Source organism: Sphingopyxis sp. (assembly GCF_016793825.1).
Classification (GTDB): Bacteria; Pseudomonadota; Alphaproteobacteria; order Sphingomonadales; family Sphingomonadaceae; genus Sphingopyxis.
In genome coordinates, this window is record NZ_JAEULM010000021.1 from 56,510 (window position 1) to 113,020 (window position 56,511).

At 65.6% G+C, this 56,511-nt stretch carries 54 protein-coding genes (2 of these 54 only partly in view); 37 read left to right on the top strand and 17 right to left on the bottom strand.

Annotated features, from left to right (window positions below):
- The 5 genes from JNM03_RS06515 to gluQRS form a co-directional block, all read right to left on the bottom strand.
- Positions 1-480, bottom strand: partial view of a hypothetical protein gene (locus JNM03_RS06515; RefSeq protein ID WP_294035457.1) — the 5' portion only. The gene continues 3 nt to the left of window position 1, outside the view; 480 of the gene's 483 nt are visible here — the first part of the coding sequence; its start codon is at positions 478-480; the stop codon falls past the left edge of the window.
- A 102-nt stretch (positions 481-582) separates the two neighbouring features.
- Entirely contained in the window at positions 583-1,449 is an 867-nt protein-coding gene (locus JNM03_RS06520; RefSeq protein ID WP_294035459.1) for a 3-hydroxyacyl-CoA dehydrogenase NAD-binding domain-containing protein, read from the bottom strand.
- Between the two features lie 94 nt (positions 1,450-1,543).
- Positions 1,544-2,125, bottom strand: a complete 582-nt coding sequence (locus JNM03_RS06525; protein ID WP_294035647.1) for a cob(I)yrinic acid a,c-diamide adenosyltransferase — start codon at positions 2,123-2,125, stop codon at positions 1,544-1,546.
- A 115-nt stretch (positions 2,126-2,240) separates the two neighbouring features.
- Entirely contained in the window at positions 2,241-2,465 is a 225-nt protein-coding gene (locus JNM03_RS06530) for an HIG1 domain-containing protein (RefSeq protein ID WP_294035461.1), read from the bottom strand.
- A 10-nt stretch (positions 2,466-2,475) separates the two neighbouring features.
- Entirely contained in the window at positions 2,476-3,327 is an 852-nt protein-coding gene (gene gluQRS, locus JNM03_RS06535) for a tRNA glutamyl-Q(34) synthetase GluQRS (protein ID WP_294035462.1), read from the bottom strand.
- A 170-nt stretch (positions 3,328-3,497) separates the two neighbouring features.
- On the opposite strand from gluQRS, the gene JNM03_RS06540 reads away from it, so the two are divergent.
- The 3 genes from JNM03_RS06540 to ppc all read left to right on the top strand — a co-directional run bounded on the left by JNM03_RS06540 (position 3,498) and on the right by ppc (position 7,281).
- Positions 3,498-4,064, top strand: coding sequence for an HNH endonuclease (locus JNM03_RS06540; RefSeq protein ID WP_294035463.1), 567 nt, complete (start codon positions 3,498-3,500; stop codon positions 4,062-4,064).
- Between the two features lie 30 nt (positions 4,065-4,094).
- On the top strand, positions 4,095-4,505 hold the full coding sequence (locus tag JNM03_RS06545) for a YbaY family lipoprotein (RefSeq protein WP_294035465.1): 411 nt from the start codon (positions 4,095-4,097) through the stop codon (positions 4,503-4,505).
- 97 nt (positions 4,506-4,602) lie between these two features.
- Complete coding sequence (gene ppc / locus JNM03_RS06550) at positions 4,603-7,281, top strand: phosphoenolpyruvate carboxylase (protein ID WP_294035467.1); 2,679 nt, start codon at positions 4,603-4,605, stop codon at positions 7,279-7,281.
- A gap of 42 nt (positions 7,282-7,323) precedes the next feature.
- Here ppc and JNM03_RS06555 read toward each other — a convergent pair whose 3' ends face one another.
- The 4 genes from JNM03_RS06555 to JNM03_RS06570 all read right to left on the bottom strand — a co-directional run bounded on the left by JNM03_RS06555 (position 7,324) and on the right by JNM03_RS06570 (position 11,077).
- Positions 7,324-7,842 (bottom strand): hypothetical protein, encoded by a 519-nt coding sequence (locus tag JNM03_RS06555; protein ID WP_294035469.1) that lies wholly within the window; start codon positions 7,840-7,842, stop codon positions 7,324-7,326.
- A 111-nt stretch (positions 7,843-7,953) separates the two neighbouring features.
- Complete coding sequence (locus JNM03_RS06560; RefSeq protein ID WP_294035470.1) at positions 7,954-8,757, bottom strand: SDR family oxidoreductase; 804 nt, start codon at positions 8,755-8,757, stop codon at positions 7,954-7,956.
- A 16-nt stretch (positions 8,758-8,773) separates the two neighbouring features.
- Positions 8,774-9,892 (bottom strand): acyl-CoA dehydrogenase family protein, encoded by a 1,119-nt coding sequence (locus JNM03_RS06565; protein WP_294035472.1) that lies wholly within the window; start codon positions 9,890-9,892, stop codon positions 8,774-8,776.
- A gap of 3 nt (positions 9,893-9,895) precedes the next feature.
- Positions 9,896-11,077 carry an acyl-CoA dehydrogenase family protein gene (locus JNM03_RS06570; RefSeq protein ID WP_294035474.1) on the bottom strand — a complete coding sequence of 394 codons (1,182 nt, stop codon included), beginning with the start codon at positions 11,075-11,077 and terminating at the stop codon, positions 9,896-9,898.
- A 170-nt stretch (positions 11,078-11,247) separates the two neighbouring features.
- On the opposite strand from JNM03_RS06570, the gene JNM03_RS06575 reads away from it, so the two are divergent.
- The 12 genes from JNM03_RS06575 (at position 11,248) to JNM03_RS06630 (ending at position 24,815) form a co-directional block, all read left to right on the top strand.
- The gene (locus tag JNM03_RS06575; RefSeq protein ID WP_294035476.1) at positions 11,248-12,105 is read left to right on the top strand and encodes an SDR family NAD(P)-dependent oxidoreductase; all 858 of its coding nucleotides are present in this window, start codon (positions 11,248-11,250) and stop codon (positions 12,103-12,105) included.
- Positions 12,102-13,553: an MFS transporter gene (locus tag JNM03_RS06580; protein ID WP_294035478.1), complete on the top strand. Its 1,452-nt coding sequence runs from the start codon at positions 12,102-12,104 to the stop codon at positions 13,551-13,553. The genes JNM03_RS06575 and JNM03_RS06580 overlap by 4 nt, the downstream gene beginning before the upstream one ends.
- Positions 13,550-15,001: an MFS transporter gene (locus JNM03_RS06585; RefSeq protein ID WP_294035480.1), complete on the top strand. Its 1,452-nt coding sequence runs from the start codon at positions 13,550-13,552 to the stop codon at positions 14,999-15,001. Before JNM03_RS06580 ends, JNM03_RS06585 begins: the two co-directional genes overlap by 4 nt.
- Before the next feature lie 110 nt (positions 15,002-15,111).
- Positions 15,112-16,401, top strand: coding sequence for an acyl-CoA dehydrogenase family protein (locus JNM03_RS06590; protein ID WP_294035482.1), 1,290 nt, complete (start codon positions 15,112-15,114; stop codon positions 16,399-16,401).
- Between the two features lie 27 nt (positions 16,402-16,428).
- On the top strand, positions 16,429-17,520 hold the full coding sequence (locus tag JNM03_RS06595) for a Zn-dependent alcohol dehydrogenase (protein WP_294035484.1): 1,092 nt from the start codon (positions 16,429-16,431) through the stop codon (positions 17,518-17,520).
- A complete protein-coding gene (locus tag JNM03_RS06600; RefSeq protein WP_294035486.1) occupies positions 17,517-18,590 on the top strand; it encodes a phosphotransferase family protein in 1,074 nt (357 codons plus the stop codon). Before JNM03_RS06595 ends, JNM03_RS06600 begins: the two co-directional genes overlap by 4 nt.
- Positions 18,587-19,363: an SDR family NAD(P)-dependent oxidoreductase gene (locus JNM03_RS06605; RefSeq protein WP_294035487.1), complete on the top strand. Its 777-nt coding sequence runs from the start codon at positions 18,587-18,589 to the stop codon at positions 19,361-19,363. Before JNM03_RS06600 ends, JNM03_RS06605 begins: the two co-directional genes overlap by 4 nt.
- Complete coding sequence (locus tag JNM03_RS06610) at positions 19,363-20,166, top strand: SDR family NAD(P)-dependent oxidoreductase (protein ID WP_294035649.1); 804 nt, start codon at positions 19,363-19,365, stop codon at positions 20,164-20,166. The genes JNM03_RS06605 and JNM03_RS06610 overlap by 1 nt, the downstream gene beginning before the upstream one ends.
- 13 nt (positions 20,167-20,179) lie before the next feature.
- Positions 20,180-21,127 (top strand): aldo/keto reductase family protein, encoded by a 948-nt coding sequence (locus tag JNM03_RS06615; protein WP_294035489.1) that lies wholly within the window; start codon positions 20,180-20,182, stop codon positions 21,125-21,127.
- Positions 21,124-22,326 (top strand): serine hydrolase, encoded by a 1,203-nt coding sequence (locus JNM03_RS06620; RefSeq protein WP_294035491.1) that lies wholly within the window; start codon positions 21,124-21,126, stop codon positions 22,324-22,326. Before JNM03_RS06615 ends, JNM03_RS06620 begins: the two co-directional genes overlap by 4 nt.
- A 72-nt stretch (positions 22,327-22,398) precedes the next feature.
- Positions 22,399-24,432, top strand: a complete 2,034-nt coding sequence (locus JNM03_RS06625; protein WP_294035492.1) for a 3-hydroxyacyl-CoA dehydrogenase NAD-binding domain-containing protein — start codon at positions 22,399-22,401, stop codon at positions 24,430-24,432.
- Between the two features lie 155 nt (positions 24,433-24,587).
- Positions 24,588-24,815, top strand: coding sequence for a hypothetical protein (locus JNM03_RS06630; protein WP_294035493.1), 228 nt, complete (start codon positions 24,588-24,590; stop codon positions 24,813-24,815).
- Between the two features lie 81 nt (positions 24,816-24,896).
- On the opposite strand, the gene mmsB is transcribed toward JNM03_RS06630, so the two are convergent.
- The 7 genes from mmsB to JNM03_RS06665 form a co-directional block, all read right to left on the bottom strand.
- Positions 24,897-25,772 (bottom strand): 3-hydroxyisobutyrate dehydrogenase, encoded by an 876-nt coding sequence (mmsB, locus tag JNM03_RS06635; protein ID WP_294035495.1) that lies wholly within the window; start codon positions 25,770-25,772, stop codon positions 24,897-24,899.
- Positions 25,773-25,890: 118 nt separating this feature from the next.
- Positions 25,891-26,673 (bottom strand): enoyl-CoA hydratase-related protein, encoded by a 783-nt coding sequence (locus JNM03_RS06640; protein WP_294035497.1) that lies wholly within the window; start codon positions 26,671-26,673, stop codon positions 25,891-25,893.
- Between the two features lie 76 nt (positions 26,674-26,749).
- Positions 26,750-27,808: an enoyl-CoA hydratase/isomerase family protein gene (locus JNM03_RS06645; protein ID WP_294035499.1), complete on the bottom strand. Its 1,059-nt coding sequence runs from the start codon at positions 27,806-27,808 to the stop codon at positions 26,750-26,752.
- Positions 27,805-28,950: an acyl-CoA dehydrogenase family protein gene (locus JNM03_RS06650; protein WP_294035501.1), complete on the bottom strand. Its 1,146-nt coding sequence runs from the start codon at positions 28,948-28,950 to the stop codon at positions 27,805-27,807. The genes JNM03_RS06645 and JNM03_RS06650 overlap by 4 nt, the downstream gene beginning before the upstream one ends.
- Positions 28,951-28,952: 2 nt before the next feature.
- Complete coding sequence (locus JNM03_RS06655; RefSeq protein WP_294035503.1) at positions 28,953-29,348, bottom strand: RidA family protein; 396 nt, start codon at positions 29,346-29,348, stop codon at positions 28,953-28,955.
- Positions 29,341-29,640 carry an I78 family peptidase inhibitor gene (locus JNM03_RS06660; protein WP_294035505.1) on the bottom strand — a complete coding sequence of 100 codons (300 nt, stop codon included), beginning with the start codon at positions 29,638-29,640 and terminating at the stop codon, positions 29,341-29,343. The genes JNM03_RS06655 and JNM03_RS06660 overlap by 8 nt, the downstream gene beginning before the upstream one ends.
- 82 nt (positions 29,641-29,722) lie before the next feature.
- Positions 29,723-31,216, bottom strand: a complete 1,494-nt coding sequence (locus JNM03_RS06665) for a CoA-acylating methylmalonate-semialdehyde dehydrogenase (RefSeq protein WP_294035507.1) — start codon at positions 31,214-31,216, stop codon at positions 29,723-29,725.
- Positions 31,217-31,314: 98 nt separating this feature from the next.
- Between JNM03_RS06665 and JNM03_RS06670 the strand changes: the two genes are divergently transcribed.
- The 7 genes from JNM03_RS06670 (at position 31,315) to JNM03_RS06700 (ending at position 43,743) form a co-directional block, all read left to right on the top strand.
- On the top strand, positions 31,315-32,202 hold the full coding sequence (locus JNM03_RS06670; RefSeq protein ID WP_294035509.1) for a LysR family transcriptional regulator: 888 nt from the start codon (positions 31,315-31,317) through the stop codon (positions 32,200-32,202).
- A 168-nt stretch (positions 32,203-32,370) separates the two neighbouring features.
- Positions 32,371-33,546 carry an efflux RND transporter periplasmic adaptor subunit gene (locus tag JNM03_RS06675; RefSeq protein WP_294035511.1) on the top strand — a complete coding sequence of 392 codons (1,176 nt, stop codon included), beginning with the start codon at positions 32,371-32,373 and terminating at the stop codon, positions 33,544-33,546.
- 6 nt (positions 33,547-33,552) lie between these two features.
- Positions 33,553-36,747: an efflux RND transporter permease subunit gene (locus JNM03_RS06680; RefSeq protein ID WP_294035513.1), complete on the top strand. Its 3,195-nt coding sequence runs from the start codon at positions 33,553-33,555 to the stop codon at positions 36,745-36,747.
- Entirely contained in the window at positions 36,744-38,141 is a 1,398-nt protein-coding gene (locus JNM03_RS06685) for an efflux transporter outer membrane subunit (RefSeq protein ID WP_294035515.1), read from the top strand. Before JNM03_RS06680 ends, JNM03_RS06685 begins: the two co-directional genes overlap by 4 nt.
- 73 nt (positions 38,142-38,214) lie before the next feature.
- Positions 38,215-39,015 (top strand): hypothetical protein, encoded by an 801-nt coding sequence (locus JNM03_RS06690; protein WP_294035517.1) that lies wholly within the window; start codon positions 38,215-38,217, stop codon positions 39,013-39,015.
- The gene (locus JNM03_RS06695) at positions 38,906-40,456 is read left to right on the top strand and encodes a DNA polymerase Y family protein (RefSeq protein ID WP_294035519.1); all 1,551 of its coding nucleotides are present in this window, start codon (positions 38,906-38,908) and stop codon (positions 40,454-40,456) included. The genes JNM03_RS06690 and JNM03_RS06695 overlap by 110 nt, the downstream gene beginning before the upstream one ends.
- The gene (locus JNM03_RS06700; protein ID WP_294035521.1) at positions 40,453-43,743 is read left to right on the top strand and encodes an error-prone DNA polymerase; all 3,291 of its coding nucleotides are present in this window, start codon (positions 40,453-40,455) and stop codon (positions 43,741-43,743) included. The genes JNM03_RS06695 and JNM03_RS06700 overlap by 4 nt, the downstream gene beginning before the upstream one ends.
- A gap of 146 nt (positions 43,744-43,889) precedes the next feature.
- On the opposite strand, the gene JNM03_RS06705 is transcribed toward JNM03_RS06700, so the two are convergent.
- On the bottom strand, positions 43,890-44,711 hold the full coding sequence (locus JNM03_RS06705) for a flagellin (RefSeq protein WP_294035523.1): 822 nt from the start codon (positions 44,709-44,711) through the stop codon (positions 43,890-43,892).
- A 246-nt stretch (positions 44,712-44,957) separates the two neighbouring features.
- Between JNM03_RS06705 and fliE the strand changes: the two genes are divergently transcribed.
- The 15 genes in view from fliE to flhB are tightly spaced (at most 17 nt apart) and all read left to right on the top strand, a layout consistent with a single transcriptional unit that may run on beyond the window.
- Positions 44,958-45,311 (top strand): flagellar hook-basal body complex protein FliE, encoded by a 354-nt coding sequence (gene fliE, locus JNM03_RS06710; protein ID WP_294035525.1) that lies wholly within the window; start codon positions 44,958-44,960, stop codon positions 45,309-45,311.
- A 3-nt stretch (positions 45,312-45,314) separates the two neighbouring features.
- Entirely contained in the window at positions 45,315-46,973 is a 1,659-nt protein-coding gene (fliF, locus tag JNM03_RS06715; RefSeq protein WP_294035527.1) for a flagellar basal-body MS-ring/collar protein FliF, read from the top strand.
- A complete protein-coding gene (gene fliG / locus JNM03_RS06720) occupies positions 46,966-48,009 on the top strand; it encodes a flagellar motor switch protein FliG (protein WP_294035529.1) in 1,044 nt (347 codons plus the stop codon). The genes fliF and fliG overlap by 8 nt, the downstream gene beginning before the upstream one ends.
- Complete coding sequence (locus JNM03_RS06725; RefSeq protein ID WP_294035531.1) at positions 48,002-48,601, top strand: FliH/SctL family protein; 600 nt, start codon at positions 48,002-48,004, stop codon at positions 48,599-48,601. The genes fliG and JNM03_RS06725 overlap by 8 nt, the downstream gene beginning before the upstream one ends.
- Positions 48,598-49,929, top strand: coding sequence for a FliI/YscN family ATPase (locus JNM03_RS06730; protein WP_294035533.1), 1,332 nt, complete (start codon positions 48,598-48,600; stop codon positions 49,927-49,929). Before JNM03_RS06725 ends, JNM03_RS06730 begins: the two co-directional genes overlap by 4 nt.
- Positions 49,926-50,369: a hypothetical protein gene (locus tag JNM03_RS06735; protein ID WP_294035535.1), complete on the top strand. Its 444-nt coding sequence runs from the start codon at positions 49,926-49,928 to the stop codon at positions 50,367-50,369. The genes JNM03_RS06730 and JNM03_RS06735 overlap by 4 nt, the downstream gene beginning before the upstream one ends.
- Positions 50,366-51,652, top strand: coding sequence for a flagellar hook-length control protein FliK (locus JNM03_RS06740; protein ID WP_294035537.1), 1,287 nt, complete (start codon positions 50,366-50,368; stop codon positions 51,650-51,652). Before JNM03_RS06735 ends, JNM03_RS06740 begins: the two co-directional genes overlap by 4 nt.
- Positions 51,653-51,669: 17 nt before the next feature.
- Positions 51,670-52,293 (top strand): flagellar basal body-associated protein FliL, encoded by a 624-nt coding sequence (fliL, locus tag JNM03_RS06745; RefSeq protein ID WP_294035539.1) that lies wholly within the window; start codon positions 51,670-51,672, stop codon positions 52,291-52,293.
- Positions 52,290-53,204 carry a flagellar motor switch protein FliM gene (locus tag JNM03_RS06750; protein ID WP_294035541.1) on the top strand — a complete coding sequence of 305 codons (915 nt, stop codon included), beginning with the start codon at positions 52,290-52,292 and terminating at the stop codon, positions 53,202-53,204. Before fliL ends, JNM03_RS06750 begins: the two co-directional genes overlap by 4 nt.
- A complete protein-coding gene (gene fliN, locus JNM03_RS06755; RefSeq protein ID WP_294035543.1) occupies positions 53,197-53,526 on the top strand; it encodes a flagellar motor switch protein FliN in 330 nt (109 codons plus the stop codon). Before JNM03_RS06750 ends, fliN begins: the two co-directional genes overlap by 8 nt.
- Complete coding sequence (locus JNM03_RS06760; RefSeq protein ID WP_294035544.1) at positions 53,526-53,807, top strand: flagellar biosynthetic protein FliO; 282 nt, start codon at positions 53,526-53,528, stop codon at positions 53,805-53,807. Before fliN ends, JNM03_RS06760 begins: the two co-directional genes overlap by 1 nt.
- Positions 53,797-54,579, top strand: a complete 783-nt coding sequence (fliP, locus tag JNM03_RS06765) for a flagellar type III secretion system pore protein FliP (protein ID WP_294035546.1) — start codon at positions 53,797-53,799, stop codon at positions 54,577-54,579. The genes JNM03_RS06760 and fliP overlap by 11 nt, the downstream gene beginning before the upstream one ends.
- Positions 54,580-54,584: 5 nt before the next feature.
- A complete protein-coding gene (locus tag JNM03_RS06770) occupies positions 54,585-54,854 on the top strand; it encodes a flagellar biosynthetic protein FliQ (protein WP_294035548.1) in 270 nt (89 codons plus the stop codon).
- 16 nt (positions 54,855-54,870) lie between these two features.
- Complete coding sequence (gene fliR / locus JNM03_RS06775) at positions 54,871-55,656, top strand: flagellar biosynthetic protein FliR (protein ID WP_294035550.1); 786 nt, start codon at positions 54,871-54,873, stop codon at positions 55,654-55,656.
- Positions 55,657-55,659: 3 nt separating this feature from the next.
- A protein-coding gene (gene flhB / locus JNM03_RS06780) for a flagellar type III secretion system protein FlhB (protein ID WP_294035552.1) crosses the window boundary here: on the top strand, positions 55,660-56,511 show its 5' portion. It continues 288 nt past the right edge of the window; the window shows 852 of its 1,140 coding nt (coding positions 1-852); its start codon is at positions 55,660-55,662; its stop codon lies beyond the right edge, outside the window.

The window sequence follows — 56,511 nt, forward strand, 5'->3', positions numbered from 1 at the left end:
TTTCTGCGTGGTATAACCCTTGCTGATCGCTTCCTGCCCGATCTCGTTGGTATCGGCGGCCCAGAAGTCGAGAATCCGCCGCAGCTCGCGCTCCGGCAACCCTTCGATGACATAGGCACCGAACATGTAGAGCTGGCCGCTGTCGTTGGTCCCGACGCGGAGCAGGTCAAACTCGTCGTTCATTTGCTGGATCCACGGCGCGGGCGCGTTGAGGATATCGCTATAGGATGCGACCAGCGTGATATATTTGCAGGCCTTGCCCTTGTCGCACCCCTGCATGCGAAGCGTCGTCCCGAAGCCGTCGACCTCGATTTCGAACTCCGGAACGCTGTCCTTCTTGGTCAACGGACCGGGCGCATAGCCCATCGCCTGCAACTTCGCCCGGAACACGGCCGGATCGGCAATGCTGACGCTTTGCGCCGCGGCGGGCGCCGCGGATAGCAGAAAGGCCGCCGTGGCAGCCGCCAAAATCAAACGCATGATATCCCCCGCAGACAATGATCGCCGACCCCGCGCGACCCTGTGCAAAGCCACACCGGTCGTCCACCCATAAAATGAACGGCGCGCCGATTTCCGATCGGATCACCGCGTGGGAATGGGTTCCGGCCCCGTCCAGTCGTAAAAGCCGCGCCCTGCCTTCTTCCCCACCCAGCCGGCCTCGACATATTGGACGAGCAACGGCGCGGGGCGGAATTTCGGATCGCCGGTTCCGCTTTGCAGCACGCGGATAATCTCGAGGCAGGTGTCGAGTCCGATAAAGTCGGCGAGCGTGATCGGACCCATCGGATGGTTGAGGCCGAGGCGACAGCCGGCGTCGATGTCCTGCATTGTTGCGACGCCCTCGCCCAGCGTAAAGACCGCCTCGTTGATCAGCGGCATCAGCACACGGTTGACGATAAAGCCCGGCGCATCATTGGCGTGGACGATTTCCTTGCCGAGCCCGCGGCCATACGCCTCGACCTTCGCCAGCGTCTCGTCGCTGGTTGCAAGACCCCGGATCAGTTCGATCAGGCCCATGACGGGCACGGGGTTGAAGAAATGGACCCCGATGAAGCGCGCCGGATCGGGCGCCGCCTGCGCAAGGCGCGTGATCGGGATCGAACTGGTGTTGCTCGCAAGGATCGCGGTCGCCGACAGATGCTGGCCGACGCTGGCGAAGATCGCGCGCTTGATCTCCTCGCGCTCGGTCGCCGCCTCGACCACGAGGTCGGCCGGCGCGAACGCCGAATGGTCGGCGACCGGGGCGATGCGGCCAAGCAGCCCGTCGGCATCGGCCTGTGTCATCTTTTCCTTTGCCACGAGGCGGCCGAGCGCCTTTGCGATGCCCGCCTTGCCGGCTTCGGCGCGCGCCAGATCGATGTCCGAAAGCAGCACCTGATGGCCGGCACCCGCCGACACCTGCGCGATGCCCGCGCCCATTTGTCCTGCCCCGATAACGCCGACGATCATGATATGCCCTTTCGCTGAAACCGTGGCGATGCCCCTACGGTTTCGGGGCGCGGGGTCAAGGGGTCGCGCAAAATGCCATGTCGAACGGCATGGATCAGCGCGTCGCGCCGGGCTTCCACAGAATATCGCCGCCCGCCGCCGCGTTGATATGGCGCGTCATCACGAACAGATGGTCCGACAGGCGATTGAGATAGTTGAGCGCAAGGGGGTTGAGGTCGCGGCCGGCGGTCGCCGCCACCGCCGATCGCTCGGCCCGCCGCGTCACCGCGCGCGCGATGTGAAGCCGCGCCGCGGCCTCGGTCCCGCCAGGCAGGATGAAGCTTCTGAGCGGTTCGAGCGCGTCGTTCATGCGGTCGATCTCGTCCTCGATCCGTGCAATCTGGCTCGGCACGATGCGCAGCGCCATCTCGTGCGGGCCAAAACCGAACTGGATGTCCGGCGGCGTGGCAAGGTCGGCGCCAAGATCGAACAGTTCATTCTGGATCCGGACGAGCATTCTGCCATGCTCGTTCCCGTCGGCAAGTGCCGCGGCGGCGAGGCCGACCGCGCTGTTCGCTTCGTCGACGTCGCCGATCGCGGCCATCAGCGGATCCGATTTGGCGACACGCGAGCCATCGACCAGCCCGGTCGTGCCGTCATCGCCGGTGCGCGTGTAGATCTTGTTGAGCTTGACCATGAATCCGATTGTATCCGTTCGCATCGAGCGACGTCGAGAAACCTGTCCGAGTGCGCTGCCCCGCGGCGTGTCCAGACTTCGCTCGACACGAGAAGAGCAGACCGGGTCGGGTCGCTCAGCCCGCGCCCGCGGTCACGCCGATGATGATCAGCAGGATGATCGTGATCGCCTGCCACTTCACGCGCGCCATCATCATCTTGTTCTGCAGCACCTGATTTTCGTGCGCCGTGCCGTCCATCGCCGCGCGATGGCCCTGCGCGAAATAGATGAGCCCGCGTGCGAGCGAGAAGAGGACGAGACCGGCGGCCGCGACGACCGCGAGGATGAGCAGGATTTGCATGCGGCCCATTCTAGGGCATTCGCAGCGAATATCCAGTGGGAAGCCGCCCGGCGACGAGATCGACCGCGAGCGCGGGTCCGTCGACCCCGGCGTCGCGCAATGTCGCGAGCGAGGCGGCGGCATCGCGCTTGGCAAGCCGCTTGCCATCAGCGCCGCAGACGAGCGCGTGGTGACGATAGAATGGGGTCGGCAGGCCGAGCACGGCCTGGAGCAGCCGGTGGATATCGGTCGCGGCGACAAGGTCCGCCCCGCGGACCACATGCGTCACCCCCATCGCGGCATCGTCGAGCACGCTTGCGAGATGGTAGCTGGCAGGCGCGTCCTTGCGCGCCAGAACCACGTCGCCATGCGCGGCCGGATTGGCGAGGCGGGACCCCCGCCCCTCCTCGTCCCATCGGATCTCGCCCGCCAGTGCAACCGCGCGCGCCGTGTCGAGCCGCCAGCAATGCGGCTCGCCGGCCATCCGCCGCGCGCGCTCTTGCGCGCTCCGGTGGCGGCAGGTGCCGGGGTAGATCGTACCCGACGGACCATGCGGTGCGGCAAGGCTCTGCGCAATGTCGGCGCGGGTGCAGAAGCAGGGATAGACGAGTTCGCGTATCCGCAGATCGGCGAGCGCCGCGGCATAGGCATCCAGATGCCCCGACTGGCGCACCGGCGCGCCGTCCCATTCGATCCCGAGCCATGCGAGGTCGGCGAGCGCCGCCGCGACATAGTCCTCGCGCGATCGGCTGCCGTCGATATCGTCGATGCGGAGGCGGAGACGTCCCCCCACCGCGCGCGCCGCCGCATGCGCGAGCGCCGCGCTATAGGCGTGGCCAAGATGGAGTTCGCCGGTAGGACTCGGCGCGAAACGGGTCAGCATGGGCGGAGGCACGAATCCATATACTGTGGCGCAGCTTTTCGAATCATTCCATATCTTGCGACAGATGCCCCCTTGACGTCAGAATCTGATGCGGCATGTAATGATGCTGTCACTCGGGGAAGGCAGTGGCGCGCCATCCCGCGCAGCATAGGGGGCAGCGTCCAAAAGCCATGTTCCATCCCGATCTTGCCCGGCATCCCGATTCCTGTCCGGCCCTCGTCCTCAACGCAGATTACACGCCGCTCAGCTATTATCCGCTCAGCCTGTGGCCATGGCAGACCGCGGTCAAGGCGGTTTTCCTCGACCGCGTCACGATCGTCGAAAATTACGAGCGCGAAATCCATTCGCCGACGCGCACGATGCCGATCCCCAGCGTGATCGCGCTGCGCCAATATGTGAAGCCGTCGCAGCATCCGGCGTTTACCCGCTTCAACCTGTTTCTGCGCGACCGGTTCGCGTGCCAATATTGCGGGTCGGGCAAGGACCTGACGTTCGATCATGTGGTGCCGCGCCGGCTCGGCGGGCGCACGACGTGGGAAAATGTCACCACCGCCTGCGCGCCGTGCAACCTGAAAAAGGGCGGGCGAACGCCGAAGCAGGCGCATATGCCGATCTATCGCCAGCCGTGGCGACCGACGAGCTGGCAGTTGCAGGACAATGGGCGGGCCTTTCCGCCGGGTTATCTGCACGAAAGCTGGATCGACTGGCTCTATTGGGACGTTGAGCTGGAGGGCTGATCACGCGGCCCCGAACCGGGAGACATGATCATGCGTATCGCCGCCCCCATCACGCTAGCCTTTTTGCTCGCTGCCTGCGCGACGACCAGCCCTGCCGAACGCACCATCGCCGTCACGGGCAGCATCGCCTACCGCGAACGCATCGCGCTGCCCCCGACCGCGCAGATCGAGGTGAAGCTGGACGATGTCAGCCTGGCCGACGCGCCCGCAAACACCATGGCGACCCAGGCCTTTGCGAGCGAAGGCAAGCAGGTACCCTTCGCGTTCAGCTTGACGGTCGACCGCGCCGACATCGACCCGCGTCACAGTTACGCCGTCTCGGCACGGATCACCGACGCCGAGGGCAAGCTGATGTTCATCACCGACACGCGCAACGCCGTTACCTTTGATGGCCGGTCGGCGATCGACATGGGTGTACTGAACCTCGTCAAGACGAACTGATCGTCTCCTTCGCCGGGAGGACGTGGCGGGTTGGCATAGCTATGCGCGCGCGTCACCGGCTTGACGTAGCGTCTGCTGCGGTGCAGCAAGCCAGCTCATGGGCCCACCGATCCAGATCAGCCAGAACCCCGACATCCGCTATCTGGGGCGGATCCTCGGCGACGTCATTCGCGCCTATGGTGGCGACAAGCTGTTCCGCCAGACCGAATATATCCGGTCCGCGAGCGTCGATCGGCATCGCGGCATCGCGGGCGCCGAGGCGATCGACCCCGGTCTCGACGCGCTGAGCCTCGACGACACGATTGCCTTCGTCCGCGGTTTCATGCTCTTTTCGATGCTCGCCAACCTCGCCGAGGACCGGCAGGGCATCGCGGCCGAGCCCGAGGCGACCGTCGCGTCGGCGCTTGAAAAACTGCGCAGCGACGGGATCGACGGCCGGGCGGTGACCGCCTTGCTCGATGCGGCCCTCGTCGCGCCGGTGCTGACCGCGCACCCCACCGAAGTGCGGCGCAAGTCGGTGCTCGACCACAAGAACCGTATCGCCGACCTGATGCGGCTGCGCGATGCGGGGCTAGACGAAACGCCCGAAGGCGACGTGGTCGAGGATGCGATCCGGCGGCAGATCGTTCTGCTCTGGCAAACGCGCCCGCTGCGCACCGAAAAGTTGTTCGTCGCCGACGAGATCGACAATGCGCTGACCTATTTGCAGGGCGTGTTCCTGCCGGTGGTGCCGAAACTGTTCGCGCGCTGGGAAAAGGATCTGGGCCAGCGTCCGGCAGGCTTTCTGCGCGTCGGAAGCTGGATCGGCGGCGATCGCGACGGCAATCCTTTCGTCACCGCCGAAACCCTGCGCCACGCGACCGGCCGCAATGCCGCGGCCGTGATCGGCCACTATGCCGACGCGGTCCACGCCCTTGGCGCCGAGCTGTCGGTGTCGTCGCGGCTGGCGCCGGTTCCCGAGGCAGTCGAGGCGCTGGCAGAAGCCAGCGGCGACAGCGCGGCGAGCCGTAGCGACGAACCCTATCGGCGTGCCTTGTCGGGACTCTATGCCCGGCTGTGCGCGACCTATGCCGCGATCGTCGGCGAAGAGCCGCCGCGCGCGTCGGCGCTGACGGGCGAGCCCTATGCCGCCCCCGCCGATTTCCGCCGCGACCTCGTCACCATTGCCAACGGCCTTGCCGCCGGCGGCGAAGGCCAGCTTGGCAGCATCGGAGCACTCGGGCGCCTGATCCGCGCGGTCGAGGTGTTCGGGTTCCACCTTGCGACGCTCGACATGCGCCAGAACAGCGCCGTCCACGAGCGGGTGATCGCCGAATTGCTGAGCATATCGGGCGTCTGCGCCGACTATCGCGCGCTGGACGAGGAGGCGCGTATCGCGCTGCTCACCGCCGAGCTGCGCGGCGACCGACCGCTCGCCGCGGCATGGCACGAATGGAGCGAAGAGACCGCAGGCGAACTCGCGATCGTCCATGCCGCCGCAGATATTCGCGCCCGGCTGGGTCCCGATGCGATCTGCCAGTGGATCATCAGCATGGCGCAGACGCTGTCCGACCTGCTCGAAGTTCATGTCCTCGCGCGCGAGGCGGGTTTGTGGCGCAGCGGCGCCGACGCGGGCGAAACCAACCTGATGGTCGTACCGTTGTTCGAGACCATCGCCGATCTGGACGAAGCGCCCGCGATCATGGCGCGCTATTTCGCGATGCCCGAAATCGGCCCGCAGATCGGTCGGCGCGGGCATCAGGAAGTGATGATCGGCTACTCCGATTCGAACAAGGACGGCGGCTATCTGACGTCGACCTGGGGGCTGCACCAGGCCTCGCAGGCGCTGACCCCGGTGTTCGACGCCGCCGACACCGCGATGCAATTGTTCCACGGCCGCGGCGGCGCCGTGGGGCGCGGCGGCGGCAGCGCCTTTGCCGCGATCCGCGCCCAGCCCGCGGGCACCGTGCAGGGTCGCATCCGCATCACCGAACAGGGTGAGGTGATCGCCGCGAAATATGGCACGATCGACAGCGCCGCCGCCAACCTGGAAGCGATGGTATCGGCAAGCCTGCTCGCGAGCCTGGAGCCCGAAAGCCTGAACGAGGCGAATTGCGGTCGCTTCACCGCCGCGATGGACGCGCTTTCGGATACGGCGTTCGGCACGTATCGCGGCCTTGTCTATGACACGCCGACCTTCAGGGATTTCTTCCGCGCCATGACGCCGATCGCCGAGATCGCGACGCTGAAGATCGGATCGCGCCCGTCGAGCCGGACGAAAAGCACCGCGATCGAGGATCTGCGCGCGATCCCCTGGGTGTTCAGTTGGGCACAGGCGCGCACGATGCTACCCGGCTGGTACGGGACGGGAGAGGCCTTTGCCGCGTTCGGCGATCAGGCGCTGCTCGCCGACATGGCGCAGAGCTGGCCCTTTTTCGCCGCGCTGCTCGACAATATGGAAATGGTGCTGGCAAAATCCGACATGGGGATCGCCGCGCGCTATGCCGAGCTGGCGGCGCATGTCGACGGACATGACACCATCTTCACGCAGGTACGCGACGGCTGGAACCGGGCGCACGACGGGCTGCTCTCGATCACCGGCCAGTCGCGCCTGCTCGAAAAGAACCCGGCGCTGGAAGCTTCGATCCGCCTGCGACTGCCCTATATCGAGCCGCTCAACCTGCTCCAGATCGAGCTGATGAAGCGCCACCGCGCGGGCGAGACCGATCCGCGCATCGCCGAGGGTATCCAGCTTACGATCAACGCGATCGCGACGGCGCTCAGGAACAGCGGGTAGACCGGATTCCGATCGCCGTTCGCCTCGAACGGGATTCTTGGTTCACCCCTTGGTGATCAGCACCTTGCCCTTGGCGGTCGCGCCGTCGGGTGCGAAGTCGATCGTGAAGGCGTCGCCATCCTTGTCGGTTCCGGCAAGCGTGTCGCCGGTGCGCGTGATCTTGACGCCCTTTTTCGCGAACTCGGCCGCCATCCAGTCGGCGGCTTTCGCGGGGGCGGCGGGCGAGGTGAAGCCCATCTCGACCCGCGCCTTGTCCTTGCCGCCCGTCTCACCCGCGTTGACGTTGACCGATCCGACCTTGCTGCCCGGATAGAGTTTCACCCCATCGATGTCGAAATCGCCCTCGACATCGAGGTCGACGAAGTCGGGGATCTTCATGTCGATATCGACGCCTTCGCCGCCGATCCTGACCCGGCCGCTGCCATCCTTGTTCGAGGTGATCTGGACGCCGTCCTTGCCGTCGCCGGCATTGATCGAAATTTCTGGCGTGTCCTTTTTCGCCTCGCCCTGCCCGCAGGCAGCGAGGAGCATCATCGGGGGAATCAGATAGGCGAAGCGCATGGTCCGTCTCCTTGGTGCATTAGCCATATAATACACCTTGGGGGTTACCGAGTCAATTCTTCTATCGTCTCCCCGGATCAAGTCCGGGGCGACGATGAAGACAGGGCGGCCTTATGCGTCGATGCTGGTCTTCAAATCGCCGTGCACCAGTCCGCCATCGACCGCGATCGTATCGCCGACGACATAATCGCCCGCCTTTGATGCCAGGAAGATCGCGGCGCCCGCCATATCTTCCGGCACACCGATGCGCTTGACCGGAATGCTCTGCGCCACCGCGTCGCCATGGTCGCGCGCTGCCTTGTTCATGTCCGACTGGAAGGCGCCGGGCGCGATCGCGGTGACGATGATGTGGTCGTGCACCAGCCGCGCGGCGAGGCGCTTGGTAAGGTACAGGATCGCCGCCTTCGACGCATGATAGCTGTAGGTTTCCCAGGGATTGAGCCGCAAGCCGTCGATCGAACCGATGTTGATGACCTTCGCCGGACGGTCAGCGGTGCCCCCAGCCTTGAGCAGGCCGTGGAGCGCCTGCGTCAGGAAGAAGGGCGACTTGACGTTGATGTCCATCACCTTGTCCCAGCCCGCTTCGGGGAAACCCTCGAACGGTTCGCCCCACGCCGCGCCGGCGTTGTTGACGAGGATGTCGAGCCGTTCCTCGCGCGCTTCGAGCTCCTTGGCGAGCGCGCGGCAGCCTTCGACCGTCGACAGGTCGACGGGAAGGCCGATAACCTTGCCCGGATAGCGCGTTTCGAAATCGGCGACGGCCTCCTCGATCTGCGCGGTCTTGCGCGCCGAGATATAGACGCGCGCCGCGCCCGCGGCGAGATAGCCCTCGACGATCATCTTGCCGATCCCGCGCGAGCCGCCGGTGACGAGCGCAATGCGGCCGTCGAGGCCGAACATGTCCTGAAGTTTCATCTATTCTCTCCCCGGCTCAATAGCCGTTCATGCGAGCAACCTGGTCGATGTGATAATGCACATCGCCCATATATTCGGCGAGCGCGCGGTCGCGTTTCATATAGAGGCCGATGTCATATTCGTCGGTCATGCCGATGCCGCCGTGCATCTGCACCCCTTCGCGGACCGCAAGATTGGCGGCGCGGCCGGCCTTCGCCTTGGCGACCGAGACCATCAGCCTTGCGCCGTCGCTGCCCTCGTCGAGCAATTGCTGTGCCTTCATCACCGTGGCACGCGCGACTTCCATCTCGCCATAGAGATGCGCGGCGCGGTGCTGAAGGCTCTGGAATTCGCCGATCAGCTTGCCGAACTGCTTGCGTTCCTTGAGGTAGGTGACGGTCATGTCCATCGCCCCCTGCCCGACGCCGACCATTTCGGCGGCGGCCCCGGTGCGCGTCGCGGCGAGCAATGCGTCGAGAATCTCGCCACCGGCATCGACCTCGCCGATCACCGCGTCGGCATCGACCTCGACGCCGTTCAGCGTCACATGGCTCGCGAGGCTGGAGTCGACGAGGCGGCGCGGATCGGCGGTCAGACCCTTGGCATCCTTCGGCACCGCGAACAGGGTGATGCCGCCATCGGTCTTCGCCGCGACGATGCTCATGTCGGCAACATGGCCGTGAAGAACGAAGCTCTTCTTGCCGTCGAGGCGAAAGCCGTTGCCCGCGCGGGTCGCGGTGGTGGCGATGCGGTCGGGGCGGTGCTTTGCTCCTTCGTCGATCGCGAGTGCGACGATCGCCTCGCCACCCGCGATCGCGGGGAGCCACCGGCCCGCCTGCGTGCCGCCGGCCTTCGCGAGCGCGGCGACCGCGCCGACGCTGGTCGCGAGGAACGGCGACGGGGTCAGGTTGCGGCCGATTTCCTCGAGCACGATGCCCGCCTCCATATACCCCATGCCGAGCCCGCCGTGCGCTTCGGGAACGAGCATGCCGGGCAGGCCCATTTCGGTGAACTGCGCCCAGAGGTCGCGCGAGAAGCCGGTGGCATCGGCGCTGTCGCGAAGGCTGCGCAGGTGCGCGACGGGAGCCTGTTCGGCCACGAAGGGCGCGACGCTATCCTTGAGCATCGCCTGATCGTCATTGTGATACAAAGGCATGGGTCAGGCTCCGGGCAGGTCGAGGATACGCTTGGCGATGACGTTGAGCATGACTTCGCTCGTCCCACCTTCGATCGAATTGGCCTTGGTGCGCAGCCATGCGCGTGGACGCGCTCCGCCCTTGGTCTCTTCGCTGTCCCATTCGAGCGCTTCGCTGCCGCCGCCCGACATCACCAATTCGTGACGCCGCTTGTTGAGTTCGGTCCCGACATATTTCATCATGTTCGAGCTGGCGGGATGCGCACGGCCGGTCTTCCACATGTCCATGAAGCGTTCGCCCATCGCGCGATAGGCAAAGACGTCGACGTCGAACGCGGCCATTTCGGCGCGCAGGATCGGGTCGTCGAGCTCGCCGGCCGCATTCTTGCCGAACGCCTTGGCAAAGGCGCCGCCGATGCTGACCATATCGCCACCCGCGCCGCCGCCCGAGATCATCTCGCGTTCGTGGCCGAGCAGATATTTGGCGACGTCCCAGCCGCGGTTGATCTCGCCGATGAACTGCGTCTTCGGCACTTCGACATCGTCGAAGAAGGTTTCGCAGAAAGGCGAGTTGCCCGAAATCAGCAGGATCGGCTTGGTCGTGACGCCCTTGCTCTCCATGTCGAAGAGCATGAAGGTGATGCCCTGATATTTGTTCGCCTTGTCGGTGCGGACGAGGCAGAAAATCCAGTCGGCCTTGTCGGCATAGCTGGTCCAGATCTTCGACCCGTTGACGACCCAGTGATCGCCCCGATCCTCTCCGAAGGTCTGCAAGGACACCAGATCGCTGCCCGAACCCGGTTCCGAATAGCCCTGGCACCAGCGGATTTCGCCGCGGGCGATCTGGTTCAGATAATGAACCTTCTGTTCCTCGGTCCCGAATTGCAGCAGCGCCGGGCCGAGCATCCAGATGCCGAAGCTGTCGAGCGGGGAGCGCGCATGGATGCGCTTCATTTCCTGTTTGAGGATCTTGGTCTGCTCGGCCGTAAGCCCGGCGCCGCCATAGGCCTTTGGCCAGTCGGGGACGGTATAGCCCTTGGCCACGCAGGCTTCGAGCCACGCTTTCTGGGCGTCATTCTTGAACACCCATTTGCGGCCGCCCCAGCAGACGTCGCCCTCATCGCGGACGGGCTCGCGCATTTCGGGGGGACAATTGGCTTCCAGCCACGCGCGGACTTCGGCGCGGAAAGCGTCCAGATCGCTCATCTTCACGGCTCCTCTTCTGCCTGCGAAACTAGAGCCTGATCGTTACTTTACGCAAGCGTCAACTTGAACGCCGAAACCGACGCTACGGCGCCGTAAGGGAAGGTCGAGGGCCGTTGACGGGGGCCGCTTCGCCCCTAAGCTGGGTGGCAAAAGAAAACGGGAGCAGAGCTATGCGATTCGCAGGGAAGGTCGCCGTGATCACCGGCGCGGCATCGGGCATCGGCAAGGCGGCGGTGCTGAAACTCGCGGGCGAAGGCGCGCACGTCTTCGCCGCCGACATCGACGAAGCGGGGGGCCGGGCGCTCGCCGAGCAGTCGAACGGCAAGATCGATTTCGTGCGCTGCGACGTCACCGTGCCGAGCGATATCGAGGCGCTGATGAACGAAGCGGCGGCGAAGGCCGGCGGCATCGACATCGTCTTCAACAATGCGGCGGCAGGCGGCGACCGCGCCCCGATCGACGAGATCACGCCCGAGGGCTGGGACCGATCGATGGACCTGATCCTGAAATCGGTCGCGATGGGCATCCGCTATGCCAGCCCGCACATGAAGGGTCGGAAAGGCGCCAGCATTGTCAACACCGCGAGCGTCGCGGCGCTAGGCGCGGGCTATTCGCCGACCGCCTATGCGGTGGCGAAGGCGGGGGTGCTGCACCTGACCAAGGTCGCGGCGACCGATCTTGCGCAGTACGGCATCCGCGTGAACGCGATCTGCCCCGGTTTCATTAACACCAACATCTTCACCTCGTCGCTCGATGTGCCTGACGAAAGCAAGGACGCGGCGAAGGCGATCATCGCCGACATGAGCGCCCACGCGCAGCCCGTCGCGCGCGGCGGCCAGCCCGACGACATCGCCAATGCCGTCGCCTATCTGGCGAGCGAGGACAGCTCGTTCATGACCGGCACCCACATGCTGGTCGACGGCGGCCTGACGATCGGCCAACGCCACGCCTGGGACCCCAATGAACCGGGAATGTTCGACGCGCTGACCGCGATGGAGGATGCCGCCAAGGCCGGGACTGCGGCGTGACAGCCGACGCGCCATCGCAGGCGCGCCTGCCGCTGAAACTCAAGCTGTATCACGGGCTGGGCAGCGTCGCTTACGGCGTCAAGGATAACGGTTTTTCGACTTTCCTGCTGATCTTCTACAGCCAGGTCGTCGGGCTCGACGCCAGCCTCGTCTCCCTCGCGCTGATGTTTGCGCTGCTCGCCGATGCGTTCGTCGATCCGCTGATCGGCTATTTCTCCGACCGCACCTACACGCGCTGGGGCCGACGGCATCCGTGGCTCTATCTCGCCCCGATCCCGCTCGCCTTTGCGTGGATGCTGCTGTGGTCACCGCCCGAGGACCATACGCATATCTTTGCCTATCTGGTCGTCGTCGCGGTGCTCGTCCGTACGCTCGTCTCCTGTTGCGAAGTGCCGTCGCAGTCGCTCGTCGCAGAGCTGACCAGCGACTATGATGAGCGCACCGCGCTCGTCCGCTTCCGCTTCCTCTTCGCATGGGGGGGCGGGCTGCTGGTCTTCTTCCTCGCCAACACCGTCTTCCTGCGCCCCGACGCGACGCACAAGTTCGGTCAGCTCAATCCATCCGGCTACTGGCTTTACGGCCTGTGCGGAGCGATCCTCATGGCAGCGACGGTGCTGATCTCGGCGCTCGGCCAGCATCGCCGCGTTGCGCATCTGCCGGCGACGAAACCCGAGCCGGGGTCACCGAAGCGTCTTTTTGCCGAGATATGGGAATCGCTCCGCCATCCCGCCGCGCTGATCCTGCTCGGCGCGTCGCTGATCGCGATTTCGAGTACGCAGATGACCTTCACCATCTCGAACTTCCTCTACCTTTATGTCTGGCGCTTCTCAGACGGCGCCTTTGCTGCGCTGCCGTGGCTGCTGATGGCGAGCGTGCTGGCGTCATTCGTGCTGGTGCAGCCGCTCCACCACCGCTTCGGCAAGAAAAGAACTGCGGTCGTATGCGGGGTGATCAGCACGATCTTCTGGGTCGTGCCGTTCGGCCTGTTCCTGTCGGGCCACTGGCCGGCGCCGGGAACCGGCTCTTCCAGCAATCTGCTGATGGGCTTCATCCTGATCTCGAACGTCAATGCGGTGATGGTGATGATATCGGCCCAGTCGATGCTCGCCGATGTCGTCGAAGCCTCGCAGGTCGAAACCGGGCGCCGTACCGAGGGCGTGTTCGCCGCGGGCTGGATGTTCGTCCAGAAATGCGCAACCGCGGTGGGAATCGGGCTCACCGGCCTGCTGATCAGCCTGTCCGGACTGCCGTCGAAGGCGATCCCGGGACAGGTCGCGCCCGAAGTCGTCGACCGGCTGGTCCTCAGCTATAGCGCGATCGTGATCGTCGCGACAATCCTGTCGACCTGGATATTTGCGCGCTTCCCGATCAACCGCGCCGACCATGAAGCACGCATCGCGGCGCTCACCGTGGCGGAGGCCTCGTCGGAGGTGACCGGCCTCCAATGACCGCCGCCGCCCTCCCTGCCCCGCTGCCGGCGCGGATCAAGCTTGCGCACGGGCTGGGCTCGGTCACGCTGGGTATCAAGGAGGCGGGGCTCACCACCTTCTTCATGCTCTATTACAACCAGGTGCTCGGCTTCGATCCGCGCACCGTGTCGATGGTGCTGATCGGCGCGATGTTCGTCGATGCGATGGTCGACCCGTTGATCGGCCGCCTGTCGGACGCGACGCGGACCCGGATCGGGCGACGCCTGCCCTGGCTTTACGGCGCAGCGGTGCCGATGGCGATCGCCTGGGCGCTTTTGTGGGTATCGCCCGATATCGCCACCCATTCGACGTTCGGCCTCGCGCTCAACGTGATCGCGGTGCGCATCCTCGTGTCCGCGTGCGAAATCCCCTCGATCTCGCTGGTCGCCGAACTGACGCGCGATTATGACGAGCGGACCACGCTGATCCGCTTTCGCTTTCTGTTCGGCTGGCTCGGCGGGCTGGTGGCGACCGCGCTCGCTTACAATGTGTTTCTGAAATCGGACGACCCGACGCGAAGCGGCCTGCTCGACCCGTCGGGCTACACGGCCTTCGGCCTGTTCGGCGCGGTGCTGATCCTTGTCACGACCCTCGCCTCGGCGCTGGGCCAGCACCGGCGCATCCTGGCGCTGCCGCCGCCCGCGACGCCGCGGCACGGCTCGTCGATGCTCGCCGATATCGCGCTCGCCTTTCGCAACCCCGCCTTCGTCGCGCTGGCGAGCGGGGCGCTGTTCATCATCACCGGCTATGCGACAACCATCGCGGCGATCAACTATGTGATGCTCTATATATGGCAACTCACCGATGCGCAGCTTCGCCTCTATCCGCTGGGCCTCGCGATCGCTGTATTCGGCGCCTTCGCAACGGCGGGCGTCGCACATCGCCGCTTCGGCAAGCGCGACACCGCCATCCTCGCGGTCCTGATCAGCGGCGGGATCGCCTTTCTTCCCTATGCCGCGCGCAACCTCGGCTGGTGGCCCGATCTGGGAAGCTGGACGTCGATGACGTTGCTGCTCGCCTTCATGACCGTGTCCCTGCTTGGCCTGATCGTCGCCAACATCTCCTCCTCGTCGATGGTGGCGGAGATCGTCGAGGCGCATGAGGTCGAGCATGGAACGCGGATCGAAGGGGTGTTCTTTGCCGGCTATCTGATGGTCCAGAAATTCGGCCAGGCCCTTGGCATCTTTCTGGTCGGCCAGCTCGTCGCCTATGTCGGGCTGGGCGCACAGGTCCGCCCGGAAGACTGGCCCGCGAGCGCTGCCGCCACGATGGGCTGGATCTTTGCCGCGTTGATGGTCCTGCTCGCCGTCGCGGCCGCGGCCGGCCTGCGCCGCTATGCGATCGACCGGGCTGGCCACGGAGCACGGCTGGCCGCGCTCGCCTCGACCGCCGGCCATGCGCGCGATAGCGCAATCGACGGTCCTTAGCAGACGATTACGCAGCCACCGACACGGGAACAATTATCTGTGTGGCGGGACTTGGCAAGGCGGTCGAATCGGTCCAAGGGTTTACGTAAACGTAAAGGGAAGGAACGCAGATGGATTTCGATCTTACCGACCGGCAGAAGCATTGGCAGGGACGGGTCCGCGAGTTCATCGAACGCAAGGTTCGCCCCGCCGTTTCGACCTACAAGGAACAAGATGCGGCCGGTGACCGCTGGAAAGTCATCCAGGCGGTCGAGGACCTGAAGGCCGAAGCAAAGGCGGCCGGCATCTGGAACCTGTTCATGCCGCCAAAGTCGGCCGCGCACCACCATGTGGACGAAACGTTCGAGTTCGAAGGCCCGGGCCTCACCAATCTGGAATATGCGCTCTGCGCCGAGGAAATGGGCCGCGTCGGCTTTGCGAGCGAAGTATTCAACTGCTCGGCGCCCGATACCGGAAACATGGAAGTCTTCCATCGCTATGGCACCCGCGCGCAGAAGGACCGGTGGCTCGCCCCCCTGATGAACGGCGAGATTCGTTCGGCCTTCCTGATGACCGAACCAGCGGTTGCCTCGTCCGACGCGACGAACATCGAGACGCGGATCGAGCGCGATGGCGACGATTATGTGATCAACGGGACGAAATGGTGGTCCTCCGGCGCAGGCGATCCGCGCTGCAAGGTTGCCATCGTCATGGGCAAGACCGATTTCGGGGCCAAGCGTCATCAACAGCAGTCGATGCTGGTCGTCCCGATGGATGCGCCGGGGATCAACATCAAACGCTTCCTGCCCGTCTTCGGCTATGACGATGCGCCGCACGGACACATGGAAATTGAACTCAAGGACGTTCGCGTCAATGTCGAGGACGCGATGCTGCTGGGCGAGGGCCGCGGCTTCGAGATCGCGCAGGGTCGCCTCGGGCCCGGTCGCATCCACCATTGCATGCGCACCGTCGGCGTCGCCGAGGAAGCGCTGGAACGGATGTGCAAGCGGCTGCAGTCGCGCGTCGCCTTCGGCAAGACGATCGCCGAACACAGCATCTGGGAACAGCGCATCGCCCGCGCCCGCATCGACATCGAAATGACCCGCCTGCTGTGCCTGAAGGCCGCCGACATGATGGACAAGGTCGGCAACAAGTCGGCCGCGGCCGAAATCGCGATGATCAAGGTACAGGCACCGAACATGGCGCTTCAGATCATCGACGACGCCATCCAGGCGCATGGCGGCGGCGGCGTTTCGGACGATTTCGGCCTTGCCAAGATGTACGCCGGCCAGCGCACGCTGCGCCTGGCCGATGGCCCCGACGAGGTTCACGCCCGCGCCATTTCGCGCATCGAGCTTGCCAAGCATTCGGCGGCCGCGGATCCCGGCTTTTCGTCGGGCGACATCGGGGTTTCACGTTAAGACACCAGCTATTCGGAGAGACAGATAGTGACCAAAGCCGCCGTCCTTATCGAACCGGGCAAGCCGCTGCAGATCGAAGACGTCGTCATCGACAAGCCCGGTCCGCACGAGGTGCGTATCCGCACCGCCGCCTGCGGGCTCTGCCATTCGGACCTGCATTTCATCGACGGCGCCTATCCGCATCCGCTACCCGCCATTCCCGGCCACGAAGCCGCCGGCATCGTCGAGGCGGTCGGCAGCGAGGTCCGCACGGTCAAGGTCGGCGACGCGGTCGTCACCTGCCTGTCGGCCTTTTGCGGCCATTGCGAATTCTGCGTCAGCGGCCGCATGTCGTTGTGTCTGGGCGGCGACACGCGGCGCACCGCCGGAGCGCCGCCACGCATCACGCGCCCCGACGGATCGCCGGTGGGCCAGATGCTGAACCTCAGCGCCTTTTCCGAAGCGATGCTGGTCCACGAGCACGCCTGCGTGCGGATCGATCCCGACATGCCGCTCGACCGCGCCGCCGTCATCGGCTGCGCGGTCACGACCGGCGCCGGCACGATCTTCAACGCCTGCAAGGTGACGCCGGGCGAAACCGTCGCGGTCGTCGGTTGCGGCGGCGTCGGGCTGGCGACGATCAACGCCGCGAAGATCGCCGGCGCGGGCCGCATCATCGCCGCCGACCCGGTTCCCGAAAAGCGCGCGCTGGCGCAGAAGCTCGGCGCCACCGACGTGGTCGATGCCCTTGCCGACGACGCCGCGAAGCAGATCGTCGAACTGAGCAAGGGCGGCGTCGATCATGCGATCGAAGCCGTCGGACGTCCAGCGTCGGCAAGCCTCGCGGTCGCCTCGCTCCGTCGCGGCGGCACCGCGACGATCCTGGGCATGATGCCGCTGTCCGAAAAGGTCGGGCTGTCGGCGATGGACCTGCTTTCGGGAAAGAAGCTGCAGGGCGCCATCATGGGCGGCAACCGCTTCCCGGTCGATATCCCGCGCCTCGTCGATTTCTATCTGCGCGGATTGCTCGACCTCGACAGTATCGTAGCCGAAACGATCCCGCTCGACCGCATCAACGAAGGGTTCGACAAGATGAAGAAGGGCGACGCCGCGCGGTCGGTCGTCGTATTCGACCAATGACCGGACCGATCGACGCCCAAAAGGCCTTCAGCGGCACGGTCGCGCCCGAGGGCGCCGACATTCTGGACGAAGCGAAGCTGACAGCCTGGATGGATGCGCATGTCGACGGTTTTCAGGGGCCGCTGACGCAAAGCAAGTTCGCCGGCGGCCAGTCGAACCCCACCTACAAGATCGCAGCGCCGTCGGGGAATTATGTCCTGCGTCGCAAGCCGTTCGGCCCGCTGCTCCCGTCGGCGCACGCGGTCGATCGCGAATACAAGGTGCAGGCGGGGCTTCACAAGGCCGGCTTTCCCGTCGCCCGCCAATATGGCCTGTGCACCGATGACGATGTCGTCGGGAGCTGGTTCTATGTGATGGGCATGGTCGACGGCCAGACCATCTGGGACGGATCGATGCCGGGATCGACCCCCGAGAATCGCCGTGCCACCTATTTCGCGATGATCGATACGCTCGCCGCGTTGCACCGGGTCGATGTGGACGCGGCCGGGCTGTCGGACTTTGGCAAACCCGGCAATTATTTCGGGCGCCAGGTCGATCGATGGACCAAGCAGTACAAGCTGTCCGAGACCGAAACCATGGACGAGATGGAGCGGCTGATCGCATGGCTGCCCGCGACGCTGCCCGAACAGACGCGCACCAGCGTCGTCCACGGCGATTATCGTATCGACAACATGATCTGGGCCAAGGATCGGTCGGAGGTGCTGGCGGTACTCGACTGGGAGCTGTCGACCCTTGGCGATCCGCTCGCCGATTTCACCTATGTCGCGATGGCCTGGGTGACCGAGAATGGCGGCCGATCGGGGGTCATGGATCTCGACCGCGCCGGGCTGGGCATCCCCGAGCTCGACGAGGTCGTCGAACGCTATTGCGCGGCGACGGACCGCGATGGCGTGCCCGACATGAACTGGTATTTCGCCTATAATTTCTTCCGCCTCGCCGGGATCATGCAGGGGATCAAGAAGCGCGTCATCGACGGCACGGCATCCTCGGCGCACGCCAGGGCGATGTCGGAGCGCGTCCTGCCGCTCGCCCAGCGGGCGTGGGACTTTGCACAGAAAGCCGGCGCATGAGCCTGTTCGACATGACGGGCGATGTCGCGCTGATCACCGGATCGTCGCGCGGCATCGGCAAGGCCACGGCCGAGGCGATGGCCGAACAGGGCGCGAAGGTCGTGATATCGAGCCGCAAGCAGGACGCCTGCGACGCGACCACCGCGGCGATCAACGAACGCTTTGGCGCAGGCACGGCGATTTCGGTCGCGGCCAACATCTCGTCGAAAGACGAGCTTCGGCATCTGGTCGACGAAACGCGACAGGCGTTCGGCAAGATCACCACGCTGGTCTGCAACGCCGCATCGAGCCCCTATTACGGCCCCGGCCTGGGCATCAGCGACGACCAGTTCCGCAAGACCATGGACAATAATGTCCTGTCCAACCACTGGCTCATCTCGATGGTCGCGCCCGAGATGCTGGAACGCGGCGCCGGATCGATCACGATCATCAGTTCGATCGGCGGGCTCAAAGGCTCTCCGATCATCGGCGCTTATGGAATTTCGAAGGCGGCCGACATGCAGGTCGCGCGCAATTTCTCGGTCGAATTCGGGCCGCGCGGCGTGCGGGTCAATTGTATCGCGCCGGGTCTTGTCCGCACCGACATGGCGCGCGCCTTGTGGGAAGATGAAGAGAATCTGCGGCGGTCCACCGCCGCCTCGACGCTGAAACGCATCGGCGAACCGCACGAGATCGCGGGCGCGGCGGTTTTTCTCGCCAGCCGCGCGGGGGCATTCACGACCGGCCAGACCATCGTCTGCGATGGCGGCGCGACTATTTCAGGAGGAGCATGATGGGCGCTTTGGACGGCAAGATTGCCATCATCACCGGTGCGGGCAGCGGCATCGGCCGTGCCAGTGCGCTGCGTTTCGCAGCCGAGGGTGCAAAACTCGTGATCGGCGACAAGACCGCGGCGGTGCATGACACCGCAAAGGCCGTGCGGGACGCAGGCGGGGAAGCCGTCGCGCTGGAGATCGACGCCGGGGTCGAAGCCGACGTCGCCAAGCTGGTTGCGACCGCCAAGGATAGCTATGGCGGGCTCGACATCGCCTTCGCCAACGCCGGGATCATCGGCGACATGGGTGGCATCTTCGATTTCGATCCCGCCGCCTGGGCCGAAACGCTGCGCGTCAACCTGATCGGCCCGGCGCTGATGGTGAAACATGCCGGCAAGGCGATGGTCGATCAGGGGCGCGGCGGCGCGATCGTCCTGACCGCCAGCGTCGCAGGCATCAATTCGGGCGCCGGCCCGGGCGCCTATTCGGCGTCGAAGGCAGGGGTCATCAACCTCGCCAAGGTTGCGGCACAGCAGCTTTCGACGAGCGGCGTGCGCGTCAACGCGGTCTGCCCGGGCCTCACCGAGACCGGGATGACGAAACCCACCTTCGACTATGCGAAAGCCAAGGACGTCACCCACAAGCTGGGGCAATTGAATCCGCTTCGCCGCGCGGCGCAGCCCGAAGAGCTGGCCAATGTCGCGCTCTTTCTCGCCAGCGATCAGGCGAGCTATGTCAACGGACAGGCGATCGCGGTCGATGGCGGGCTCACCAGTTCGCACCCGGTGACGCGGCAGCTTCTGGGCCAGACCTCGCACTGAACGGAGCAGTTGCATGCAATATCGCGACCTTGGTGACAGCGGCATCCGTGTTTCGACGATCTGCCTTGGAAGCTGGCTGACCTTTGGCGCGGGGGTTGATGGCGATGCGGGGCGCGCCTGCATAGACACGGCGTTCGACGTTGGAATCAACTTCATCGACACAGCGAACATCTATGGCCGCGGCGCGGCGGAGAGTTTCCTTGGCGAGGCGCTGAAAGGCCGTCCACGCGACAGCTATGTCCTTGCAACCAAGCTTTTCTTTCCGATGACCGAGAGCGACAAGGGTCTGTCGGCGGGGCAGGTTGCGAAACAGATCGATGCAAGCCTGACGCGGCTCAGGACCGATCATGTCGATCTCTATCAATGTCACCGCTATGACCCCGATACGCCGCTCGAAGAGACGATGGCGGCGCTGTCCGACGTGGTGCGCAGCGGCAAGGCGCGCGCGATCGGCTTTTCCGAATGGTCGCCCGAGCAGATCGAGGCGGCGGTCGCGCTCGCCCCGCCGAACGTCAAGTTCGTTTCGAGCCAGCCGCAGTACAGCCTGCTTTATCGTCGCCCCGAAGCAAAGGTGATCCCGATCAGCATGGCAAACGGCATCGGCCAGATCGTCTGGTCGCCGCTCGCGCAGGGCGTGCTCAGCGGTAAATATCTGCCGGGAGCGACGCTTCCCCCGGGAAGCCGCGCAACCGGCGACGACGCGCATTTCATGCAGCAGTTCCTGACCGACCCGGTGCTCGAGGCAATCCAGCAGCTTCGCCCGGTCGCCGACCGTGCCGGCTGTTCGCTCGCACAGCTCGCCATCGCCTGGGTCATCGCGCAGCCGGGCGTCACAAGCGCCATCGTCGGCGCGAGCCGGCCCGATCAGCTCCGTGAAACTGCCAAAGCCGCCGACCTCGCGATCGATCCGGCGCTACTCGCCGAAACGGCCGCCATCCTTGAAGGAGTTCGCATTTCGTGAGCCACGGGTTCGATACAAAGCGCCTTGACCGGATACCGGCCTTTCTCGCCGCCAAATATGTGAGCACGGGTCGCCTGCCGCATGCCGCCACGCTGGTGTCCCGGCGCGGCGAGATCGCGCATCTGTCGTGCATCGGTGACGCGCGACCGGGCGAAGCGCTCAAGGAAGACGCGATCTTCCGCATTGCCAGCATGACGAAGCCGATCACCAGCATCGCCTTCACGATGCTGGTCGAAGAGGGCAAAGTCGCGCTGTCCGACCCGCTGGTGAAATTTTGCCCCGAGTTCAAGGACACCGGCGTCTTCGTCGCGGGCGGCGGCAACGTCCCCTTTCTGACCCGCCCGCCCGTGCGGCCCATCCTGATGGTCGATCTGCTCCGCCATACCGCGGGGTTCACCTATGGTTTCCAGGAACGCACGCCCGTCGATGCCGCCTATCGCAAGACGAAAATCGACGATTTCGATGCCGCCTTCACGATGGACAGCTTCATCGAGGGACTGGCGAAGATTCCGCTGCAGTTCGACCCCGGCGCCCATTGGAATTATTCGATGGCGACCGACGTGCTTGGCGCGGTGATCGAACGGATCGAGGGCAAGCCCTTCGCGCAGGTCTTGCAGGACCGTCTTTTCGGGCCCCTTGGCATGGTCGATACCGGCTTCAAGGTGCCCGCCGATCAACAGCATCGCCTGACCGATGCCTATGCCTTCCATCCGAAGGACAAGATGCAGCAGTTCGACGCGGGCGATCGCAGCCGCTGGGCGAAGGATCGCAGCTTCCACTCGGGCGGCGGTGGCCTCGCTTCGACCCTTCACGACTATCACCGTTTCTGCCTGATGCTGCTCGGCGGCGGCAAATGGGGCGATACGCGGATCATCAGCCGCAAGACGCTGGACCTGATGACGTCGAACCATCTGGTCGGCGGCGGCGATTTGACCCGGCACAGCGTCGGCATTTTTTCGGAAGACGAAAATGCGGGGGTCGGCTTTGGGCTTGGCTTTGCCGTGACGCTCGACCCCGCGGCGGCGGGCATCCCCGGTTCGGGGGGCGACTATTATTGGGGCGGCATGTTCTCGACCGGCTTCTTCGTCGATCCGGTCGAACAGATCTGCATGGTCTTCATGACCCAGCTCATGCCTTCTTCCACCTATCCCGTACGGCGCGAGGTCAAGACGCTGGTTCACGCCGCGATCGACGATTGAAAATGCAACACCACCTTGCCGTTCGCGTCGCTCCGTCCGATGCGCACGGTCTATTGATTGAAGGAGTCTCCCATGTCCGATGAAACCCCCGTCAGCGTGACGATGCAGAAGGATGGCGACGTTGCCGTCGTCATCGTCAACAATCCGCCGGTCAACGCACTGAGCTGGCACGTCCGCCAGGGCTTGAAAGACAATTTCGAGGCCGCACTCGCCGATGGCGGCGTGAAGGCGATCGTGCTGCGCTGCGACGGTGCGACCTTCATCGCCGGTGCCGACATCAGCGAATTCGGCAAGCCGCCGCGCGGGCCCGATTTCAACGCGGTGCTGAACATGATCGAGGCATCGTCGAAGCCGGTCGTGGCGGCGATCCACGGCACCGCTCTGGGAGGCGGCCTCGAGACCGCGCTCGTGTGCCATTATCGCGTCGCCGTGCCGTCGGCGAAGCTCGGCGTTCCCGAGGTCAAGCTGGGCCTGCTGCCGGGCGCCGGCGGCACGCAACGCTTGCCGCGCGTCGTCGGCGTCGAAGCGGCCGCGACGATGACGTCGCTCGGCGATCCCCTGCCCGCGGCCAAGGCGAAGGACCTTGGCCTCGTCGACGAACTGGCCGGCGAGGATAGCCTGGCGGCCGATGCGATCGCCTATGCCCGCGCGAAGATCGCCGACGGACCGCGTCCCACCCGCAACCGCGCGGTGTTCGGCGACGTCGCGGTGATCGAACAGCTCAAGACAGCGAATGCGAAGCGCTGGCGTGGCTTCGAGGCACCCTATGCCAACCTCGCCTGCGTCGAAGCGGCGACACGCCTGCCCTTCGACGAAGGCCTTGCCTTCGAACGTGAGCAGTTCATGAAGCTGATGTTCGGCAGCCAGTCCGCGGCGCAGCGTCACATCTTCTTCGCCGAGCGTCAGGCTGCAAAGATCGACGGCCTGCCCAAGAATACCCAGCTTCGCGACATCAGGAAGGTCGGCGTGATCGGCGCCGGCACGATGGGCGGAGGGATCAGCATGAACTTCCTGCAGAAGGGCATTCCCGTCACCATCGTCGAGATGCAGCAGGAAGCGCTCGACCGCGGGGTCGGCGTGATCCGCAAGAATTACGACGCGAGCGCCGCCAAGGGCCGCTTTAAGCCCGAGCAGGTCGACCAGATGATGGGCATCCTGACTCCGACGCTGAACCTCGACGACCTCGCCGACTGCGACCTGATCATCGAGGCTGTCTATGAGGATATGGGCGTCAAGAAGGACATTTTCGGCAAGCTCGACACGATTGCCAAGCCCGGCGCGATCCTGGCGTCGAACACCTCCTATCTCGACGTCGACGAGATCGCGACCGCGACCAGCCGCCCCGGCGACGTGCTCGGGATGCATTTCTTCTCGCCCGCCAACGTCATGAAACTGCTGGAAGTCGTGCGCGGCGACAAGACCGCGCCCGACGCGCTGGCCACCGCCATGGCGATCGGCAAGAAGATCGGCAAGGTCGCGGTCGTCGCGGGCGTTTGCGACGGCTTTATCGGCAACCGCATGCTGAAGCCGCGCCAGGTCGAGGCGATGAAGCTGCTGATGGAAGGCGCCACCCCGGCGCAGGTCGACAAGGTCCATGTCGAATTCGGCATGCCGATGGGTCCGTTCCAGATGAGCGACCTCGCCGGGGTCGATATCGGCTGGCACCGCGACCCCAACCGGATCGAGAGCATCCGCGACGCGCTCTGCGCCGAAGGCCGCTGGGGCCAGAAGAAGCAGGCCGGATTCTATGACTATGACGAAAAGCGCAATCCGTCGGAGAGCGCGCGCGTTGCCGAACTGATCGAACAGTTCCGCGCCAAGGCGGGTGTCGAAAAGCGCGAAATCACCGATCAGGAGATCATCGAGCGCACGCTCTATCCGATGGTCAACGAAGGCGCGCTGATCCTGACCGAAGGCAAGGCCCAGCGGGCGAGCGACATCGATGTCGTGTGGATCTATGGCTATGGCTGGCCGGTCTATCGCGGCGGCCCGATGTTCTGGGCCGGCCTTGAAGGCACCGACAAGATCGTCGCCGCGCTGGAAAAGCATGGCTTCGAGGTGGCACCGTTGCTCAAGGAAAAGGCGGAGGCGAAGACGGGCTTCTGAGCCCCCGACGCCGGTAAGCAAAGCAGGGCCGCCTGTCCCACGCCGGGGCGGGCGGCCTTTCTTGTGTTGGGATGCCGCCATGGCCGCGGCGAAGAAAGGTCGATTCAGGGTTAAAGCGATGGTCACGGCTGCCGTTAGGGCAAAGCATGATCGCCATGTCGCTCCTTGCCATCCTGTTGCTGACCGGAAGCGCTGCCGCGGAACCGCCCGCGCCGAAGCCGCAGGCAACCGCGATCGGCATCGCCCGCGCACGCATTGTCGCGCCCGCCGAGGTGCGGCGGATCAACGGGCGGCTGCAGGTCGTGACCGGCGATCGCCGCGCCCCGACGCAGGTGCATCGTACCGCACGCGCCGACGGTGGCGAAACGGCGGATTTCTATTGATCCGTCATCCCGGCGAAGGCCGGGATTTCAACCTCGAATTTTGAAGAGGCGGCGAGATTCCGGCATCCGCCGGAATGACGATCAGGATTGCAGCGTCTGGATGATCGCCGAGAAGTCGCGGCCATCCTTGTCGGCCCCGACGAAAGCCTCATAAAGCTCGCGCGCCTTCGTCCCCATCGGGACGTCGGCATCGACGCTCGCCGCCGCCTCCATCGCCAGACGCAGGTCCTTCAGCATCAGCGCGGCAGCAAATCCGCCCTTGTAGTCGTTGTCGGCGGGCGTCGTCGGCCCGACGCCGGGCAGCGGGGCGTAGGAAGTGAGCGACCAGCACTGCCCCGACGACACGCTGGCAATGTCGAAAAAGCGCTGCGGATCGAGTCCGAGCTTCTGTGCGAGCGCGAGCGTCTCGCAGGTTGCGATCATCGACGCGCCGAGCAACATGTTGTTGCAGATCTTCGCGCCCTGCCCAGCGCCCGCGTCGCCTGCGTGGATCACGGCCTTGCCCATCCTGGCCAGGATCGGTTCGGCGCGCGCGAAGCCCTCGTCGGTGCCGCCGACCATGAAGGTCAGCGTCCCCGCATTCGCCGCCGCGATGCCGCCCGAGACCGGCGCATCGACCGCGACGAGGCCTTTGGCCGTCGCGGCTTCGATGTTCGCACGCGCGGTTGCGACGTCGATCGTCGAGCAATCGAGCAGCAAAGTGCCCGGCGCGGCGTTCGGAAAGACGTCGCTTTCATAGACACCCGCGACATGCTTGCCCGCGGGGAGCATCGTCACCACGGCTTCGGCGCCGGTGACGGCCTCGGCGGCCGAAGCGGCGCGCGTGCAGCCTGCCTCGACCGCGCGTGCGAGCGCGTCCTCGCTGAGGTCGAAGGCGCGGACGTCATGCCCTGCCTTCGCAAGATTTGCGGCCATACCGCCGCCCATATTGCCGAGTCCGATAAAGGCGATTTTCATACTCTCTCCCCTCCCGCTTGCGGGAGGGGCCGGGGGAGGGCCTGTCCCGAATATTGCACTGGCGGGGAGGAAACAGGCCCTCCCCTAACCCCTCCCGCAAGCGGGAGGGGAACCGGGTTCACCGCCCCTTCCACACGCCTTCGCGCTTCTCGATAAACGCGGCCATCCCTTCGGCCTTGTCTTCGGTCGCCGCCAGAATCTGGAACAGGCGGCGTTCGTAGATCAGGCCCTGATCGAGCGTCGTCTCGAACGCGGCATTGACCATGTCCTTGTTCACCATCGCGGCCATCGGCGGCATCGATGCGATCGTGGTCGCGGTTTTCACCGCTTCATCGACAAGGCTCGCATGGTCGACGACGCGGGCGACAAGACCCGAACGCTCGGCCTCGGCGGCGTCCATCATCCGGCCGGTGAGGCACATTTCCATCGCCTTCGCCTTGCCGATCGCGCGCGTCAACCGCTGCGACCCGCCCATGCCGGGAGCGACGCCGAGCTTGATTTCGGGCTGGCCGAATTTCGCCTTCTCCGACGCGATGATGAAGTCGGCCATCATCGCGAGTTCGCAGCCGCCGCCGAGCGCGAAGCCGTTGACCGCCGCGATCCACGGCTTGCGGACCTTCTTCACGAAGTCGCTCGTCCATTTCGAGAAGAAGTCCTCGAGATAGAAATCGGCCGCCGGCTTGTCGGCCATTTCCTTGATGTCGGCGCCGGCGGCAAAGGCCTTGTCCCCCGAGCCGGTGAGGACGGCGCAGCGCTGGCTGTCGTCGGCTTCGAAAGCCGCAAAAGCCGCGATCAGATCTTCGAGCACGCCCGAGTTCAGCGCGTTCAGCGCCTGCGGGCGGTTGAGCGTCGCCAGCGTCACGGCGCCGCGCTGTTCGACGAGGAGGGTTTCGTAGGTCATTTGGCAATCTCCTTCGTCAATCCGGCGAACGCCGGAATCTCGACAGCGAGACCCCGGTCTTCGCTAGGGTGACGGTCTAGGTTAGAGGGGTCCATCTTTCGGATTCGGGAAGCGGCGCGAAGATCGCGTCGATCCAGTCGTCCGTCACCGCCTCCGGGGTCGGCGGGTCCCATTTCGGGTTATTGTCCTTGTCGACGATCAGCGCACGGACGCCCTCGATGAAATCGTGCATGCGGACGACGCGGCTGCCGATGGCATATTCCTGCGTCATCTGGCCTGCGAAATCGTGCATCGCGCCGCCCTCCTTCAATTGACGGAGCGCGACCTTGCAGGTCTGCGGCGATTTGGTGCGCAGCGCGTCGAGTTCCTTCGCCGCCCACTCCCCACCGTCGGCGTCGAGCGCGGCGAGAATATCCTCGTAGGTGTCGCTGGCGAACAACCGGTTGATCTTGTCGATATGCCGGGTGATCGCGGCTGGCGGCGCGGTGACCGACAATTCGCCCAATATGCCTCCGATGCGGTCGGGGTGCGCCGCGATACGCGCTTTCGCGTCGGCGAGCCGTTCGGACGGCAGATAATGTGTCGCGAGACCAAGCGCGAGGCAGTCGGCCCCGTCGAGCCGCGCACCGGTGAGCGCGAGAAAGACGCCGACGCGGCCTTCGAGACGCGGCAGATACCAACCGCCGCCGACGTCAGGGAACAGGCCGATCCCGGTTTCGGGCATCGCGAAGCGCGTATGTTCGGTCGCAACGCGATATTTCGCCGGCTGCGAGATGCCGACCCCGCCGCCCATGGTGATGCCGTCCATGAAGGCGACGACAGGCTTGGCATAGGTGAACAGCAGGTGATTGAGCCGATATTCGGTGTGGAAGAAGGCGCGCGCCTCCTTGCCGTCCTTCGCCCCGCTTTCCGCGAGCATGCGGATGTCGCCGCCCGCGCAGAAGCCGCGGCCCTCGCTATGATCGATGATCACCGCCTCGACGCTATCATCGCCCTGCCACGGCACGAGCGCGTCGATCATCGCCTCACACATCGGCAGGTTGAGCGCGTGGATCGCCTTGGGACGATTGAGCGATATTCGCCCCACGCGACCGTCGGTCGAGATCAGGACATCGTCGGTATGATTGAGGGTCATTGGCGCAGCAGGTCCCTTCCAACGATCATCCGCATCACCTGGTTCGTTCCTTCAAGGATCGAATGAACGCGCAGGTCGCGCCAGAAACGCTCGATCGGATAATCCTTCAGATAGCCATAGCCGCCGAACAATTGCAGCGCGTCGTTGACGATCTTGCTGCCATTGTCGGTCGCGAGCCGCTTTGCCATAGCCGAGAAGCGCGACTTGTCGGGCGCGTTCGCGGTGACCTTTGCCGCCGCGAGATAGAGCAGCGCACGCGACGCTTCGAGGTCGGTCGCCATGTCGGCGAGCATGAACTGGGTGTTCTGGAAGTCCGCGATCGGCTGCCCGAACTGCTGGCGATCCTTCGTGTAAGCGATCGCCTCGTCGAGGCAGCGCTGCGCCCCGCCCAGCGAGCAGGCGCCGATGTTGAGGCGGCCGCCGTCGAGCCCCGCCATCGCGAAGCGGAAGCCGTCACCCTCGGCCCCGACGAGGTTTTCGACCGGCACGCGGCAATCCTCGAAAATCACCTGCGCGGTGGGGGATGCGTTCCAGCCGAGCTTCTTCTCGGGCGCGCCGAAGCTCAAACCCGGCGTGTCCTTTTCGACGACGAGACAGCTGATACCCTTCGACTTCTCCTCGCCGGTACGGACCATGCAGACGTAAACGTCGTTATAGCCCGCGCCCGAGATGAACTGCTTGGTGCCGTTCAGCACATAATGGTCGCCGTCCTTTTTCGCGGTCGTCTTGAGCGCCGCGGCGTCCGACCCCGAACCCGGTTCGGTCAGGCAATAGCTCGCGATCTTCTCCATACCGACAAGCTGGGGCAGGAAGCGCGCCTTGATCTCGGCGCCGCCGAAGCGGTCGATCATCCATGTCGCCATATTATGGATCGAGACATAGGCGCTGGTCGCGGGACAGCCATAGGCCATCGCCTCCATGATCAGCGCGGCCTCCAGCCGGCCGAGCCCGATGCCGCCCGATTCCTCGGCGACGTAAATGGCGCCGAAGCCGAGTTCGCCCGCCGCCTTCCACACGTCGACGGGATAATGATGCGTCTCGTCCCATTCCGCCGCGAAGGGCGTGATGCGGTCGGCGGTGAACTTGCGCGCCATGTCCTGAATGGCGAGCTGGTCGTCGGTAAGCTGGAACTGGTCGGTCATGGTCATTTCTCGATAATGGCTTCGGCTTCGATTTCGACTTTCCATTCGGGGCGAATCAGTGCCGGCACAACCAGCATTGTCGATGCCGGCCGTACATTTTTGAATGCCGATCCGTGCGCACGCCCAACGAGGTCGGCGTCGGCAGGGTCGGTGATATACATGCGCGTGCGCACGACGTCGGCATAGCTGCCGCCGAGAGCCTCGAGTGCCTCGCCAATGATCGCGATGCAGCGCGCCGCCTGCACCCCGGCATCGCCGACCGTCGAGGTTCCATCGGCTTCGATCGGCGCGCAGCCCGCGACATCGATGCGGCTCCCCACCCGAACCGCGCGACTATAGCCATAGACCGGTTCGAACGGGGATGCCGAAGCGTGGTTGCGACGCGAACCGTCAGCCACAGGTGATCCGCTCGATCTTGTAGGCATCGTCGTACATCACGTTCACGCGATCCTGCCGATAATCCATGGTCATCGCCGAGCGCGGCGGACCCCAGCGCAGCGTCCGAGCGCCGGTTGCCTTCAGGATCGCGGCCCCAAGTTCGGGGGTCGCGGTCTGGCCGACAAAGCTCGCTCCCGCATCGGCGCTGCACGTCGCGGGAACAGGCGCGGGCGCCGGTTCCGCGTCCCCGGAAGTTGCGGCGCAGGCAGCAAGCGGCAAAGCGGCAGCAATGGCGACGAAGCGAATATCCATGAGATGTCTCCCCTGACAGCGCTACCCCGGGCGGCAGCGCAGTCTTCATAGACTCGCGCCGCCGCGTCGTCGATATGCGCCGCTACCCCATCGTCGGGATGACGAAGGCATTGCCGCCGTCGGGCGACCCGTCGGGCCAGCGTGCGGTCACGGTCTTGACCTTGGTCCAGAACTTCACGCCTTCCATGCCGTGCTGGTTGGTGTCGCCGAACGCCGAACGCTTCCAGCCGCCGAACGTATGGTACGCAACGGGCACCGGGATCGGCACGTTGATGCCGACCATGCCGACATTGACGCGCGCGGCGAATTCGCGCGCCGCGTGGCCGTTGCGCGTGAAGATCGCGACGCCATTGCCATATTGATGCTTCGACGGCAGCTCGAGCGCGGTTTCGAAGTCAGGCGCGCGCACGATCTGGAGGACGGGGCCGAAAATCTCTTCCTTATAGCTTTCCATGTCGGCGGTGACATGGTCGAACAGCGTCGGACCGACGAAGAAGCCCTTTTCATGCCCCTGCAGCGTGAAGCCGCGGCCATCGATCACCAGTTCGGCGCCTTCGTCGGCGCATTTCTGGATCCAGCCTTCGACCTTGTCCTTGTGCGCCTGTGTTACCACCGGACCATAATGCGCCTCGGCATCGGTCGACACGCCGACGCGCAGCGCCTCGATCGCGGGGATCAGTTTGGCGCGGAGGCGGTTCGCGGTGTCCTCGCCGACCGGCACGACGACCGGCAGCGCCATGCAGCGTTCGCCCGCCGACCCGAAGGCCGCGCCGGTCAGGTCGTTCACCACCTGGTCGAGATCGGCGTCGGGCATGACGATGCCGTGGTTCTTCGCGCCGCCCATCGCCTGCACGCGCTTTCCGTTCGCGACGCCGCGGTTGTAGACATAATGCGCGATGTCCGACGAGCCGACAAAGCTGACCGCGCCAATGTCGGGGTGGTCGAGGATCGCGTCGACCATTTCCTTGTCGCCGTGGACGACCTGGAAGATTCCCTCCGGCATCCCTGCCTCGAGGAAGAGTTCCGACAGGCGGACGGGCACCGACGGATCACGTTCGCTGGGCTTCAGGATGAAGGCGTTGCCGACGACCGTCGCAATCGCGCCCATCCACAGCGGGATCATCGCAGGGAAGTTGAACGGGGTGATGCCGACGCCGATGCCGATCGGCTGACGCATCGAATAGACATCGATGCCCGGACCGGCGCCGATGGTATAGTCGCCCTTCAGCACGTGCGGCGCGCCGCAGGCGAATTCGACGACGTCGAGCCCGCGTTGCAGGTCGCCGCGCGCATCCGCCACCACTTTGCCATGCTCGCTCGCCAGCAATTCGGCGAGCTCGTTCAGATTGGCCTCGACCAGTCGCTTGAATTCGAACATCACGCGCGCGCGGCGCTGGGGATTGGTGGTGGCCCAGCCGGGCTGCGCGGCCTTCGCTGCGGCGACGGCGCGGTCGAGCACCGCGCGATCCCCCAGCGCGACCCGCGCCTGGATGCCGCCATTATTGGGGTCGAGAATGTCGCCGAAGCGGCTCGCGCCGCCGGCGCCGCCGACGATGTGATGATCGATCTGTCGCATAAGCCGAGTCTCCCATATGAAGTTGCTCCCGCAACAGACCAGTTGACCCGCGATTGCAAGGGATAGACTTGCAGCTCTTTCCTGCATATTTGCAGGTCATGGATTGGGACAAGCTGCAATATTTCCTGTTCCTCGCGCGCCATGGCACGCTTGCGCGCGCCGGAATGGCGTTGCACGTCGACGCGACGACGGTCAGCCGGCGAGTCAGCGCATTGGAGACCGTGCTCGGCCAAACGCTGTTCGAACGCACCCCGGCGGGCTTCGTCCTGACCGCGGCAGGCCGGGCGCTCGTCCCCCACGCCGAGGCGATGGCCGCGGCGGCGGCCCGCATCCATTTGGCGCAGGAAGACGGTTCGGGCTTGTCGGGGCAGTTGCGCGTCAGCGTTTCCGAGGGATTCGGCAACAGCTTCATCGCACCGCGCCTCGCCAGCTTCGTCGCGGCCCATCCGGAGCTCGAGATCGACCTTGTCGCATCGTCGGGATTTCTTGATCCCTCGCGACGCGAGGCCGACATGGCCGTCCTGCTCGCCCGGCCGCGCAAGGGTCCGTTGATCACGCGCAAACTGTCGGATTACAGCCTCGGCCTTTATGCTCCGGCGGCGCGTCCCGACTGGCAGGACGCGGTCGCGGCGGGTCCGTTGGGGCGCGCGGGCATTCCGGTGATCGGCTATATGCCCGATATCCTCTATGCACCCGAACTCGATTATCTGGGCGAGATCGAACCGGGGCTGCGCGCGAGCGTGCGATCATCGTCGATCCTCGCGCAGCGGCGGATGATAGCCGGCGGAGCGGGCGTGGGTGTCCTCCCCTGCTTCCTCGCCGCCGACGATCCCGGGCTGGTGCGCGTGCGCCCCGAACAAGCCATCGCGCGCGCCTTCTGGCTTGCACTCCACCGCGATATCGCGCCGCAGCCGCGAATTCGCGCCTTTATCGACTGGCTCGACATCGAAGTGAGGGAAAGTCGCGGACTGCTGGTGCCGGGGTGAGTTCAGACGGCTGGTGATGCGATGGCGACGCCATGGTATCGCCGGAAACTAAAGTGTCGCACTTTGTCGCAACGGCCCGAAAGCGCTTGCATGGTGCATTGCAATAGGTTGAATAGCGCCGGTTCCCTCCCCGCGGCCGGCCGGCACAAACCGAGACGGATTTATCGAATGACGAAAAACAAGCCGCCGCTCCTGATCGGAGCCTTGTGCGCTGCAGCGCTTTCGCTTGGCGCCTGCTCGGCCAAGGATGAGAAAGGCGGAAATCGTACGCCGCAGGTCGGCTATGTCACGGTCAAGATCGAGGCCGTTCCGCTGACGACCTCGCTGGGCGGCCGCATCGTGGCGTTCGAGACGAGCGAAGTTCGACCGCAAGTGAATGGTATCGTCCGCCGCCGGCTGTTCACCGAGGGCGGGCTGGTACGCGCAGGCCAGCCGCTCTATCAGATCGATGCAAGCCTGTACCAGGCGGCGGTCGATCAGGCGACGGCCAATCTCGCGAGCGCGCGGGCCAGTGCACAGGCGGCGGAAGAGAAAGCGAAGCGCTTCGAACCGCTCGCGAAAATCCAGGCGGTGGCGCAGCAGGATTACAGCGACGCCGTCGCGCAGGCGCGCGCGGCGCGCGCGGCGGTCGCGCAGAACACGGCCGCACTCGAAACCGCGCAGATCAATCTGCGCTACACGACGCTTTCGGCGCCGATCAGCGGGCGGATCGGGCGTTCGCTCGTGACACCGGGCGGCCTTGTGAGTGCCAGCCAGGCGACGCCGCTTGCCGTGATCCAGCAGACCGACCCCATCTATGTCGATATGCAGCAGTCGAGCGCCGACCTGACCCGGCTGCGCCAGGCGCTCGCCAGCGGGGGAGTCACGGCGGGCAGCACCTCGGTCCGTCTGAAGCTGGAGGATGGCAGCGATTACGCCTTCGCCGGCACCGTCCAGTTTTCCGAAGTCACTGTCAGCGAAGAGACGGGCACCGTCACGCTGCGCGCCCGCTTCGCGAACCCGCAGGGACTGCTGCTGCCCGGCATGTTCGTGACCGCGCTGTTCGACCAGGCAATCAACCCGACCGCGATACTGGTCCCGCAAGCGGCGGTCCAGCGCGACTTCGACGGATCGGCCTTCGTCTATCTCGTCGGCAAGGATGACAAGGCGGCGCGGCGCAAGATCGTCGCCGAACGCACGGTCGGCCCGAACTGGGTCGTCACCGACGGCCTCAAGCCCGGCGACAAGGTCATCACGCAGGGGGTCGGCAATCTCAAGCAGGGGGCACCAATCAAGCCGGTCCCGGCAAGCAGCCCGCAGCGGCTGGGGGCGCCCGCAGACAAGAGTGCGGAAAAAGGAAAGTAAGCCCGCATGTCGCGCCTCTTCATCGACCGGCCGATTTTCGCCTGGGTACTTGCGATCATCGTCATGCTCGGCGGGCTTGGCGCGCTGCGCGCGCTGCCGATCGAGCAATATCCCGACATTGCGCCGGCGCAGGTCAACATTCGCGCGACCTATCCCGGCGCTTCGGCGGAAGCGATCGAGAACAGCGTCACGCAGGTGCTCGAACAGCAACTGACGGGGATCGACGGCCTGCTCTATTTCAGTTCGCAGTCGAGTTCGCGCGGGCAGGCGAACATCACCGCGATCTTCGCCAAGGGAACCGACCCCGACATCGCGCAGGTCCAGGTCCAGAACAAGATCCAGTCCGCGATCTCGCGCCTGCCGCAGCAGGTGCAGAGCCAGGGTATCCGCGTCACCAAGGCCAATTCGGACACGCTGCTGCTCGTCGGCGTCTATGACACCACCGACACCCGTTCGTTCCAGGATGTGTCGGATTTCCTGTCGTCGAACATTCAGGACCCGCTGTCGCGCGTCGAGGGGGTCGGCGACGTGAATGTGTTCGGATCGCCGCACGCGATGCGCATCTGGCTCAATCCGCAGCGGCTTGCCGCCATGTCGCTGATGCCCGGCGATGTCGTCACCGCGATCACCGCGCAAAATGCCGAGGTCGCGGCGGGCGAGGTCGGCGGCACTCCGGCGCCGCAGGGCCAGATGCTCAATGCGACCGTCACCGCGCAATCGCGGCTCCAGACCGCCGAACAGTTCGGCAATATCGTGCTGAAGACGCTGTCCGACGGCTCGACGGTTCGGATCAAGGATATCGCCCGGGTCGAGATCGGTGCCGAAAATTACGCGACGATCGTCCGCATCAACGGCCACCCCGGCGCGGGCATGTCGGTCTCGTTGTCGCCCGGGTCGGACGCGCTCGAAACCGCCGATCGCGTCAAGGCGCGCATGGCCGAACTCGCCGCCGATTTTCCCGATGGCCTGACCTATAGCTATGCCAATGACGCGACCGCTTTCATCAAGCTGTCGGTCAGCGAGGTGCAGAAGTCGCTGTTCGAGGCGATCCTGCTCGTCGTCCTTGTCATGTTCGTCTTCCTGCAAAGCTGGCGTGCCGTGCTGATCCCCGCGATCGCGGTGCCCGTAGTCCTGCTGGGGACATTCGGCGTCTTCTACATCCTGGGATTCAGTATCAATACGCTGACCTTGTTCGGGTTGACGCTCGCGATCGGCCTGCTCGTCGACGACGCGATCGTCGTGGTCGAGAATGTCGAACGACTGATGGAAGAGAATCCCGGCATGTCGGCGCGCGAAGCGACGATCCAGTCGATGAAGGAGTTGCAGGTCGCGCTGATCGCGATCGCGCTGGTGCTGTCGGCGGTCTTCCTGCCGATGGCTTTTTTCGGGGGCTCGACCGGCGTCATCTATCGCCAGTTCTCGGTCACCATCGTCTCGGCGATGGCGCTGTCGGTGCTGGTCGCGCTGATCCTGAGCCCCGCGCTGACCTCGACGCTGCTCAAGCCCCGGCTGGCGCACGGCGAAGCGCCCGAACGCCAGCACCGCTTCCCACGCGCCCACGCGGCGATGAAGCGCGCGCAGAACGGCTTCAACAGTTGGTTCGACCGCACCGTGAACCGCTATGTCGGCAGCGTCACCAAGGTCGTCGATCGCAAATGGCTGTTCCTCGGCATCTATGCGCTGATCCTGGCGCTGCTCGCGATGATGTTCCTGCGCCTGCCGAGCGGCTTCCTGCCCAACGAGGATCAGGGGCGCGTCCAGATCCAGTTCCGCCTGCCCGCCGGCGCGACGCAGGAGCGCACCTTGCAGGTGCGCGACCAGATCGAAAACTATCTGCTGACACAGGAAAAGGCCAATGTCGGCGCGCTCTTCCTTATTGCCGGCGGGGGCCCCGGCGCGTCGGGCCAGAATACCGGCCAGGGCTTCATCAACCTCGTCGACTGGGACAGCCGGCCGGGCAAGGACGATACTGCCGACGCGATCGCCGACCGGACGCGCAAGGCGCTGTCGGGCATTCGCGACGCCCAGATCTTCGCGCTTGTTCCCGGCGCGGTGCGCGGGCTTGGCGACGCTTCGGGCTTCACGATGGAGTTCCAGAACCGCAGCGGCATGAACCGCGAGCAATTCGTCGCCGCGCGCGAGAAGCTGCTGGCCGCAGCCAACGCCAATCCCAAGCTGACCTCGGTCCGTCTGTCCGACCTTCCCGACGTCGCGACGCTCAAGATCGATGTCGATACGCAGCGGCTGACCGCCTATAGCCTCACCAACAGCGATGTGAACAACACGCTCGCGACCGCGTGGGGCGGCCGCTACGTCAACGACTTCATCGACAAGGGCCGCGTGAAGCGCGTCTATGTCCAGGGCGATGCGCAATATCGCGCGAAGCCGGAGGATCTCGGTCAATGGTATGTCCGCGCGGCGGACGGCCAGATGTCGCCCTTTTGGGCCTTTTCCGACATCGGCTGGTCGACGACGCCCAGCAGCACCTCGCGCTTTCAGGGCGTGTCCGCCTTTGAAATTTCGGGCCAGCCCGCCGCCGGCACCAGTTCGGGCGAGGCGATGGACGAAATGGAGCGGATGGCCGCCGAAATCCCCGGCACGAGCGTCGCCTGGGCGGGCTCCTCCTATCAGGAACGGCTGTCGTCGGGGCAGGCGCCCCTGCTCTATATCCTGTCGCTGCTCGTCGTCTTTCTCTGTCTCGCGGCACTCTACGAAAGCTGGTCGATCCCGCTCGCGGTGCTGCTCGTCATTCCGCTTGGCCTCGTCGGATCGGTGTTCGCGGTGACGCTGCGCGGGCTTGAGAATGACGTCTATCTGCAGATCGGCCTGCTCACCACGATGGGGCTTGCAGCAAAGAATGCGATCCTGATGATCGAATTTGCCGAGCAGGAAGAGAAAAAGGGCAAGCGCGTCATCGAGGCGGCGATCGAGGCCGCCCGTATCCGCCTGCGCCCGATCCTGATGACGAGCTTCGCTTTCATCTTCGGCGTGTTGCCGCTCGCGATCGCGACCGGCGCCGGCGCGAACAGCCGCGTCGCGATCGGCACCGCGGTAATCGGCGGCATGCTGACCGCCGCGCTGCTCGCGATCTTCTTCATCCCGCTCTTCTTTGTCCTCGTCCGGCGCGGCGTGCGCGACGGACTCGCGGCGTTGCGCCAGCGGTTCGGGAAGAAGGACGGCGGAACCGAGGTGACGGCATGAAACGCGCTACGCTCCTGACCCTGGCGTCGCTGCTCCTCGCGGGCTGCTCGCTCGCGCCCAGGACGACGCTGCCCGCTCCGCCGGTCCCGCAAAGCTGGCCGGTGGGCGATGCCTATCTGCTTCAGAGCGAGGAAGCGCTGCCGGTCCTGTCCTACAAAAGCGTGTTCACCGACGCGCGGTTGCAGAATCTGGTCGATCAGGCGCTTGCGAACAACCGCGACCTTCGCGTCGCCTATGCCAACGTCGCGGCGGCGCGGGCGCAGGCACGGGTCAGCCGTGCGGGGCAATTCCCCGCGATCGGCGTGAGCGGCGGCGCGAGCTATTCGGATAGCGGCGGCGGCGGCAATGGTGCGGGCGACTTTTCGCTGCGCGGCGGCGTCACCGCGTTCGAACTCGACCTGTTCGGACGTCTCGCCAATGCCGCCGAGTCCGACCGCAACAGCGCGCTTGCAACCGAAGCCGCCTCGCGCACGGTGCGGCTCGCGCTGGTCGCCGACCTTGCGAATGCCTGGGCCGCCTATGGCGCCGACGGCGATTTGCTGAAGATCGCCGAGGATACCGCGGCCAACGCACGCGAAAATGTCCGTCTGACCAGAGCGCGGCTTGACGGCGGCGTGGCGCCGCGCACCGATCTGCGCCAGGCCGAGCAGATCCTCGCGACCGCCGAGGATTCGATCGCGCAGCAGAAGACCGCGCTCGCCCAGGACGAGAATCTGATCCGGCTGCTGGTCGGCGCCGACATCGACCGGACGCTGCTTCCCGCCAGCCTTGCCGATGTGACGCCGGGGATCGCATCGCTTCCCGCAGGCGTCAATTCGCAGATTCTGCTTCGCCGTCCCGACGTGGTCGAGGCCGAATATCGCCTCCGCGCCGCCAACGCCGATATCGGCATCGCACGGGCACGGCTGTTCCCGACGATTTCGCTGACCGGACTGCTCGGTTTTGCCAGCGATGCGCTGTCGAGCCTTTTCGACAACGGGTCCTTCAACTGGTCGGCGGGGGGCGATGCCAGCGCGACGATCTTCGACTTCGGCGCGCGACGTGCCGGGGTCGATGCGACCAAGGCGCAACGCGATGCCGCGCTCGCAAGTTATGAGGGCGCAATCCAGACCGCGTTTCGCGAAGTCGCCGATGCCCTCGCGGTGCAGGGCACGATATCCGAGCGTGTTCGCGCCGCGGCAGCGAACAGCGAAGCGGCAGCCGATACCGCGATGCTCACCGATGCCCGCTACAAGGGCGGCGTCGACAGCTTCCTTGCCAGCCTCGACGCGCAGCGCAGCCTCTATACGGCGCGGCGCGGGGAGATCGGGACGCAATTGCTGCTCGTCCAGACGCGAATCGCGTTGTTCCGCGCGCTGGGTGGCGATAGCGGCGCCGGTTCGACCGCCCCCTAAAGCCCGAAACCGTCCGACTCTTTCTTGACAATCGCCCCCGCTCGCGCGCTAATAGAACAAATCAGGAACATATATGCGCGAGTCGTCTTCTCAACTCGCCGGGCTGCGCAAGCGTATCGCCCGGCTGGCTACCGATGGTGGCCCCGCAAGCCGCCCGGCCGAGGGTCGGCTGGCGAGCGGCCATGCGCAATTCGACGCCGCGCTCGGCGGCGGGCTCGCGGTCGGACGGTACCATGAATTTTTCGCCGCCGACGCGCTCGACGGCACAAGCGCGGCGGCCTTCGCCGCGCTGCTCGCGCTCCGCACCCCCGGCCAGGCGCCGCTGATCTGGCTGCGGACCACCGATTCGGCAAATCGCGCCGGGCATATTTACGCGCCGGGCATCGCAGAGCTTGGCGGCGATCCCGACCGGCTGCTGCTCGTCGAGACCCCCGACCCGAAGATGCTGCTCGCCTGCGCGAACGATGCGATCCGCTGTACCGGGTCGGCCGCCGTGATCGTCGAAAGCTGGGGGAAATTCCCTTTGCTCGATCTTACCGCAGGCCGCCGTCTCACGCTCGGCGCGCGCGATGCCGGGACGACACTGCTGATGCTCCGCCTCAATGCCGCACCCGCACCCAGCGCCGCCGAAACGCGCTGGAGCGTCAGCGCGGCGGCGTCGCGCGAACGCGAAGCCAATGCCCCCGGCGCGCCCGCCTTCGATCTCGAACTGCTGCGCTGGCGCGCCGGCCCCGCCGGCGGATGCTGGCGACTGGACTGGAACCATGACGACAAAAGCTTTGGGCCCGCATCCGGGGAAGCGGCGCTATCTGGCGCTCTTCTTCCCCTGGCTGCCCGCCGAGCGGCTCTGCCGCACGGCGCCGCGGCCGCCTGACGCCCCGCTGGTCTTTGCTGAAAAGCAGCGCGGGGCGCTGCGCATCGCGAGCGTCGATGCGCACGCGCAAGCCGTCGGACTCTCCGCCGGCATGCCGCTCGCCGACGCGCGCGCGCGGGTTCCCGGCCTGATCGTCGTCACCCACGATCCTGTCGCCGATCATGCATGGCTCGACCGGCTGGCGCTCGGCTGCAACCGCTACTCGCCGCTCGTCGCGCTCGACGCGCCCTGCGGGCTGATCCTCGACATCGCGGGCGCCGAGCATCTGTTTGCGGGGGAAGCGGGACTGCTCGAAGATATCGAGATGCGCCTGTCGCGGCTCGGCATGAGCGTGCGGTCCGCTCTCGGCCCCACCGCCGATGCGGCGCGCGCGCTGGCGCGCTACCAGACGCGCCCCGCGCCCGACGAGGAACAGGCGATCCGCCGCCTGCCCGTCGCCGCTCTCGAACTCGAAGCCGAGGCGACGACCACACTCGTTCGCGCGGGGCTCAGGACGATCGGCGACCTTGCGAGCCGTCCGATGGCGAATATCGCCGCCCGCTTCGGCGCAAGCGCCGCGACCGCGCTGCGGCGTATATTGGGTGACGCGCCGAGCCCGCTCGATCCGCGCATAGGCCTGCCCCCGGTGATGGCCGAACGCCGCTTCGCCGAACCGCTCGGCAGCAGCGCGCATGCGATCAAAATCCTTGCCGAACTTGCCGGTGAAGCGATCGGCGCGCTCGCCGAACGCGGCAAGGGCGGGCGACATTTCCGCGCGACCTTTTTCCGCAGCGACGGACTGGCGCGCAGTATCGAGGTCGAGACCGGCCATGCGACGCGCGATACCGGGCTCGTCATGCGGCTGTTCGCCGAGCGGATGGACACGCTCGCCGATCCGCTCGATCCCGGTTTCGGTTTCGACATGATCCGCCTCGCGGTGCCGCGGCTCGACCCGCTCGGCGCAGGGCAACTGAAACTCGAAGGCGGCGCGGTGCGGGAGGCGGCGATGGACGAACTCGTCGACCGGATGACGACCCGCCTCGGGCGCGGCCGCGTCAAAAAATTGATGGTCGCCGACACGCATATCCCCGAGCAGGCACAGCTTGCGCTCCCCGCGATCGATGCGCCGCCGCCCGTCCCCTGGCAGGCTCCGGAACCCGGCGAGCCTCCGACGCGCCCCTTCCACCTGTTCGACCCGCCGCAGCCCATCGAGGTGATCGCCGAGGTTCCCGACGGCCCGCCCCAGCGCTTTCGCTGGCGCCGCGCCTTTCACGCCGTGCGCCGCTACGAAGGCCCCGAACGCATCGCTGCCGAATGGTGGCGTCGGCGCGACAATGCCGGGCTGACGCGCGATTATTATCGCGTCGAGGATGTGCAGGGCCGCCGTTACTGGCTCTTTCGCCACGGTCTTTACGACGAGAAGCCCGATCCGCGTTGGTATATCCACGGGCTGTTCGCATGAGCGGGGAGCCCGCGGCCCCTGACCCCGAACCCGGTTTCGCCGAACTGGTCGCCGCAACCAACTACAGCTTCCTGCGCGGCGCCTCGCACCCGGCCGAGATGGTTGCGCGCGCACTCGACATCGGCCTGACCGGCATCGGCATCGCCGACCGCAACAGCGTCGCGGGGGTGGTGCGGGCATGGGCGTTTTTGAAAGAACTGCAGGTCAAGCAGCCCGAAGCTGTTGCGAACTTTCGGTTGGTGGTCGGCGCAAGGCTCGCTTTCGCCGACGGCACCCCGGACATCGTCGCCTATCCGGTCAACCGTAACGGCTGGGGCCGACTGACGCGCCTGCTTTCAACGGGCAATTTGCGCGCGCAGAAGGGCGACTGCATTCTCGAACTGGGCGATCTGCTCGATCACTGCGATGACCTTCTTTTGATCGCGATGGAGGGCGATGAAACCCTGCTCCATACGCTCAAGCGCGCGCGACCCAAATCGGTGTGGCTGGCAGCGACGATGCCGCAATCGGGTGCCGACGCACGGCGACTGGCCGAACTCCAGCGTATATCGGTAACAACGAATATCCCCCTGCTGGCGACCAATGACGCTCTGTATGCGACCGCCGCGCAGCGTCCACTCCACGACATCATCACCTGCATCCGCGAAGGAACGACGCTCGGAAAGGCCGGCAAGAGGCTTCGTGCCAATGGCGAGCGCTACCTGAAAGCGCCCGCCGAGATGAAGCGGCTTTTCGGCGGTCATCCCAAGGCAATCGAACAAAGCACGAAGCTGCTCGCCCGCATCCGGTTCGATCTCGAAGACCTGCGCTACGAATATCCGCACGAGCCGGTCCCGCCGGGCTGGAAACCGTTCAACTATCTCTATCATCTGGTGAAGACCGCAGCGGAGAAACGTTACGGCAAGGATCTCAATCCAAAAGTCCGCACGCTTATCGGCAACGAACTCCGGCTGATACGGCGGCGAAACTATGTCTATTATTTCCTGACCGTCTACGATCTTGTCCGCTTCGCTCGCGCACAGAAACCGCCGATTCTCTGTCAGGGGCGCGGGTCGGCGGCCAATTCGATCGTCTGTTTCCTCCTCGGCGTGACCTCGGTCGACCCGATGCAGCACGAATTGCTCTTCTCGCGATTCATGTCCGCCGAACGCGATGAGCCACCCGACATTGACGTCGATTTCGAACATGAGCGGCGCGAGGAAGTCATCCAGCACATCTATGAACGCTATGGACGGGAACGCGCCGGGATCGCCGCGACGGTGATCCACTACCGCCCGCGCAGCACGATCCGCGAGGTCGGCAAGGCGCTGGGCCTCAGCGAGGATATCACCGCACGGCTTGCCGACACGAGCTGGGGAAGCTGGGGCGACGAGGTGCCCGTCGAGCGGCTCGTCGAGGCGGGGCTTAACCCGCACAATGGCGAGATCGAACGCTTGCACCGCTTTGTGGGCGAATTGCTCAAGACCCCGCGCCACCTGTCGCAGCATGTCGGCGGATTTGTGCTGACCGAAGGCCGGCTCGACGAACTGGTGCCGATCCATAATGCCGCGATGGAGGACCGCACCTTCATCGAATGGGACAAGGACGACATCGATGCACTGGGCCTGATGAAGGTCGACGTGCTCGCGCTCGGCATGCTGACCTGCATCCGCAAATGCTACGACCTGATGCGCGAACATGGGCTCGGCGATCACACGCTGGAACTCGACATCGATTGCGACGACGATGCCGTTTATAAAATGCTCCAGAAGGGCGACAGCATCGGTGTGTTTCAGGTCGAAAGCCGGGCGCAGATCAACATGCTGCCGCGATTGAAGCCGAAGATATTTTATGATCTCGTCGTCCAAGTGGCCATCGTCCGGCCCGGGCCGATCGAGGGCGACATGGTCCATCCCTATCTGCGCCGCCGCAATGGCCAAGAGAAAATCGAGTTCCCCTCTCCCGCTCCGCCCCACGACCCCGACGAATTGCGCAATGTCCTGAAGAACACTTTCGGCGTTCCCCTGTTTCAGGAGCAGGCCATGAAGCTCGCTATGGTCGCCGCCGATTTCTCGCCCGAAGAGGCCAATGGCCTGCGCCGCGCGATGGCGACCTTTCGCAATGTCGGCACGATCGACAATTTCCGCGAGAAGATGGTCGGCGGCATGGTCGCGCGCGGATATCGGCAGGATTTCGCCGAACGCTGCTTCAAACAGATCGAGGGGTTCGGAAGCTATGGCTTTCCCGAAAGCCATGCCCAATCCTTCGCCCGGCTGGTCTATGTCTCCTCGTGGATCAAGCACTACCACCCCGCCGTCTTCACCTGCGGCCTCCTCAATTCGCAGCCGATGGGTTTCTATGCCCCCGCGCAGCTCGTTCGCGATGCCCGCGAGCATGGCGTCGAGGTGCGCACGGTCGATGTGAACTTGAGCCAGTGGGACAACAGCCTCGAACAGCGCGAGGACGGCAGCCTCGCGCTGCGGCTCGGCTTCCGGCAGGTCGATGGCTTTCGCGAAGAATGGGCAAAGGCGATCGACGCGGCGCGGACGACAGCTTTCGCTTCGGTCGAAGGACTCGCACGGCGTGCCGGCCTGCCTTCGCGGGCGCTACGCTTGCTTGCCGACGCCGATGCTTGCCGGTCGATGGGGCTCGACCGGCGGCCGGCGCTGTGGGATGCGCAGCGTGTCCGACAGGGCGTGTTGCCTTTGTTCGGCGCGGCGGAAGCGAACGAACTCGGCGCGGAAGAGGACGCGCGGCTCCCGCCGACGCCGATGGTGGAACATGTCCTCACCGACTATCAAACGACACGCCTGTCGCTGAAGGGCCATCCGATGGCGTTTCTGCGCGACGAGTTTGCACGCGAGGGCGTGCTGAGTGCCGCGCAGGTTGCGGCGGCGAAGAACGGATCGATCGTCCGCACCGCCGGCGTGGTACTGATCCGTCAGCGACCGGGCAAAGGCAATGCCATCTTCATCACGCTCGAGGACGAGGGCGGGATCGTCAACATCCTGCTGTGGGCACGCCATTTCGAACGCTATCGCCGCGCCGTCATGGCCTCGCGCCTGATGCTGGCGGAGGGAGAGGTGCAACGGAGCAAGGAAGGCGTGATCCACCTGATGGCGACCCGGATCGTCGATCGGACGACGATGCTCGACACGCTGGGCGATGGCCGGCGGTTCGATCCCGAACCGGCACGTGCCGACGAGGTCAAAAACCCGCAGATCCCGCGCGGCCGGCACGATCATGCGCCGGGCCATGGTCATCCACGCAATGTCCGCATCCTGCCCAGGTCGCGGGATTTCCACTGACCCTGTCGGCCGATGCCGGTGCCGTTCCTGTCCCGTCACGCACGCACAAACAAAGATGCCCCGGCTGTGGGGAGCCGGGGCATCAAATCAGGCCGATAAAGGGACCAACCAAATATAGCCTGAAACTTGTTTGCGACCCTCGGTATTTAGCCGCGGAGCAGGTTCATCACGCCCTGCGCGCTCTGGTTCGCCTGAGCGAGCATCGCGGTCGATGCCTGCGACAGGATCTGAGCCGCGGCCAGCTTCGTCGATTCCGCCGAGAAGTCGGTGTCTTCGATGCGCGAGCGCGATTCGTCCAGGTTCGTGACACGGGCCGTCAAATTATCGACAGCCGCGGTCAGGCGGTTCTGCTGCGCACCCAGGTTGGCGCGTTCGCCGGCGACCGTGGTGATCGCGGTGTCGAGCGTCGCCAGGGCGGCGGTGGCGCCGGCAGCGGTCGCAACCGACAGAGCGTTGACGCCCAGTGTCGTGGCGGTGAGGCTCGCGACGGTGATGTTCACCTTTTCACCGGTGTTGATGCCGGTCTGGATGTCGAAGCCCGCGGCAACGCTACCGTCGAGCAGCTTGTTGCCGTTGAACGTCGTCTGGGTCGTGATGTCGCCGATCTGCGAAATCAGCGCCGTGACTTCCTTCTGCACCAGACCGCGGTCGGCGTCGCTAAGCGTGCCGGTCGAAGCCTGCATCGCCAGGTCGCGCATGCGAACCAGGATGTCCGAGATGCTGCCTGCGCCGCTGTCAGCGGTCTGAGCGAGCGAAATGCCGTCGTTGGCATTGCGGATCGCCTGCGTGAAACCGCGCGAAGCAGCCTGCATGCGGGTCGCGACGGCGAGGCCGGCAGCGTCGTCCTTGGCGCTGTTGATGCGCTTGCCGCTCGACAGGCGCTCCATCGCCTGCGCCTGATTGCGTTCGGCAACACGCGAGCTGTTCTGGGCGCGGAGGGCGCTCACATTGGTGTTGATGACAGTCATGTTGTTCCTTTCCGGCCTCGATGGCCATTCCCGTGATGTGAGGGCTCGAGAGCGGTCACGGATGCAGTAACGGCGGCGCGGCGCGGGGTTTAAGTCGGCGCGTCAAAAAAATGCCGAAAGCGGCGTTAATCCTCGACGGCAACCACTCATTCCCTTGAAAAAGCGCCAATAAGAATTTTGGCACGCGCTTTGCATTACTCTTTGGGCGTGCGGTCGACCGTGGCGCACCAGGACGGATGAGAGCTTATGAGCACGATTGACCCGAGCCGGCTGTTGCAGATGCGCAGCACGATTCTCAATCAGAACCAGGCGCTGCAACGCGCCGCGGGACGCGGTGCGGCGGGCGGCCTCGACGGCGGCGTGGACGGCGCCGGCGGCACCCCCGATTTCGGCGCGGCGATCAGCAACGCGCTGCAACAGGTCAACGCCCAGCAGTCGAAGGCCAGTGAGCTCAGCGAAGCCTATGAGCGCGGGGACACGCACGACATCGTCAGCGTGATGATCGAACGGCAGAAAGCCTCGCTCGGTTTCGAAACGACGCTTCAAGTCCGCAACAAGCTGCTCTCCGCGTATCGCGACATCATGAACATGCCGGTGTAATCCATGGCCGAAACCCATATCCTGACCCCCGTCGACGACACCAACCGCCTGCCGGTCCCCGGCATGGCGGGGCGCTTTGCGCCGGTGCAACAGTTCGTCCGCCAGCCCGCCATCCAGCGCGCGCTGCCGATGATCGCAACCACCACCGCGATCGGCATCGCCGCACTGGCCTATTTCATGACGACCGCGGCACCGCAGGCTCCGTTGTTCGCCGGCCTCGACGACAGCGACAAGGCGGCGGTCGCCGATGCGCTTCAGTCGCAGGGAATCGCGCACACCATCGACCCGACGACCGGTGCGCTGACCGTCGATGCCGACAAGCTCTATCAGGCGCGCATCGCGCTCGCCGGCCAGGGCCTTCCCAAAGCCCAACCGAGCGGCGACAGCCTGATCGCCTCGCTTCCGATGGGGTCGAGCCGGGCGATCGAAGGCGAAACGCTCCGCTCGGCGCGGGAGGCCGACCTGTCGCGGACGATCGAGACGATCGATGCGGTCAAGGTCGCGCGCGTCCATATCGCAGCGGCCGAGCCCAGCCTTTTCGTTCGCGAGGACAAGCCCGCGACGGCTTCGGTCATGCTGACACTTCAGAACGGCCGCAGCCTGTCCGACGGCCAGGTACAGGCGATCCGTTTCCTCGTCGCGTCCTCGGTCCCCGGCATGAATGCCGACGAGGTTCAGGTGATCGACCAGCGCGGCTCGCTGCTCAGCGACGGCGTGTCGAATGCCGACATGAAATCCTTCCAGCTCCAGACGCAGATGGAAGAACGCTTCCGCCGCGCGCTGGACACGCTGCTCGGGCCGATGCTCGGGGCCGGCAACTATAGCGTCGAGGTCCACGCCGACGTCGACATGTCCGAAAGCCAGGCCACGCGCGAGAGTTTCCCCAAGGACGACCGCGCGCTGACCAACGAACAGGTCACCCGCACCGTCAGCGGCGAAGGCAATGCCCCCGCCGTCGGCATCCCCGGCGCGCTGTCGAACCAGCCGCCGCAGGCGTCGACCGTCACCAATACCGCGCCCCTCCCCTCGGCACCCGGCGCGCCGCCGGCAACGCAGACGAACAGCAACGAAAACGCGACCCGCGCCTATGAGGTCGGTCGCGAAATCTCTGTCACCCATCAGCCGCAGGGTCAGCTTCGCCGCGTTTCGGTCGCGGTCGCGCTCAATCAGGGCAAGAAGGCGCTGACGCAGGCCGACATCGCCAAGATCGACGCGCTGGTAAAAGGCGCCGTCGGCTATGATGCGACGCGCGGCGATCAGGTGGCGATCAGTCAGCGCCCCTTCGCCAAGGTCGAAGATGCCGCACCGGCCTTTTACGACGCCCCGTGGTTCATGCCGCTCATCAAACAGATCGGCGCCGTCCTCGCCGCCATCCTTGCCTTCTTCTTCATCGGCCGCCCGATGATCAAGGCCGCAAAGCAGCGCAGCGCCCAGCGCGCCGAACGCGACGCCAAGATCGAGGAGAGCCTGCTCGCGGTCGCCGACAATCAGGCGGCGCTCGCAGCCCCCCGCGGCGCCAACCGCGAGATCACGCTTGAAATGATCGAGGCGGCGCCAAGCTATGAGGCGCGCGCCAACCTCGTTCGCGCTTTCGTGCGCCAGGACTCGGCCCGCGCTGCCCTTGTCGTCCGCCAGTTGATGCAGGAGGGCGCACGTGGCTGACGACCTCGACATGGAAATGGACGTCGAAACCCCGCGCGCGAAGCCGCCTCTGGGAGGCTCGTCGGCCGCCGCCATTCTGCTGATGCTGCTGGAAGAAGAAGAAGCGGCAACGATCCTGAAGCATCTCGATGCCGATGAAGTGCGCCAGCTCGCCAAGTCGATGTTCGAAAGCGCGAACGCGAGCGAGGGGCAGATCGACCAGGCGCTCGACCAGTTCGTGACCCAGAGCCGCGGCGTCAGCGCCCTCGCGGTCGGGGCCGACATGCGCATCCGCACCGTGATCAATCAGGCGGTCGGCAATGTCCGCGCCGACAATATTCTGGCCGCCGTTGCACCGCAGTCGAGCGCCGCGTCGCTCGAGATGCTGCGCTGGATGGATGTCGATGCGATCAGCGCGCTGCTCGCAAACGAGCATCCGCAGGTCGGCGCCCTGATCCTGTCGGTCCTCGTTCCCGACGTCGCGGCGCGCGCGATCGAGACGCTCGACGAAATCCTGCAGGCCGAACTGGTACTGCGCGCAGCGCAGCTCTCGTCCGTCCCCGCCGCCGCGATCGAAGACCTGGAAGCCGTCCTCGCCTCCGCCAATGTCGGCGGCCAGCGGGTCGCCAAACAACCGATCGGTGGCCCCGGCGACGTCGCGAAGATCATGAAGAAGATGCCGAAGCAGCTTAGCGAACGCACCATCCGGGCACTCAAGAAGCAGGACAAGCTTCTCGCCCAGATCATCGAGGAAGAGATGTTCATCTTCGAAAATCTGCGCGATCTCGACGCCAAGAGCCTCGGCACCGTCCTGCGCAGCGTCGACGCCGCGCAACTCGCGATCGCGCTCAAGGGCACCGACGAAGACATGGTCGACCGTTGCCTTGCCACCATGTCGAAGCGTGCGTCGGAAACGATCCGCGACGAGATGGCCGAAATGACGATGGTCAAGCGCGTCGATGTCGACGAAGCGCAGAAGGCGATCATGCAGGTCGTGCGCCAGATGGCGTCGTCGGGCGAAATCATGATCGCGGGCGCGGGCGACGACTATGTCTGATCACGCCGCCGAACGGACCGTCATCTCGCTTGCCCATGCGATGGCGCAGGGCCGCGGTTTTCGTCCGCTGCACTTCGACGGCATGGCCGCGCCGCAGGTGGCGGCCGCCGATACGGCGTTCGAGTCCGAGGCTGCCGACGATCCCTTTGCCCTCGGCCTTGCCGAGGGTCAGCGCCTCGCCGAGGCCGCCTTTGCCGTCGAGCGCCAGCGGTTGCTTGCGCTGGCCGCGAGCGCCGAGGTCCTTCAGGACGAACCGAGCGAGGAGCTTGCCCAGCTGATCGCCGAAACGGTCGAGCGGCTCGTTCGCCAGATCGTCGACAACGCCGCGATCGACGCCGATTGGCTCCGGGCGCAGGCCGAAGCCGCGGCGGCGATGGTCGCCGAGGCCGACAAGGCACGCACGCTGTGGGTGCACCCCGCCGACGCCGTACTGCTTATGGATTCCCCTATTGCCCTGCCCATCGAAGCCGATCCGTCGATGACGCGCGGCACCGTGCGGATCGAAACCTCGGCTGGCTGGATCGAACATGGCCGCGCCGTCTATCTGAATGAACTGCGCGCCGCGCTGGGCATCGAAGGCGTTGCCGCATGACGCGCCGCCTCGCCCTGTCCGCGCAGCAACTGCTCGCGCCGGTCGATCTTGGCGATGCGTCGCCACGCCGGATCGGCACGCTCGTCGCGCACGAGGGGATCATGCTCGAAGTATCGGGTTTCCCGCAGCCGCTCGGCAGCAACGTTCGCATCAAGTCGGCGAACAACGACTATGTCTATGGCGAGGTCGTCGGCTTCCGCGGCCATCGCAGCCTGGTGCTTCCCTTCGATACCAACATGCCGCTCGTCACCGGCGCGCCGGTCGAGCCGCACGGCGCGAGTTCGATGGTTCCCGTCGGCAAGGCGCTGCTCGGCCGCATCATCGATGCGCAGGGCAATCCGCTCGACGGCCGCCCCGCTGTCACGTCCCAGTTCCAGTGGCCGCTCGCCGGTCGCAAGGTCAATCCGCTCCGCCGCGGTCGCGTCACCCGGCCGCTGAACATGGGCGTCCGCGCCATCAACGGCCTCCTCACCGTCGGCGAAGGTCAGCGCGTCGCGATCATTGCGGGCTCGGGCGTCGGCAAATCGGTGCTGATGGGACAGATGATCGCCGGCACCGAATGCGACGTGATCGTCGTCGGCCTGATCGGCGAGCGCAGCCGCGAAGTCAGCGACTTCGTCGAAACCAAGCTGCCTCCGGCCGTCCGCAAGAAGGCCGTCGTGGTTGCGGTTCCCGCCGACCATCCCCCGTTGCTGCGCCTGCGCGCGGCGATGCGCGCGACGGCAATCGCCGAAGCCTTCCGCGCCGACGGCAAGAAAGTCCTGCTCCTGATCGACAGCCTGACCCGCGTCGCGCACGCACAGCGCGAGATCGGGCTGACGCTGGGCGAACCGCCGACGATGAAGGGCTATCCTCCGTCGGTGTTCGCGCTGATCCCCGCGCTCGTCGAGCGGGCCGGCAACGACAATGCGACCGGTGGATCGATCACGGCGCTTTACACCGTTCTGGCCGACGGGGGCGACATCGACGACCCCGTCGTCGATAGCGCCCGCGCGATCGTCGATGGCCATATCATCCTGTCGCGCACCCTTGCCGAACAAGGGGTTTATCCCGCGATCGACATCGCCCGTTCGCTATCGCGCACGATGGTCGATTCGGTCGATTCCGACCATGCCGCCGCCGCCGCGCGTTTCCGCCAGCTCTGGTCGGCGTATGAAGAGAATCGCGACCTGATGTTGATGGGCGCTTATGTCGCCGGCGCCGATCCGGTGCTCGACGAAGCGATCGCACTGCGCGCCCACCAGCTTGCCTTCGTCTCGCAGCCCGCCGCTGCGCAGGTCGATTTCGAACGCTCCCGCCAAGCCCTGATTGAAGGATATTCCGCATGAATGCCCGCACCGCACGCCGCAAACGTATCATTCGCGTGCGCACCGTCGAACATCAGATGGCGGAGGCCAATCTTGCGCGCGCCACGGGCGAGCTTGCAAGCCTCGTCGAGCTTTCGAAACGCCTCGAAACGCTCCGTGCCGACCTTGCGATGGCGAAAGGCGCCGTCGCCGGCCGGGCCCTCAACACGATCGGCGAACTCGGCATGCGGCTTGACATGGCAAAGGAAAATCTGGCCGCGCCGCTGGTCAACGCCAGCGTTCGCCGCGATGAAGCCGGCCTCATTGCCCAGAACGCGATGGTGAAGGAAGAATCGGCGGTGCGTCTCTACGAACGCAGCCGCCGCTCGGCAGAGGCCGAGATGGAACGCCGCACCGACGCCAACCGCCCGCATCGCCGCCGCGCGATGAGCCTGCGCCTGCTCGACGGCGGTGCGGCATGATGGGCGCACTCAACCAGGCCCCGGCGCAGGCTGGCACCGCGTCGATTCTCGCGATGCTCGGCCAGGCAGTCCCGACAGGCACCTCTGCCGATGCGCCCGGTTTCGAACAGCTTTTCGCGGCGCTTCCGGCGGCGGCAACCGCCGCTCCGACGGCCGCCACAACGCTACCCGGCGTGCCGGGCAGCGCGCAGGTCATGACCCTTTCTCCAGACGCCCTTCCTGTCCAGACGACACCGCCGGCCCCGCCCGCGGCTGCCTTGTTCGGGCTGCCCCAGCCCGGCAGCGAAGCCTCGCCCGACGCCCCCGCAGCTGTGCCGACCGCTACGGTTGTCGATGCGCATCCCGAAGGCGACGCCGCCGCGGCCGCCAGCCTGCTGATCGCGGTCGCAACCCCGCCCAGGGATGCGGCTCCGAAGACCGAAAAGGCTGCTCCGCGGATTCAGGATGGAACCGACGTCCCGGCCGCCGACGCCGAGGCTGCGCTCCCGGCCGTCGATGTCCCGGCTGCCAGCGTCGCGCCGGCCGCCCAAACCGTCATGGAAACCCCGGTAATCGCTGTCGCGATCGCCACCGCGTTGCCGACGGCCGACAAGCCGGTCGCCGCGAAGACGGCAAAGTCCGCCGTCCCGGGCACGACCGCGCCCCAGCGTCAGGCCGACCCGGCGCTGGCAGCACCGTCCGCGGCCAAGACCACCGATACCGTCCAGCCGCAACCCGCCGCGATTGCCACCACCGAACCGAAGGCTGCAAAGCCGTTGATCGATACCGGCGCATCGATGGCCGTGCTCTTCCAGCAACCCGGAATGCAGGGCGCCACGACGCTCGGCGAAGCCGCGAAAGCCGCACCGGTCGCCGAGCGCGTGCTCGACCTGAGCAGCGACGACCAGTGGATCGCGCAGCTCGCCGCCGACATTGCCGCGACCAAATCGGACAAGGGCGACATCAGTTTCCGTCTGATGCCGCGCCACCTCGGCCGCCTCGACGTGTCGATGCTGAGCGGCGACGAGGGCGTCACCGTCCGCCTCGACGCACAGCATGAAGCCACCGCGACGGTCGTCGCGGCAGCGCAGCCGCGCCTCGTCGAGGATCTTCGCCAGCAAGGTGTGCGCGTCGCCGACACGCATGTGACGCACACCCCCGCCGAAGCGGGCCGCCAGCAACAGAACCAGAGTCAGGGGCGCGGCACCATGCCCGACTCCAGCCACCTGATTGAAACCGCCGCCGATCAGGCGGACGCCACCCATGACGAACGCGACGCGAACCGCCGCGGTCGCTTTGCCTGACCAGAAGAGGCCTGACCATGAGCAAGGAAAAAGCACCCGAAGCCGTCGAACCCAAGAAGGGCGGCAAGATGAAGAAGCTGCTGGTGCTGGGCATCGGCGGAACGGCGCTGATCAGCGCGGGCGCCGGCGCGGGCATCTATCTGGGCGGCGGTCTCGGCAGTGCCCATGAAGCGAAGCCCGAGGACCATTATCCAAAGCTTGTCGCCCGCAGCGAGGGCGTCGAGGAAGCAGCGGCGGCCGAGGGCGGCGAAGGCGGCGAGGCGGCGCCGAAGGTAGGCACCGTGTCTGTCCCGAACGACCGCTTCAAGGTCGACCCGAGCAAATATGAAATCACCTATTACCCGATCACCGACGCCTTCACGACCAACCTCGCGGACGGTTCGGGCTTTCTGCAGGTCGGGATCAGCCTGTCGACCTTCTATGACGGAAAGGTGATCTCCAACATCAAACGACAGCAGGTACCGATTCGCTCGGCGGTGCTGATGGTGCTCGCCGAACAGGATCCCGCACTGCTTTCGACCTCGCAGGGCAAGCAACAGCTTCAGCGTCAGCTCACCAACGCGATCAACGATGTGCTGCGGGAAAAGGAAGGCTTCGGCGGCATCGACAACGTCTATTTCACGAGCCTGGTGATCCAGTGAGCCTGGAACCGAAACCCGTCGACGCCACGGCGAAGCAGGCCGCCGACGCGAAAGCGTCGCTGCTGCTGCGCAAGTCCGAAGACAGCTATGCCTTTCCGGTTCTCGACAGCGTCGGCAACCAGTTCGCGCGGTCCCTGCGCGATCTCGTTCGCGCGCTCGGCGCGCCGACGATCCAGATCGAGCGTGCGCCCGCAGTGCAGATGCGCTTTGCCGACTGGTGCGGCGAAGTCGCGCCCGGCCTGTTCTGGCGCTATCATGCCCCGCCCCTCAAGGGCCCGGTGCTGCTCGCCGCATCGCGTCCGCTGGTCCTTCAGCTCGTCGACATCTTTTACGGCGGCAAAGGCCAGAACGTCGGCGAACGCGAAGACCTGACCGATGCCGAAGAGCGCTTCGCCGCGCGCCTCGGCCGCGATATGGGCATGCAGCTCGCCGCCGCCTGGAAGTCGGGGATCGAGCCCGAACTCGATGCCGTCACCAGCGACCCGGCGAAACTTGCCGCGGTGCGCGCCGACGACGAACTGCTCGTCCAGCGCTTCACGCTGCGCGGCGGGGTGTTCGAGGGGCGCACGATCCTTTGCGCCTATCCGCAGGCCGCCCTGCGCGGAATCGCGGGGGCCGATCCGGTTCCCGAAATGCGCGATGCCCCCGCCGTGGACCCGGTGTGGACCACCACCTTGAACAAGGCCCTCAAGACCGTTCGCATGCCCGTGCGCTCGGTTCTTGCCCGCCCCGAAATTTCTTTGGTGAAACTGCTCTCTTTGGAGGTCGGTGATATCATTCCGTTAACCATTCCGCGCAATGTTCCAGTAACCGTCGCCGGCCGCAATTTTGCGTACGGCAGCATCGGTGAAGCCAATGGCAACGCCGCGATCATGATCGAACGTATCGAAGAAGGATCCGACAATGACTGACCTCAGCGAAGCGCCCGCCCGGAACGACCGGCGCGACAAGAGCATCGCCGCGGCACCCAATTTCGACCTGCTTGCCGGCGTCTCGCTGCGCGTGTCGGTCGAGGTCGGTTCGACCTCGATGACGCTGGCCGAATTGCTGTCGCTGTCCGAAGGCAGCGTGGTCGAACTCGACCGGGCCGCGAACGAACTGCTCGACATCTATGCCAATGGCACGTTGATCGCGAAGGGCGAGATCGTCAGCGTCGATGGTCGCTATGGCATCCAGGTCGCCGAAGTGGTCGCGCCCGAGCGCGGCATCGCCGGTTTCGACCGGAGGGCCTGATGCTCGAATATATTCTTCGCCTGCTGATCCTGCTGCCGCTCGTCGGCGGCATGGCGTGGGGCAGCCTGTGGCTGTGGAAGCGCGTGCAGATGGGCGTGCCGCTGACCGGCGGCGCCGCGAAGCAGCAGCGTCCGATCGAGATGATCGGCGTCCTCCCGCTTGGGCCCGGCACCAAACTTGCGGTTGTCGAATTCGCCGGACAGCAGATCCTGCTGTCGGTGTCGCGCGGCAATGTCACCCGGCTCGCCGACAATAGTCAGGGCGATTTCCATGCCGGCTAAAAGCCTTTCGCCGCGTGCGCGCTGGCTGCGACGGGCCGCCCTGGCGGGCGGCATCGCGCTGCTCGCCGCCGCGGCCCCGGCGCTTGCACAGGAAGCGGGCGGCCTGACACGCGCGGTGAACGAAATCGGCGGCGATGGTCGCCCGCTGTCGCTGTCGCTACAGATCCTCGTCCTGATGAGCCTGCTGACGGTGTTGCCGTCGCTGCTCCTGATGATGACCAGTTTCACACGGATCATCATCGTGCTGTCGATCCTGCGCCATGCGCTGGGTTTGCAGCAGACACCGCCGAACCAGGTGCTGGTGGGCCTCAGCCTCTTTCTTTCGCTGTTCGTGATGCAGCCGGTGATCAGCGAAGTGAACCGCGTCGCGATCGAACCCTATGGCCAGGAACAGATCGATATCGGCACCGCCGTGTCGCGATCGGGCGATGCGCTTCACGGTTTCATGATGAGCCAGACGCGCAAATCCGACCTGATGATGTTCGCGAACATCGCGAAAGCGCCGAATTATGCGAGTCCGAAGGATGTTCCCTTCTCGATCGTGCTCCCGGCGTTCGTGACCAGCGAGCTCAAGACCGCGTTCCAGATCGGCTTTCTGATCTTTCTGCCCTTTCTGATCATCGACCTGATCGTCGCATCGGCACTGATGTCGCTCGGTATGATGATGTTGTCGCCAACGGTCATATCGATGCCCTTCAAGCTGCTGCTTTTCGTTCTTGTCGACGGCTGGGCGCTGACGATGGGCTCGCTCGCTTCTTCCTTCGGGACCTAGGGATCATGGAAGCCGATTATTTCGTCGGGGTCGCGCAGCAATCGCTGTGGATTCTCGCGCTCGCCTCCGCGCCGATCCTGATTCCGATCCTGGTGGTCGGCGTGCTGCTGGGCATGGTGCAGGCGGCGACCTCGATCAACGAACAGACGCTGAGCTTCGTGCCCAAACTGATCGTGACCGCCATCTGCCTTGCCATCTTCGGCAGCAGCATCCTCGTGCTGCTCACCGATTTCACGCAGGACATTTTCGCGCAGATCCCGAACCTGGTCCGCTAGGATTCCAAGGGCGCCGATGACCCCCGATATTCCCGTCCCGAACATCGAGGCGATGCTCCAGCTGTGGATGCTGGGCATGATCCGGCCCGGCGCCGCCTTTCTGGCCGCGCCGGTTTTCGGTGCCGCAAGCGTGCCCGTCCAGTTGCGGCTGGTGATCGCGCTGGCCGTGGGGGTGCCCGCCGTGGCGGCGTCGGGCATGACATTGCCGCCCGAGGGGATCGTCTCGGTCCCGGGCCTGCTCACAGTCGTCGGCGAGGTCGTCATCGGGCTCGCCATCGGCTTCGTACTCCAGATGGGGCTTGCCGCCGCGCTGCTTGGCGGCGAAGCGATCAGCAACGCGATGGGCCTCGGCTTTGCGTCGATGGTCGACCCCATGAGCGGCGCGTCGAGCAGCGTGGTCGGGCAGTTTCTCTCCATGCTCGCAACCGCGCTCTTTCTGGCTGCGAACGGACATCTGCTGCTGATCGAAATCATTGTCGACAGCTATCGCGCCCTGCCACCCGGCAACGCCTTTCCCTCATTCGCGGCGATCGGCGGCATCGTCCAGTTCGCAAGCCTGATGTTCGCGGCCGGGTTGACGATCGCGCTGCCGGTAGGCTTCGTCATGATCCTCGTGCAGATGATCATGGGCGTGATCGGACGATCGGCGCCGGCGATGAACCTCTTCGCCGTCGGGCTGCCCGCAACCCTTCTCGCCGGCATCATCCTGCTCGCCATGGCGACCCCGGCGATGGCCGAGGCGATTGCCCGCTTCTTTTCCGACGCGCTCGACATGTCGCGCGTGATCGCTGCGGGACGCTGAGCGATGGCGGGAACGACCGAACGCGACCAGAAGACCGAACAGCCAACTGCCAAGAAGCTGGCCGATTCGGCCCGCGAAGGCGATGTGCTGATGTCGCGCGAACTGGCGACCGCGCTGATGATGCTCGCGGGTGCCGGCTGGCTGCTCGCTGCGGGGGGTTGGCTTGTCCAGGCCGCGGGCGATCTGTTGAAACGCGGCCTCACCCTCGATGCCGATGACGTGGCGCATTTCGCGCCCGGCGAGGCGTTGGTGCGCAACGGCACCGAGGTGCTCCTGCCGCTTGCCGCGCTGTTCGGGCTTGCGATCGCGGCGAGCATCGCCGCGCCCGCGATGCTGGGTTCGCTGGGCTGGCGCGGCAAGGCGCTGGGATTCAAGGGCAGCCGCCTCAACCCCCTGAGCGGCATCAAGCGCATATTCGGCGCGCAGGGCGTGATCGAACTGGTCAAGTCGCTGGCCAAGGTGCTCCTGCTCGGTTCCATTGGCTACTGGCTCGTCGCCGACAGCATGCCCCGGATCATGACGATGGCGCAGGCCGATCTCCAGGGCGCGATCGGACTTGCGGGCAAGGCAATCGGCCATTCGATGCTCGCGATGGCCGGCGGCCTCGTCGTCATCGCGCTGATCGACGTGCCGGCGCAATGGTATCAGCGCAACCGGCGGCTGATGATGAGCAAGCAGGAAGTGAAGGAAGAATCGCGCGAATCCGACGGCGCGCCCGAACTCAAGCAGGCGCAGCGCCAGCGGGCCCACGAGATACTGAGCGGTTCGGCACGCAAGGCGGTGTCCGACGCGACGGTCATCCTGACCAACCCGACCCATTTCTCGGTCGCGCTTCGCTATCGCCCCGGTCAGGAT

What these genes read in the sequence shown, in the direction of transcription:
- JNM03_RS06680 (WP_294035513.1), top strand. Translation starts at nt 33,553, where the DNA reads ATGTCGCGCCTCTTCATCGACCGGCCGATTTTCGCCTGGGTACTTGCG.
- JNM03_RS06675 (WP_294035511.1), top strand. Translation starts at nt 32,371, where the DNA reads ATGACGAAAAACAAGCCGCCGCTCCTGATCGGAGCCTTGTGCGCTGCA.
- JNM03_RS06560 (WP_294035470.1), bottom strand. Translation starts at nt 8,757, where the DNA reads ATGAAACTTCAGGACATGTTCGGCCTCGACGGCCGCATTGCGCTCGTC.
- JNM03_RS06615 (WP_294035489.1), top strand. Translation starts at nt 20,180, where the DNA reads ATGCAATATCGCGACCTTGGTGACAGCGGCATCCGTGTTTCGACGATC.
- JNM03_RS06645 (WP_294035499.1), bottom strand. Translation starts at nt 27,808, where the DNA reads ATGACCCTCAATCATACCGACGATGTCCTGATCTCGACCGACGGTCGC.
- fliP (WP_294035546.1), top strand. Translation starts at nt 53,797, where the DNA reads ATGCCGGCTAAAAGCCTTTCGCCGCGTGCGCGCTGGCTGCGACGGGCC.
- JNM03_RS06600 (WP_294035486.1), top strand. Translation starts at nt 17,517, where the DNA reads ATGACCGGACCGATCGACGCCCAAAAGGCCTTCAGCGGCACGGTCGCG.
- JNM03_RS06695 (WP_294035519.1), top strand. Translation starts at nt 38,906, where the DNA reads ATGACGACAAAAGCTTTGGGCCCGCATCCGGGGAAGCGGCGCTATCTG.
- JNM03_RS06770 (WP_294035548.1), top strand. Translation starts at nt 54,585, where the DNA reads ATGGAAGCCGATTATTTCGTCGGGGTCGCGCAGCAATCGCTGTGGATT.
- JNM03_RS06650 (WP_294035501.1), bottom strand. Translation starts at nt 28,950, where the DNA reads ATGACCGACCAGTTCCAGCTTACCGACGACCAGCTCGCCATTCAGGAC.
- JNM03_RS06590 (WP_294035482.1), top strand. Translation starts at nt 15,112, where the DNA reads ATGGATTTCGATCTTACCGACCGGCAGAAGCATTGGCAGGGACGGGTC.
- JNM03_RS06585 (WP_294035480.1), top strand. Translation starts at nt 13,550, where the DNA reads ATGACCGCCGCCGCCCTCCCTGCCCCGCTGCCGGCGCGGATCAAGCTT.
- JNM03_RS06660 (WP_294035505.1), bottom strand. Translation starts at nt 29,640, where the DNA reads ATGGATATTCGCTTCGTCGCCATTGCTGCCGCTTTGCCGCTTGCTGCC.
- JNM03_RS06610 (WP_294035649.1), top strand. Translation starts at nt 19,363, where the DNA reads ATGGGCGCTTTGGACGGCAAGATTGCCATCATCACCGGTGCGGGCAGC.
- JNM03_RS06690 (WP_294035517.1), top strand. Translation starts at nt 38,215, where the DNA reads ATGCGCGAGTCGTCTTCTCAACTCGCCGGGCTGCGCAAGCGTATCGCC.
- JNM03_RS06700 (WP_294035521.1), top strand. Translation starts at nt 40,453, where the DNA reads ATGAGCGGGGAGCCCGCGGCCCCTGACCCCGAACCCGGTTTCGCCGAA.
- JNM03_RS06685 (WP_294035515.1), top strand. Translation starts at nt 36,744, where the DNA reads ATGAAACGCGCTACGCTCCTGACCCTGGCGTCGCTGCTCCTCGCGGGC.
- JNM03_RS06575 (WP_294035476.1), top strand. Translation starts at nt 11,248, where the DNA reads ATGCGATTCGCAGGGAAGGTCGCCGTGATCACCGGCGCGGCATCGGGC.
- fliR (WP_294035550.1), top strand. Translation starts at nt 54,871, where the DNA reads ATGACCCCCGATATTCCCGTCCCGAACATCGAGGCGATGCTCCAGCTG.
- JNM03_RS06760 (WP_294035544.1), top strand. Translation starts at nt 53,526, where the DNA reads ATGCTCGAATATATTCTTCGCCTGCTGATCCTGCTGCCGCTCGTCGGC.
- JNM03_RS06625 (WP_294035492.1), top strand. Translation starts at nt 22,399, where the DNA reads ATGTCCGATGAAACCCCCGTCAGCGTGACGATGCAGAAGGATGGCGAC.
- ppc (WP_294035467.1), top strand. Translation starts at nt 4,603, where the DNA reads ATGGGCCCACCGATCCAGATCAGCCAGAACCCCGACATCCGCTATCTG.
- JNM03_RS06540 (WP_294035463.1), top strand. Translation starts at nt 3,498, where the DNA reads ATGTTCCATCCCGATCTTGCCCGGCATCCCGATTCCTGTCCGGCCCTC.
- JNM03_RS06640 (WP_294035497.1), bottom strand. Translation starts at nt 26,673, where the DNA reads ATGACCTACGAAACCCTCCTCGTCGAACAGCGCGGCGCCGTGACGCTG.
- JNM03_RS06740 (WP_294035537.1), top strand. Translation starts at nt 50,366, where the DNA reads ATGATGGGCGCACTCAACCAGGCCCCGGCGCAGGCTGGCACCGCGTCG.
- JNM03_RS06565 (WP_294035472.1), bottom strand. Translation starts at nt 9,892, where the DNA reads ATGCCTTTGTATCACAATGACGATCAGGCGATGCTCAAGGATAGCGTC.
- JNM03_RS06735 (WP_294035535.1), top strand. Translation starts at nt 49,926, where the DNA reads ATGAATGCCCGCACCGCACGCCGCAAACGTATCATTCGCGTGCGCACC.
- JNM03_RS06670 (WP_294035509.1), top strand. Translation starts at nt 31,315, where the DNA reads ATGGATTGGGACAAGCTGCAATATTTCCTGTTCCTCGCGCGCCATGGC.
- JNM03_RS06605 (WP_294035487.1), top strand. Translation starts at nt 18,587, where the DNA reads ATGAGCCTGTTCGACATGACGGGCGATGTCGCGCTGATCACCGGATCG.
- JNM03_RS06520 (WP_294035459.1), bottom strand. Translation starts at nt 1,449, where the DNA reads ATGATCGTCGGCGTTATCGGGGCAGGACAAATGGGCGCGGGCATCGCG.
- JNM03_RS06665 (WP_294035507.1), bottom strand. Translation starts at nt 31,216, where the DNA reads ATGCGACAGATCGATCATCACATCGTCGGCGGCGCCGGCGGCGCGAGC.
- JNM03_RS06630 (WP_294035493.1), top strand. Translation starts at nt 24,588, where the DNA reads ATGTCGCTCCTTGCCATCCTGTTGCTGACCGGAAGCGCTGCCGCGGAA.
- JNM03_RS06705 (WP_294035523.1), bottom strand. Translation starts at nt 44,711, where the DNA reads ATGACTGTCATCAACACCAATGTGAGCGCCCTCCGCGCCCAGAACAGC.
- gluQRS (WP_294035462.1), bottom strand. Translation starts at nt 3,327, where the DNA reads ATGCTGACCCGTTTCGCGCCGAGTCCTACCGGCGAACTCCATCTTGGC.
- JNM03_RS06545 (WP_294035465.1), top strand. Translation starts at nt 4,095, where the DNA reads ATGCGTATCGCCGCCCCCATCACGCTAGCCTTTTTGCTCGCTGCCTGC.
- JNM03_RS06725 (WP_294035531.1), top strand. Translation starts at nt 48,002, where the DNA reads ATGTCTGATCACGCCGCCGAACGGACCGTCATCTCGCTTGCCCATGCG.
- fliL (WP_294035539.1), top strand. Translation starts at nt 51,670, where the DNA reads ATGAGCAAGGAAAAAGCACCCGAAGCCGTCGAACCCAAGAAGGGCGGC.
- fliN (WP_294035543.1), top strand. Translation starts at nt 53,197, where the DNA reads ATGACTGACCTCAGCGAAGCGCCCGCCCGGAACGACCGGCGCGACAAG.
- JNM03_RS06570 (WP_294035474.1), bottom strand. Translation starts at nt 11,077, where the DNA reads ATGAGCGATCTGGACGCTTTCCGCGCCGAAGTCCGCGCGTGGCTGGAA.
- JNM03_RS06530 (WP_294035461.1), bottom strand. Translation starts at nt 2,465, where the DNA reads ATGCAAATCCTGCTCATCCTCGCGGTCGTCGCGGCCGCCGGTCTCGTC.
- fliE (WP_294035525.1), top strand. Translation starts at nt 44,958, where the DNA reads ATGAGCACGATTGACCCGAGCCGGCTGTTGCAGATGCGCAGCACGATT.
- mmsB (WP_294035495.1), bottom strand. Translation starts at nt 25,772, where the DNA reads ATGAAAATCGCCTTTATCGGACTCGGCAATATGGGCGGCGGTATGGCC.
- JNM03_RS06730 (WP_294035533.1), top strand. Translation starts at nt 48,598, where the DNA reads ATGACGCGCCGCCTCGCCCTGTCCGCGCAGCAACTGCTCGCGCCGGTC.
- JNM03_RS06525 (WP_294035647.1), bottom strand. Translation starts at nt 2,125, where the DNA reads ATGGTCAAGCTCAACAAGATCTACACGCGCACCGGCGATGACGGCACG.
- JNM03_RS06555 (WP_294035469.1), bottom strand. Translation starts at nt 7,842, where the DNA reads ATGCGCTTCGCCTATCTGATTCCCCCGATGATGCTCCTCGCTGCCTGC.
- fliF (WP_294035527.1), top strand. Translation starts at nt 45,315, where the DNA reads ATGGCCGAAACCCATATCCTGACCCCCGTCGACGACACCAACCGCCTG.